At 53.4% G+C, this 57,671-nt stretch carries 44 protein-coding genes and 1 pseudogene (1 of these 45 only partly in view); 20 read left to right on the top strand and 25 right to left on the bottom strand.

Features of this window, described 5'->3' with window-relative positions; all coding sequences use genetic code 11:
- Positions 1-263: 263 nt before the first annotated feature.
- Entirely contained in the window at positions 264-500 is a 237-nt protein-coding gene (locus tag ACCW71_RS15115) for a hypothetical protein (RefSeq protein ID WP_436372706.1), read from the top strand.
- A gap of 192 nt (positions 501-692) precedes the next feature.
- Positions 693-1,388, top strand: coding sequence for a haloacid dehalogenase type II (locus ACCW71_RS15110; RefSeq protein WP_436372703.1), 696 nt, complete (start codon positions 693-695; stop codon positions 1,386-1,388).
- A gap of 32 nt (positions 1,389-1,420) precedes the next feature.
- Here the strand turns inward: ACCW71_RS15110 and ACCW71_RS15105 are convergent, their stop codons facing one another.
- From ACCW71_RS15105 to arnB, 8 genes are all read right to left on the bottom strand, one after another.
- Positions 1,421-2,950: a Fic family protein gene (locus tag ACCW71_RS15105; RefSeq protein WP_436372700.1), complete on the bottom strand. Its 1,530-nt coding sequence runs from the start codon at positions 2,948-2,950 to the stop codon at positions 1,421-1,423.
- A gap of 139 nt (positions 2,951-3,089) precedes the next feature.
- A complete protein-coding gene (gene arnF / locus ACCW71_RS15100; protein WP_436372698.1) occupies positions 3,090-3,455 on the bottom strand; it encodes a 4-amino-4-deoxy-L-arabinose-phosphoundecaprenol flippase subunit ArnF in 366 nt (121 codons plus the stop codon).
- On the bottom strand, positions 3,452-3,772 hold the full coding sequence (arnE, locus tag ACCW71_RS15095) for a 4-amino-4-deoxy-L-arabinose-phosphoundecaprenol flippase subunit ArnE (RefSeq protein ID WP_436372697.1): 321 nt from the start codon (positions 3,770-3,772) through the stop codon (positions 3,452-3,454). Before arnE ends, arnF begins: the two co-directional genes overlap by 4 nt.
- On the bottom strand, positions 3,772-5,433 hold the full coding sequence (gene arnT, locus ACCW71_RS15090; protein ID WP_436372754.1) for a lipid IV(A) 4-amino-4-deoxy-L-arabinosyltransferase: 1,662 nt from the start codon (positions 5,431-5,433) through the stop codon (positions 3,772-3,774). Before arnT ends, arnE begins: the two co-directional genes overlap by 1 nt.
- Positions 5,434-5,438: 5 nt before the next feature.
- Positions 5,439-6,341, bottom strand: coding sequence for a 4-deoxy-4-formamido-L-arabinose-phosphoundecaprenol deformylase (gene arnD / locus ACCW71_RS15085; RefSeq protein WP_436372694.1), 903 nt, complete (start codon positions 6,339-6,341; stop codon positions 5,439-5,441).
- Positions 6,342-6,343: 2 nt separating this feature from the next.
- Entirely contained in the window at positions 6,344-8,320 is a 1,977-nt protein-coding gene (gene arnA / locus ACCW71_RS15080) for a bifunctional UDP-4-amino-4-deoxy-L-arabinose formyltransferase/UDP-glucuronic acid oxidase ArnA (protein ID WP_436372692.1), read from the bottom strand.
- Positions 8,317-9,300, bottom strand: coding sequence for an undecaprenyl-phosphate 4-deoxy-4-formamido-L-arabinose transferase (gene arnC / locus ACCW71_RS15075; RefSeq protein ID WP_436372690.1), 984 nt, complete (start codon positions 9,298-9,300; stop codon positions 8,317-8,319). The genes arnA and arnC overlap by 4 nt, the downstream gene beginning before the upstream one ends.
- 1 nt (position 9,301) lies before the next feature.
- Positions 9,302-10,438 (bottom strand): UDP-4-amino-4-deoxy-L-arabinose aminotransferase, encoded by a 1,137-nt coding sequence (arnB, locus tag ACCW71_RS15070; protein WP_436372688.1) that lies wholly within the window; start codon positions 10,436-10,438, stop codon positions 9,302-9,304.
- Between the two features lie 703 nt (positions 10,439-11,141).
- Here arnB and ACCW71_RS15065 point away from each other — a divergent pair.
- Positions 11,142-11,720 carry a YceI family protein gene (locus ACCW71_RS15065; RefSeq protein ID WP_436372686.1) on the top strand — a complete coding sequence of 193 codons (579 nt, stop codon included), beginning with the start codon at positions 11,142-11,144 and terminating at the stop codon, positions 11,718-11,720.
- 30 nt (positions 11,721-11,750) lie between these two features.
- On the opposite strand, the gene ACCW71_RS15060 is transcribed toward ACCW71_RS15065, so the two are convergent.
- From ACCW71_RS15060 to ACCW71_RS15050, 3 genes are all read right to left on the bottom strand, one after another.
- Positions 11,751-12,536, bottom strand: a complete 786-nt coding sequence (locus ACCW71_RS15060; RefSeq protein WP_436372685.1) for an anti-sigma factor family protein — start codon at positions 12,534-12,536, stop codon at positions 11,751-11,753.
- Positions 12,533-12,982: a sigma-70 family RNA polymerase sigma factor gene (locus ACCW71_RS15055; protein ID WP_436372682.1), complete on the bottom strand. Its 450-nt coding sequence runs from the start codon at positions 12,980-12,982 to the stop codon at positions 12,533-12,535. Before ACCW71_RS15055 ends, ACCW71_RS15060 begins: the two co-directional genes overlap by 4 nt.
- An 87-nt stretch (positions 12,983-13,069) precedes the next feature.
- Positions 13,070-13,555, bottom strand: coding sequence for a tetratricopeptide repeat protein (locus ACCW71_RS15050; protein ID WP_436372753.1), 486 nt, complete (start codon positions 13,553-13,555; stop codon positions 13,070-13,072).
- A gap of 486 nt (positions 13,556-14,041) precedes the next feature.
- On the opposite strand from ACCW71_RS15050, the gene ACCW71_RS15045 reads away from it, so the two are divergent.
- Positions 14,042-14,245, top strand: coding sequence for an Hha/YmoA family nucleoid-associated regulatory protein (locus ACCW71_RS15045; protein ID WP_436372680.1), 204 nt, complete (start codon positions 14,042-14,044; stop codon positions 14,243-14,245).
- Between the two features lie 116 nt (positions 14,246-14,361).
- Here the strand turns inward: ACCW71_RS15045 and ACCW71_RS15040 are convergent, their stop codons facing one another.
- Entirely contained in the window at positions 14,362-18,426 is a 4,065-nt protein-coding gene (locus ACCW71_RS15040) for a S6 family peptidase (protein ID WP_436372678.1), read from the bottom strand.
- 503 nt (positions 18,427-18,929) lie between these two features.
- On the opposite strand from ACCW71_RS15040, the gene ACCW71_RS15035 reads away from it, so the two are divergent.
- On the top strand, positions 18,930-19,247 hold the full coding sequence (locus ACCW71_RS15035; RefSeq protein WP_436372676.1) for a NirD/YgiW/YdeI family stress tolerance protein: 318 nt from the start codon (positions 18,930-18,932) through the stop codon (positions 19,245-19,247).
- 543 nt (positions 19,248-19,790) lie between these two features.
- Here ACCW71_RS15035 and ACCW71_RS15030 read toward each other — a convergent pair.
- Positions 19,791-20,426 (bottom strand): helix-turn-helix transcriptional regulator, encoded by a 636-nt coding sequence (locus ACCW71_RS15030; protein ID WP_436372674.1) that lies wholly within the window; start codon positions 20,424-20,426, stop codon positions 19,791-19,793.
- A gap of 40 nt (positions 20,427-20,466) precedes the next feature.
- Positions 20,467-21,057 carry a helix-turn-helix domain-containing protein gene (locus ACCW71_RS15025; protein WP_436372673.1) on the bottom strand — a complete coding sequence of 197 codons (591 nt, stop codon included), beginning with the start codon at positions 21,055-21,057 and terminating at the stop codon, positions 20,467-20,469.
- A gap of 1,606 nt (positions 21,058-22,663) precedes the next feature.
- Here ACCW71_RS15025 and ACCW71_RS15020 point away from each other — a divergent pair.
- The 11 genes from ACCW71_RS15020 (at position 22,664) to ACCW71_RS14970 (ending at position 36,333) form a co-directional block, all read left to right on the top strand.
- The gene (locus tag ACCW71_RS15020) at positions 22,664-23,209 is read left to right on the top strand and encodes a fimbrial protein (RefSeq protein ID WP_436372671.1); all 546 of its coding nucleotides are present in this window, start codon (positions 22,664-22,666) and stop codon (positions 23,207-23,209) included.
- Between the two features lie 114 nt (positions 23,210-23,323).
- Positions 23,324-24,058: a fimbria/pilus periplasmic chaperone gene (locus ACCW71_RS15015; protein WP_436372668.1), complete on the top strand. Its 735-nt coding sequence runs from the start codon at positions 23,324-23,326 to the stop codon at positions 24,056-24,058.
- A complete protein-coding gene (locus ACCW71_RS15010) occupies positions 24,036-26,627 on the top strand; it encodes a fimbrial outer membrane usher protein (RefSeq protein ID WP_436372666.1) in 2,592 nt (863 codons plus the stop codon). Before ACCW71_RS15015 ends, ACCW71_RS15010 begins: the two co-directional genes overlap by 23 nt.
- Positions 26,628-26,635: 8 nt before the next feature.
- Complete coding sequence (gene stbD / locus ACCW71_RS15005) at positions 26,636-27,979, top strand: fimbrial usher protein StbD (RefSeq protein ID WP_436372665.1); 1,344 nt, start codon at positions 26,636-26,638, stop codon at positions 27,977-27,979.
- Positions 27,945-28,682, top strand: a complete 738-nt coding sequence (locus ACCW71_RS15000; RefSeq protein WP_436372664.1) for a fimbria/pilus periplasmic chaperone — start codon at positions 27,945-27,947, stop codon at positions 28,680-28,682. Before stbD ends, ACCW71_RS15000 begins: the two co-directional genes overlap by 35 nt.
- Positions 28,683-28,684: 2 nt before the next feature.
- A complete protein-coding gene (locus ACCW71_RS14995) occupies positions 28,685-29,332 on the top strand; it encodes a helix-turn-helix transcriptional regulator (protein ID WP_436372661.1) in 648 nt (215 codons plus the stop codon).
- Positions 29,333-29,354: 22 nt separating this feature from the next.
- Positions 29,355-30,674 carry a TolC family outer membrane protein gene (locus ACCW71_RS14990; protein ID WP_436372659.1) on the top strand — a complete coding sequence of 440 codons (1,320 nt, stop codon included), beginning with the start codon at positions 29,355-29,357 and terminating at the stop codon, positions 30,672-30,674.
- Positions 30,675-30,688: 14 nt separating this feature from the next.
- Positions 30,689-31,948, top strand: a complete 1,260-nt coding sequence (locus tag ACCW71_RS14985; RefSeq protein ID WP_436372657.1) for an HlyD family secretion protein — start codon at positions 30,689-30,691, stop codon at positions 31,946-31,948.
- A gap of 25 nt (positions 31,949-31,973) precedes the next feature.
- Positions 31,974-34,136, top strand: a complete 2,163-nt coding sequence (locus tag ACCW71_RS14980) for a peptidase domain-containing ABC transporter (RefSeq protein ID WP_436372655.1) — start codon at positions 31,974-31,976, stop codon at positions 34,134-34,136.
- A gap of 50 nt (positions 34,137-34,186) precedes the next feature.
- Positions 34,187-34,645, top strand: a complete 459-nt coding sequence (locus tag ACCW71_RS14975; protein ID WP_436372653.1) for a DcrB-related protein — start codon at positions 34,187-34,189, stop codon at positions 34,643-34,645.
- Positions 34,646-35,301: 656 nt separating this feature from the next.
- Positions 35,302-36,333, top strand: coding sequence for a tyrosine-type recombinase/integrase (locus tag ACCW71_RS14970; RefSeq protein ID WP_436372651.1), 1,032 nt, complete (start codon positions 35,302-35,304; stop codon positions 36,331-36,333).
- A gap of 290 nt (positions 36,334-36,623) precedes the next feature.
- Here ACCW71_RS14970 and guaD read toward each other — a convergent pair whose 3' ends face one another.
- The 3 genes and pseudogenes from guaD to ACCW71_RS14955 form a co-directional block, all read right to left on the bottom strand.
- Positions 36,624-37,982: a guanine deaminase gene (gene guaD, locus ACCW71_RS14965; protein ID WP_436372649.1), complete on the bottom strand. Its 1,359-nt coding sequence runs from the start codon at positions 37,980-37,982 to the stop codon at positions 36,624-36,626.
- Between the two features lie 463 nt (positions 37,983-38,445).
- Positions 38,446-39,471, bottom strand: coding sequence for an NADP-dependent oxidoreductase (locus ACCW71_RS14960; RefSeq protein ID WP_436372647.1), 1,026 nt, complete (start codon positions 39,469-39,471; stop codon positions 38,446-38,448).
- Positions 39,472-39,686: 215 nt separating this feature from the next.
- Positions 39,687-39,830: pseudogene (locus ACCW71_RS14955) on the bottom strand (oxidoreductase); the annotation flags it as partial.
- A gap of 176 nt (positions 39,831-40,006) precedes the next feature.
- On the opposite strand from ACCW71_RS14955, the gene ACCW71_RS14950 reads away from it, so the two are divergent.
- Complete coding sequence (locus ACCW71_RS14950; protein WP_436372645.1) at positions 40,007-40,540, top strand: TetR/AcrR family transcriptional regulator; 534 nt, start codon at positions 40,007-40,009, stop codon at positions 40,538-40,540.
- 62 nt (positions 40,541-40,602) lie between these two features.
- Here ACCW71_RS14950 and feoB read toward each other — a convergent pair whose 3' ends face one another.
- From feoB to potE, 8 genes are all read right to left on the bottom strand, one after another.
- Positions 40,603-42,930, bottom strand: a complete 2,328-nt coding sequence (gene feoB / locus ACCW71_RS14945) for a Fe(2+) transporter permease subunit FeoB (RefSeq protein WP_436372643.1) — start codon at positions 42,928-42,930, stop codon at positions 40,603-40,605.
- Positions 42,927-43,154, bottom strand: coding sequence for a ferrous iron transporter A (gene feoA / locus ACCW71_RS14940; RefSeq protein ID WP_436372641.1), 228 nt, complete (start codon positions 43,152-43,154; stop codon positions 42,927-42,929). The genes feoB and feoA overlap by 4 nt, the downstream gene beginning before the upstream one ends.
- Before the next feature lie 161 nt (positions 43,155-43,315).
- Entirely contained in the window at positions 43,316-45,166 is a 1,851-nt protein-coding gene (locus tag ACCW71_RS14935; protein ID WP_436372639.1) for an ATP phosphoribosyltransferase regulatory subunit, read from the bottom strand.
- 98 nt (positions 45,167-45,264) lie between these two features.
- Entirely contained in the window at positions 45,265-46,539 is a 1,275-nt protein-coding gene (gene hisS / locus ACCW71_RS14930) for a histidine--tRNA ligase (RefSeq protein ID WP_436372637.1), read from the bottom strand.
- On the bottom strand, positions 46,536-47,915 hold the full coding sequence (locus tag ACCW71_RS14925) for an amino acid permease (protein ID WP_436372635.1): 1,380 nt from the start codon (positions 47,913-47,915) through the stop codon (positions 46,536-46,538). The genes hisS and ACCW71_RS14925 overlap by 4 nt, the downstream gene beginning before the upstream one ends.
- A 179-nt stretch (positions 47,916-48,094) precedes the next feature.
- The gene (locus ACCW71_RS14920; protein WP_436372633.1) at positions 48,095-49,231 is read right to left on the bottom strand and encodes a histidine decarboxylase; all 1,137 of its coding nucleotides are present in this window, start codon (positions 49,229-49,231) and stop codon (positions 48,095-48,097) included.
- A gap of 33 nt (positions 49,232-49,264) precedes the next feature.
- Positions 49,265-50,611, bottom strand: a complete 1,347-nt coding sequence (hdcC, locus tag ACCW71_RS14915) for a histidine-histamine antiporter (protein ID WP_436372631.1) — start codon at positions 50,609-50,611, stop codon at positions 49,265-49,267.
- Positions 50,612-51,086: 475 nt separating this feature from the next.
- On the bottom strand, positions 51,087-52,412 hold the full coding sequence (gene potE / locus ACCW71_RS14910) for a putrescine-ornithine antiporter (RefSeq protein WP_436372629.1): 1,326 nt from the start codon (positions 52,410-52,412) through the stop codon (positions 51,087-51,089).
- A 747-nt stretch (positions 52,413-53,159) separates the two neighbouring features.
- On the opposite strand from potE, the gene adiA reads away from it, so the two are divergent.
- The 3 genes from adiA to argR all read left to right on the top strand — a co-directional run.
- Positions 53,160-55,430, top strand: a complete 2,271-nt coding sequence (adiA, locus tag ACCW71_RS14905; protein ID WP_436372626.1) for an arginine decarboxylase — start codon at positions 53,160-53,162, stop codon at positions 55,428-55,430.
- A gap of 118 nt (positions 55,431-55,548) precedes the next feature.
- A complete protein-coding gene (gene argS / locus ACCW71_RS14900; RefSeq protein WP_436372623.1) occupies positions 55,549-57,276 on the top strand; it encodes an arginine--tRNA ligase in 1,728 nt (575 codons plus the stop codon).
- A gap of 7 nt (positions 57,277-57,283) precedes the next feature.
- Positions 57,284-57,671, top strand: the 5' portion of a protein-coding gene (gene argR, locus ACCW71_RS14895) for a transcriptional regulator ArgR (RefSeq protein ID WP_436372622.1). 80 nt of this gene lie beyond the right edge of the window; 388 of the gene's 468 nt are visible here — the first part of the coding sequence; it begins with the start codon at positions 57,284-57,286; the stop codon falls past the right edge of the window.

Here is a 57,671-nt window from a genome sequence, read left to right as displayed (position 1 = left end):
TGATTTTTCCAGGCTGGCGATGTTCTTTCAACGTCAATAAGCCGTTGATATTGAATTATAATTAACCGAGAAAATCTATTGACTGTTATTTCTTCAGTTGAAGTGCTATCTTTTGGTATAGGTTTTAACAATTGAAATCTCCATTCCGATCGCTATTGCCGATCATAATGGCGGGGGTATAATTTTCCTCAGTTAAATAGAATCAGGGCAAATCAGTTTTGACACCTTATTTTCGAAATACTCAGGATGTCGGATATGAATTATTGTCAAAAGAAGAAATGATAAAAAGGTTGAGCTATTACGGCTTTTCTGAAGTTGCGGATATTCTGCGGTTCATAAAGCTGGTTTGCTCATCGCCTCCTGATCTGATTGACTTTACTTATATCCGCAATAAAGTGGGCTCATGCCTTGATCATAATGACGACGGCAGCGAATATTTTATCGGCCTCAGAGAGTTTGCCTCCGAGCTGGACGCAGTTCTCTATTACATCGGACGATAATAATCCCTCTCCCGGGGAGAAATGATCATCAAGCTGAAGCTGTCAGATAGCAAAACCAATAGATTATCCCGTTATCCTGACGGATGGGTGACAAGCTTAACCAGGTTAACTTTCACCCTGATTTGAGCAATTCCCCTCTCTGTTCTACCTTCAGACCGGTACGTTAATCCCATGACATTTACCGGAGGCCCGATGACAGACGTTCATAATACCGCCGCCTACAGGGGCACCCTGTTTTTTGATGTTAACGAAACCCTGCTGGACACCGCCGTACTGAACCAGGCGGTAGCACAGCGGCTGGGCGACAGACCAGAACGGGCCGAGGCCTGGTTTACTTCTGTTCTGCATCATTCGCTGGTCGAGTCGGTGAGCGGCAGCTGGCACAATTTTGGCGAGATCGCAGAAGCGGTACTGGCGATGACCGCCGCGCGTTATGGCGTGACTTTGCCGGAGAATGCCACACCGCTGGCGGATATTATCGCATCCATGCCCGCGCATCCTGATGTTGCGGCAGGCTTAGCGGCGCTGCGACAGCAGGGTTATACGCTGGTTGCGCTGACCAACTCCTCGGCGGCGCTGGCGGAGAAACAGCTCAGCTCTGCCGGGCTTGCGCCGCTGTTCAGTCGCATCCTCAGCGTTGAGCAGCCGCAGATTTATAAGCCCGATCTGAGAGTCTATCGCTGGGCGATGGAAGAGATGGATAAGCCTGTGGCTGCGTGCATGATGGTGGCAGCCCACGGCTGGGATGTCGGCGGCGCCAAGCGCGCAGGTATGAAAACCGCTTTTATCTCCCGCAAAGGGCAGGCGCTCTTTCCGCTGGCTCCTGCTCCCGATCTGATCGTCAGCGACATCGCTGCCCTGGCAGAAGAGATTAAACCGCTCTGCTGAATCAGGTCAGAAAAGTGACGTGACCCGGTCACTCAGGTTTCCTGATCGTCGAATGCGGATCTGACCGCCTCCACCACCCGCTGCGCGGTCGCTGCGTCATCCAGCAGCGGGAAGGTTTTTTTCAGCTTGCCGGAGATCTGCCAGCCATTCTCCTTCAGCGATCGGATGATTCGGCTGGCGTCCTGATCGGGCATCTCAATCACCTCTTTCAGCGCCTGCTGCGCGCGCTGAAAGATCACCAGCACCCGCGCTTCATCGGCCATCCCGGTCAGCACCGTATGTTCAACCACTCTGGCGGTGTAGAGCACATGCCCGGTTAAATCGGGATAGCGCCAGGCAAACCGGGCATCGTTGTATTCGCTGAAGCTGAAGTTACTCAGCGTGCCATCTTCATAGGTTTTCAGCTCGCCAAAGCGATAGCAGCCGGCATAGCGCCGCATCAGCTGTTTTGAAAAAATATCCAATGTGCGATCGTAACCGACCCGAAAATCCATGGAGCTGGTAATGGTGGCTGAGACCGGCAGGATCACCCCATCCGGTATCGCGCCGTCGCGGATCAGCGTGTCGTTGATGAGAAAGCGATGGATGCGGCCATTGCCGTCACGCATCGGATGGATATAGACGAAGCCGAACGCGATGACCCCGGCACGGGCCAGCGGCGCGGCGCCCTGCGTCGCCTGCTCAAAGGCTTTCAGTCCCTGCATAAAGCGCGGAACATCTTCATAGTGCGGCGCAATATAGTGGACGATGTCCTCGCGCATCGTCGACTGGCCAACAAACACCGGCGAGCGTCGCAGACCCAGTCCCAGCGCCTCCCTGCCCAGAATGCCCTGCTGGATGGTGTGCAGACTGGCATCGCTGAGTGGATCGTCAAGCTGACCGCAATATTGCGCAATTACGTGGGCGAAGCGCTGAATGCGATCGCCCTGATCGGCCTCTTTCTCAATCAGGAAGCTGGCCCGCGACTCTTTAAAGGTGAGCCAGCTGGCGGTGCGCATCAGAATATCTGCGCCAAAGGTGTTATCCAGCTCGGTAAAGGCGCTGTTGAGATCAAACGCCAGCGCCTGTTCAACCGCCGCAGTGCGGCGTACCAGCGGGCAGAAGTCCACCGTTCCCGGCAGGTTATCATTGATGCGCCAGCGTCTGGCGCGCCTGACCGTGGTGCGGGTCAGGTACGCTTTGGATGAGATCGCCTCTATGTAGCCGCCATTGCTGACATCCGGCACCTGTAGCCTCTCACCGGTCAGCCACTCATAGAGAAAGCCAGCGCGGCGCGCATACTGTCCGAACGGCTCGCGGCGGCACCAGCTCTCCAGCGGTTCAGGACCGATGGCGGCGAACAGGCGGGCAAAAAATTCCAGATGGATCTCTTCATATTTGAGGCCAAAGGCGAAATGACCGGCGAAATCATCTTCCGGCTGATAGCCTGGCGGATAGTGATTCTCCAGCCGTCCCTGACTCTCATGGCGGGAGCGGACCGTGCCGATGGCGGATGTTACCCGCAGCGGCTGCACCAGCTGAAGGGAATAACGTTCACAGAGTGCGCTGAAGCCGACCAGCATGGCGAATCCTTTATCAGAAGCCTTAAAAAGATAACAGGAGCCAGATCTAACATGAAAACAGTAATTTCGCCAGGCTTAAGACATTAATCTTTGCCCGAAAATGATAATAAATCAGCCGTTCAGCGCTAAAAAGATAAATTCAGGGTTTAACCACGATGCACAGCAGGCCGATGACGATCATTATTACTCCCGCCAGGCTATGCCAGCTGAAAGCCTCATGAAACACTGGCAGGCAGACCGCGACCAGCCACACCAGCACGTAACTGAGGCTGAGCAGCGGATAGACCCGGTTCAGCGGAAAAGAGTGCAGCGCCCGGATCCAGCAGAGCATCGAGAGGCCGTAAGCCCCCAGTCCGCACAGCAGCAGCAGCACGGGCAGCGGGGCGACAGCGGGCAGCGACATCATGCTGCTGACGTCCGGCAGCCGCGGCATCGCCCAGCGCATCATCAGCTGCGCCGCCGAAACTAACAGCACGCTACACGCGACCCATCCGTAGCCCCTCATAGCTGGCTGGCCATCAGCGCGACGCCCGTGACCACCAGCAGCGTACCCACGATCTGGCGCAGGGTTAACCGCTCGCGCCACAGCATCCGTCCGGCCAGCGCCACAAAAATAAAGTTGAGGCTCAGCATCGGATAGGCCTGGCTGACCGGCACGCGCTGCAACACCACCAGCCAGATAAGCATCGCGAAGCCTAACAGCAGCATGCTCACCATAATCCAGCGCATCGTACTGCGGCGTGTGGCGGCGCGCGTCGCCTGCTTCTGGCAGAGCTGCGCGCTACAGCTGAGCAGACTTACCACGATAATCAGCAGCAGCATCAGGGTTGCTGGCTGTAATAGAGGCAGACCAGTCTGCCCTGGCGATAAACCGCATCCGGCACCGGCACATTCTCCCCGATGTCGCTATGCGCCGAATCCACCAGTAGCAGCAGCGAGACACTGCCGCTGCGGCGATGCTCAGCCAGCCAGCCGCTAAAAGCCGCGCTGCTGACAAAGCGGGACTGCGCATCCGGGTAGCTCAGCCCATACTCCAGCTCACCTTTGGTGTCATAGAAACCGATGTCGCTGCGTTGCAGATGCCAGGCCACCGCCGACGCCACGCCGGGATTGTCCGCCAGAATATAGCGACTGGCGGCCAGCCGCTGCCCGATCGCCGCGACAAAATGTTGCGGCTGTTTGGCGTCGCGTATTTTATCGGGGATGGCTGAACCCACTGTCAGCGCGAGGATCAGCGGACAGAGCGCCGCTGCCAGCCAGCGGCGCTGAGACCCCCGGCAACTGAACGCGCCGGTCAGCGCCCAGCCGAGAAACGCCAGCGCAGCCAGCGCCAGCTTCAGCATCTCGTGCGCGGCAAACAGCGGATGATGGGTCAGGCTCCAGGGAGCCAGCACCAGCAGCAGGGCGGCCAGCCCGATCACGCCAAAGAGCAGGTTCAGCCAGCCATTTATGGCTAACGCGCGCCCTGCCCGCTGCGCGGCGTTCAGGCCGTAGTGCGCCATCAGCAGCGACAGCGGCACAAAACAGGGCAGGATGTAGGTTGGCAGCTTGCCTTTTGCCAGGCTGAAAAACAGCAGCGGCATTACCGTCCAGCTCAGCAGATAGAGCGCGCCGGGATGGCGCTGACGTTCACGCCAGCCGCTGATCAGCGCGCCGGGCAGCAACGCCATCCAGGGCAATGTCCCCAGCAGCAACACCGGCAGGTAGTACCAGAAAGGCGCTTTGTGCTGGGCATTATCTTCCGCGAAGCGCTGGATATGCTCAACCCAGAAGAAGTAGTGCCAGAAATCGGGGGCCTGACGCGCGATCGCCAGCACCCAGGGTAAGCTGATCGCCGCCGCGGAGAGCAGCGCCAGCGGCCCGAAGCAGAGCAGTTCGCGCAGCCGCTGCCGCCAGATCGCCCAGGGCAGGATCGCCAGCACCGGCAGCGCCAGCGCCAGAAAGCCTTTGGTCATAAAGCCCATGCCGCAGGCGAGCCCCAGCAGCAGATAGCCACCGGCGCGCGAGGCACCGCCCTTCGCTTCCGTCGCCAGCCAGAAGCTGCACATTGCGGCCGCCAGCCAGAGCATCAGCATCGGGTCGAGCACCGCATAGGTGCCGACGCCATAGACCAGCAGTGAACTGAGGAAAATCAGACTACCGACAGCGGCGGTGCGGGCCGAACCAAACAGCCGCCGGCCAAGCCAGTAGATCAGCGCGGCGGTCAGCGCCGTCGAGAATATCGATCCGGCCCGCACGCCAAAATTGTTGTGACCAAACAGCCACTGACCCAGCGAGTTGACCCAGTAGCCTGCAATCGGTTTTTCAAAATAGCGCAGGCCAAAGAAGTGCGGTGTAACCCAGTTGCCGGTGGCCAGCATCTCCCGGCTGATCTCCGCATAGCGGGTCTCATCCGGCTGCCAGAGGTCACGGAACACCGGCGGGATCAGATAGTAGAGCGTAAAAAAGCTGAACAACAGCAGCCATCGGGTGGTGTTACGTATCTGCACTATTTCGCCTCTTCCATTGTTTTCTGACAGCCGAGCCACCCTTCCCGCCCGGCGATCTCCCCTCTGACCACTTTGCCCACCGGCAGCGTGGTGAGATCCGCAGGCAGCAGCTCGCTTAACGGACAGAACTGAATACCGTGGCGGGCTGCCGCGCTGAGAAGCAGGTTAAAATCGGGGCAACCGATGATCCCCTCGACTTCGGCGTGAACGGTGTAAACCGCTCCGTCGTCCGCCGCGAGCATCTTCGCCAGAATGTAGTCGTTGTACTCTTCCGCGCTGACTTCGCGGCCCACCACTTCATCCCAGGTAGGCAGCGTCACCGGGATCTGCACCGTGCCGATCGTGCCATCCGGCAGCAGCGGCCGGAAAGGACCGCTGCCGCGGCAGTCGCTGTTGTAGTGAAAGCCAAAACGCTGTTTCGCGGCGATCACCCGACCATCGGCGCGCCAGCCCGCCACCGCTGAGCAGCTGACTGGCTGACCGAGGATCGCACTGAGTGTCTCGATGCCGCGCGCTATCTGACTGACCAGCTTCTCTTCCGGCCAGACGCCCGCCCAGGTCTGCCAGGCGAAGTGATCCCAGGCGTGCAGGCCCACCTCATGCTGCCGGGCGGTCTGCTGCATAATCTGCCGCAAACCGCGACCCATCTGTCTGCCCGGCCAGGCCGTTCCGGCGAGCAGAATATCCCAGCCATAGAGTGAGGCGGCGCGGGATCGCAGCATCTTCCAGAGAAAGGCGGGCTTTATCAGCCGCCAGAGATGACGTCCCATGTTGTCCGGCCCGACGCTGAAGAAAAAACTGGCCCGCACCCCATGGAGCCGGAACAGCTCAAGCAGCGCCGGCACGCCCCGCTGCGTGCCGCGCCAGGTATCCACGTCAATCCGCAGACCGATCTTCTTCATCACTAATCAGCCTGTTTCTCAAGGGTGCGCAGGAAGAAATCGAGCGTGTTGTCGATGGTGACATCCATCGTCACGGTCGGCGTCCAGCCGAGTAAGCGACGCGCATTACGGATGGCGGGTTTACGGTGCTCCACATCCTGGTAACCTTTACCGTAGTAGCTGCTGCTCTCCACTTCGCGGAAACCGGCAAACGGCGGGAACTGACTGCGCAGCGGATGGCGCTCGAAGCTGGCCAGCAGCTGCTCGGCCAGCTCTTTGATACTCGCTTCGTTGTCCGGGTTACCGATATTGATGATCTGACCATCACAATTCTGCTGTTTGTTTTCGATAATGCGGAACAGTGCTTCCACGCCATCCTGAATATCGGTAAAGCAGCGCTTCTGCTTGCCGCCGTCGATCAGCTTGATGGGCGAGCCTTCCACCAGGTTGAGGATCAGCTGGGTAATGGCGCGTGAGCTGCCGATGCGTGCCGCATTGAGATTGTCGAGGCGCGGCCCCATCCAGTTGAAGGGACGGAACAGGGTAAAACGCAGCCCCTCTTTTTCGCCATAGGCCCAGATCACCCGGTCCAGCAGCTGTTTAGAGACCGAGTAGATCCAGCGCTGTTTGTTAATCGGTCCGACCACCAGATTAGAGCTATCCTCGTCGAAGCTGGCATCGGTACACATGCCGTAGACCTCAGAAGTGGATGGGAAAATGATGCGCTTCTGATACTTCACGCAGTCGCGAATGATTTTCAGGTTCTCTTCGAAATCGAGTTCAAATACGCGCAGTGGATTGCGGGTGTATTCAATCGGCGTAGCGATCGCCACCAGCGGCAGGATGACGTCACATTTTTTGATGTGATACTCAATCCATTCGGAGTGGATGGCGATGTCCCCTTCGACGAAATGGAAGCGCGGATGATCGAGGAAGCGACTGATGGCGTCTGAGCTGATGTCCAGCCCATAGACCTCAAAATGCTCATCCTGCAACAGGCGCTCGGTAAGGTGATTGCCGATAAAGCCGTTAACGCCGAGGATCAGCACGCGGGTGCGGCGTTGCAGCGCAGACTGCGGCTGTGAGTAAAGCAGTGCGCCTGGCACCATGCCCAGACTCTGCGCCAGCTGACTGCCATTCATATAGACGCCATGCTCAGACTGGCCGGTCAGGATCTCAAGCGCGCCCTCGCCACAGGCGATCAGGAACGGCTGCTTAGAGATGACCGTGCCCGGCTTCGCATGATGCTGCTGCGGATGAACCCGGCTTTTCCAGACGATGAATCTGACCGAGCCCGCAAAGGCATAAGCGCCAGGCCAGGGATCGGTGACCGCCCGGACCAGGTTGTGAATCGCTTCGGCAGGCTGATGCCAGTCGATGCGGCCATCTTCCGCCGTGCGACGGCCCACTCGGGTCGCCTGGCTCTCATCCTGCGCCCACTCCGTCACTTCACCCTGACGCAGACGCGGCAGCACGTCGCCAAGCAGCTGCTCTGCGGCCTGGGTCAGTTTGCGGTGCAGCGTCAGCGCGTTGTCCTGATCCTCAATGGCGACCTTCTGCTGTGCCAGAATATTGCCGGCATCGGCGCGCTTCACCATGCGATGCAGCGTGACGCCGGTTTCACGCTCGCCGTTGATCAGCGCCCAGTTAAGCGGCGCGCGACCCCGGTATTTGGGCAGCAGCGAGCCATGCAGGTTAAAGGCCCCCTTTTCAGCACATTGCAGGATCTCATCGCTCAGCAGATGGCGATAGTAGAAGGAGAAAATCATCTCTGGCGCCATGCTGCGGATGCGGTCGAGCCAGATCGGGTGGTTCGCCTCGTCCGGGGCATAGACCGGGATACCATGCTCCGCCGCCAGCCGCGCTACTGAGCCGAAAAAGTGATTTTCGGTCGCCACATCGTTGTGAGTAAAAATGGCGGTGATCTCATAGCCTGCGCTCAGCAGCGCATTGATGCCGACACAGCCCATGTCGTGATAGGCGAAAACAACGGTCTTCATGATTGATTATCCTGTACTGAAGGCTCTTCTGGAGCCTGAACAATGCGTTGAACGAAATAGCGCGGACGCGCCCGGACGTCGTTATAAATACGCCCGATGTACTCTCCGAGCAGTCCCATACCCACAAACTGGGCACCGATAAACATGAACAGCACGGCGAACAGCACGAAGACGCCGTCACCCGCCCAGGCCGCGCCGAAAAAGAGCCGCAGCACGATCAGCACCAGCGAAAAGGCGAAGCCGGAGAGGGCAATCAGGCTGCCGACCACGCTGAGCAGACGCAGCGGCGTAGTGGTCAGGCAGGTCACCAGGTCGTACATCAGGTTGATCAGCCGCATAAAGCTGTATTTCGAGTCGCCAAAGGCCCGCTCGGCGTGGATCACCGGCAGTTCAATGGTGTTTCGGGCAAAGGTGTTAGCCAGAATCGGAATGAAGGTGCTGCGTTCGTGACAGTTGAGCATCGCCTCGACAATGTGCCGACGATAGGCGCGCAGCATGCAGCCGTAGTCGCCCATCGCTTTGCCGGTCACCCGCTGGATCAGCCGGTTAAGGGTGCGCGAGGCAGTACGCCGGAACCAGCTATCCTGGCGCTGCTGACGCACCGTTCCCACCACGTCATACCCCTGACGCGCGGCTTCAACCAGCCGCGGGATCTCTTCCGGTGGGTTTTGCAGATCGGCATCCAGCGTGATGATCAGATCACCCTGCACCTGGCTGAAACCCGCCATAATGGCGGAGTGCTGGCCATAGTTACGGTTGAGCAGCACGCCGGTTATCCGGCTGCCAGGCACGGTGGCGGCCTGCTCAATCAGCTCCGCGGAGCGATCGCTGCTGCCGTCATCCACCAGCAGAATTTCATACTCAAGCTGTAAGGGTTCACAGGCGGCGACGGTGCGCTGAAGCAGCTCCGGCAGGCTCTCCTGCTCGTTGTAGACCGGAATGACCACTGAGAGCATGTTGATCGGTTTACTATCGCGCATCTCAGGCTCCGGCAATGTCATGTAAAGCTGCAATCACCCGTTCGACATCCTGATCCGTCATCGACGGAAACAGCGGAATGGAACACATCTGCTGACTGTTACGTTCACTCACCGGCAGACGCAAATCGGGATAGCGCTCGCGGTAGTACTTGTGGGTATGGGCGGCGCGGAAGTGCAGGCCACTGCCGATATTGCGTTCTTTCAGCGCCTGCATAAACGCATCCCGCGACAGCCCGCAACGCTGTTCATCGACGCGCAGAATAAACAGATGCCAGGCGTGCTGGTGCGGCCAGGCGGGCAGTGACAGCGGCGTAAATGGCAGGTCAGGCAACGCCGCAAGATAGCGTTCAGCAATCTCACGGCGGCGGGCGATAAAGCCCGGCAGCTTTTGCAGCTGTACCAGCGCAATGGCGGCGCTGATGTCGGGCAGATTGTATTTAAAGCCCGGCATCATCACTTCCGCCTGCGGCAGACGCCCCTGGGTCTGGCGATCAAACGCATCCACCGCCAGGCCGTGAAACTTCAGGCTGCGGATACGGTCGGCCAGCGCGGCATCATCGGTCACTACCAGTCCGCCTTCTGCACAGGTGATGTTTTTGATGGCGTGGAAAGAGAAAATTGCGGTGCCACGGACGCCGATCGGCTCTCCCCGATAGGTGGTGCCTACCGCATGGGCCGCGTCTTCAATAATGGCGATGCCATGTTGATCCGCCAGCTGATAGAGCGGGGCGAGATCGGCGGGCGCACCGGCATAATGCACCGGTATGATGGCACGGGTGCGCGGCGTAATCGCCCGGGCGACCTGTTCCGCTGTCACCATCAGGTTGTCAGGGTCCACATCAATCATCACCGGCGTCGCGCCCAGCAGCGTAATCAGATTCAGGGTAGAGACCCAGGTCAGCGATGGCGTGATCACCTCATCTCCCGGTTTGATCCCCATCGCCAGCAGCGTGACATGCATACCTGCCGTGGCCGAGCTGACAGCAATCGCGTGCTGATTGCCGGTGAGCTGGATAAAGGCCTGCTCCAGCTCGGCACATCGGGCACCGGTGGTTATCCAGCCAGAGTCAAATACCGCTTTTACAGCGGCCAGCTCCTCATCACCAAACGAGGGGCGGGAAAAAGGCAAAAAATCCATGCTAAAACTCCTGCAAATCATACCCATAAGCGATCGCGCGTTGTTAATCGGGCACAACGCCAGAAACGAAATCGAAATAGCGGTTTATCAGCGTCCGGTCAGCGGGGGAATAGCGCCACCGCTCCCCTTCGGGAATACTATTTACCGGGTTGCGAATACAAATTAGCGTATGAATGTTAACTGAACATTAAATGGAGAGGATTATTTTCAATAAAATCAAAGCGGATTCATTTAATGATCTTTGAAAAAGTTCATTTCTGAATATTAATATTTGCGCTGTTCGTCACTCTTTTTACTTTATTGATGCTCTGTTTAAAAATCACCGACGTAGTGCGCAGATCGCAATAGCGGGCATGTCAGATAAAATAAACCAGCGCTACAGGTAATTTAATTGCAACTCATTGAATATTAATAGTTAAAAAAGAGTGGTTTTTAACGGGGACGGGACGGAATAAACCGCACCGGGCCAGCGCGCCGTTTAAAGCAAGTCAATATGGCGGGCCTTAAGGTAATCTTAATAATAATCGCGGCCGCAAACATGACTTGATACTCATCATTACAACGCGACGCTCCCATTTGTCATCAATAGTTAATATTCCTCAGAATATCTGTGCATCGCAGGTAAAAATAGTGCTAAAAGGATGAATAAATTCGCCACGTCAGGCGTTAACGTCTGGCCTGCGCCATAAAGAGAATAATTCTGATGAAGCCTGTTACCTGCCTGCTCAGCCTGATAATTGCTTTCAGCCCGATGTTGCACGCCGCAGCGAAAACCTACGCGATAGCGCCTGATAAAACCTCGATAGGACTCTCCTGGCGCGCTTTTGGTCATGCGTTTTCGCAGGCGCGTTTACAGGGCGTGACCGGCACGGTCACGCTCAATCCTGCCGAAGATCGTGACGACCATATCGAGGTAAAAATTCCGGTCGCGACGCTGGTGGCGTCCAATACGCTGTTAACCTGGCAGCTGAAAAGTGATCTGTTCTTTGATGCGCAGCACTATCCTGAGATCCATTTTATCAGCACCCGGGTGGTTTCGCTGGGCGCGGGGAAGTACCGGATTTTTGGTACGCTATCGGTTAAAGATGTCAGCCGCCCAATCATCATGCTGGCGTCGCTGGACAGCGGACAGGCGATCGATCCCGCGTCACCGGCGCTGGCGCTGCATGCCTCAACGGCCATCTCCCGCACCGCCTTCCGGGTAGACCGGCTGGTCGGCGTGGTGGATGACCGGGTAGAGATTGCGCTGACCATTGCCGCCAGGGCGTCGTCGCCGCTGTAGCGGCAGGCCGGACGCCCTCTGCCGTTGCGATCAGCTCAGCGCTGATCGCAATTTATCTGCGGTGTCGCTCAGCTGTGACGGGGGATTACGGCCAATCAGCACATACTGATAGCCGTTACGCTGCCACCAGGCAAGATGCATGCCGTGACGCTGTTCACGTCCGGTGCTGTCGTCTTCATGCTGCGCCGGAGAGATGCAGAGCGCCATCGGACCATAATCGGCATGCAGCCAGGCAATCTGAGCAATCGAGGTGCGATCGTAGCGCAGAATGCGCACTATCTTCAGTTCAGCGCCCGGCAGCGTCAGTTGCTGCGGGTTGATCTGCAATCCCAGGTCGAGCCGGGCCCGCGCCAATCCCCGTTGCAGCGTGACGCCATCATCCGGGATGTCGGCCAGGGTTTCGGCGCTGTAGAGCGACATATAACGCGCCTCCAGATCGCGGATAGTCTGATTCTCATCAGCCTCCTCCTCTTCCGGCCGCGCGACAAACCCGATACCGGCACCCACCAGTAAAAAGCTCACTGACGCGGCAAGCAGCGCACGACGGCTGTAGCCCGCCACCGGCACCGGATCCGCTGCGGGGATGGCAGCCAGCCGCTGCGCCATTCTCGCCTGCGGGGCCTGTTGCAGAAGCGGCGCAAAGGCCGACTCAAAATCGAGGCTGCTGGCACGGAACAGCTCAACCCGACGCGCCAGTTCAGGATCGTCACTGAGCGCTCGCGTAAACTGAGCCGCCTCCTGGGGAGACATCTCACCATCCAGCCAGGCCACAATCGCCTCATCACGCCACGGTGGGCTAAAGGTTTCCCTGCTCATTTGTGATTCTCCTGCGGTGCTGACGCTGTTGCTGACAGCCTGGCCAGCGTGGCGCGGGCCGCGGCCAGACGGCTCATAATGGTGCCGATCGGCACCGCCAGCGTTTCTGCCGCCTCCTGATAGGTCAGTCCTTCAACGTAAACTAAAAACAGCGCGTTGCGCTGCGCCTCCGGCAGTGCATGGACCTGTTGCATGATGCGCTGAAAGTGCCGGCTGTCGTCATCAGCGGCGTGTCGGTCTGACGCCAGCAGCGCGTCAGGATCGACAAAGCCCTGTCCCTGCCGCACTTTGCGCGCCCGCAACTCGCTGATCCAGATGGAGTGGAGGATTGAAAACAGCCATCTGTCGATGCGCGTCCCCGGCGTAAACTGCGCGCTCCTTTCGAGCGCACGCACGCAGGTTGACTGCACCAGCTCTTCGGCCAGGTCACGGTTGTGCGACAGCACGTAGCCATAACGCCAGAGTCGGGTCAGGTGCTCAGCAAGCTGCTGACGAATATCACGGTAAGTAATGTTGTGATCCTCGCTGCCGCATCAGGCCTCGGGATGGCCATTAATCGCCGACTGGAGATCGCGATATTCTTCGCAATCGGTTCCGCAGATGCCGGCAATGGTTTTTAGCTGTTCGCGGGCCAGGTCAGGACGCCCTTTGATCATCCAGGCTTCGCCCAGATATTCACGCACTTTAGCGTAACGGGGATCGAGCGCAATGGCGCGCTGATAATAGCCGATGCCCTCATCGGTGCGGCCCAGCTTACGGGTGGCATAACCGCGATAATTCCAGGCTTCACGGGTATCCGGGTTTTTCAGCGTATCGAGTAAGTTCAGTGCGGCCTGGTATTCGCCTTTTTTCGCCAGGTGATAGGCGTAGCCGGTTTTATCGCCATCACTGAGCTTGCTGCTCTTCTCCGGCACACAGCTTTTAGTCTGGCTGTCATAGACCTGTCCCGTGGGACAGTCGGGTATCTTTTTATCACTGTCATTATCGCCCATCGCCATGCTCAGCGGAGCGTGCAGCATCAGCAGCAGTGCAGACGTGGCAAACAGCGGGAAAGCAGAATGCTTATTCATGATTTTTCCTTCTCGGGTCAGATGAGGCAGGGAATAAAACCAGCCGGAAGCGATCGGCATCACGGCGCTGTGGAGTAAACACTTCAGCGCCGGTTTCTATTCGCTCAAAACCAGAAAATTTTTTGCGCCCAGCCGCCCCGCTGCGGCTGAAAGGTTGCCGGAGCGAGCACGGCGGGCTGGTTCCGCTGACCCTCACCCGACCCTGAGATCAGATAACCTGCCCTCTCATTAGTCAGATAAACCAGAATAAATCTAAATATTAAAATATAAACCTATATTAAATCATTTTTTAGTTTTAAAGTTCCAATATACCTGGTGGCCGTTACTATTCCTGTCGCTTATCAGGAGATTCTGGTGAGGGAGTGAATTGGCGCTGAGCACAGGATTGATTGCGCCCAGGCTCATTTTTACAGGCTAACGTTAGCAAGAAAAATTATGGACAAAGTCTACTATCTGAATAAGTTAAGAAACTGCCCGTCAAAAGATATTCTCGACATCGTGACCAGTTATATGCGGAAAAAACTGCCGTCTGACGATCTCTCGTCATTCGAAGGGGCCTACGATCATCGTAAAGCTGAGCTGATTATGAATGAGACTTACAGCGAGGTGCCTGTCGAAGTCTGGAGGCTGGTCTGCTGAGCATTCGGAGTATCTGATGCGGGCCGGACAATCTTGATGCAGAGATAAAAGCAGAGCATCACTTATCCTGCCGTGATGCTCTGTTTTACTTCAGCGATGAAGACAGCAAATGGCTGTCAGAAATGATAGGAGAAGCCGATCTGACCGCTGTAATCGGTTTTAAAGACGCCACCAAAACTGGTGTCGACCTTCGCATTCAGTGAGAGATCGGGGGTGATCACCCCTTCCAGCCCCACACTGCCGCGATAACGGTTATCCGACCAGGCGCTGTAGTGCCGGTTTGACTGACGATCGGACAGCGTTGTCACCGAGCCCTTTGTTCCGGGCGAATATTGATATTCAATGCTGGTGCTGAGATTCAGATTCGGCAATCCGGCTCCCAGACCGCGTTTCTCTACCCGGATTCCGCTGGTGGTGAAGTAAGGCGTCGCTGAGCTTAGTGAGACTTCTGCATCTTCACCTTTCAGCCGGTAGCCCGACATCACCCCGCCGCTGATGCCGATGTAAGGCGAGATAAACAGCGTGTCGTCAGCCAGCCCGAACTGATAGCCGCTGCGCAGACTGCCAGCCAGCATCTGACTCTCTTTTTTCACACCGTTGATGCGCAGTGCAGGATCGAGCGTGATCTCCTGGTTCAGGTACATGTAACGGCTGGCCGCGTCGAAAAACCATCCCGCCTCAGACTGCCAGGCGTAGTAGATACCCATAGTGGCCAGACGATGCTGTTCCCTGCCCTCGCCTTTAACTTCGCCCTGGCTATAGCTGGCGCTGATGCCCGCCGTTTGCCCGTTGCTGTGCCTGTCCCAGCCCACATTCAGCGTCTGCTGATGGCTATCCAGACCGAGGAAATGCCCTTTTCGCTGCTCGATTGTCGCCCAGGAGCCGCTGCTTTCCGGGGATGCGCGCAGGCTGTCGCTCCGATCGTGTAGCTGACTGACCGCTTCACTGAAGATGTACTGACGCGAAGCGATCAGGGCGCGTGTCCGCTGGATCAGTGGCAGGTTATCGTAAACGGTGAACCACTCATCCGGGTTAAACGCCGGTTGTTTTGCTGCCTCTTCGGCTTCTTCGGCTTGCTCCTGTGCTTCGGCTTCGGCTTTCTCTTCCGCCTGCTCAGCGGCATTATCCTCAGCGGGGGCTTCCGGTGCAGGGGTCACTTCCGGCGCAGGCGTCGGTTCTGGCTCAGGGGTGACTTCCGGCGCAGGCGTCGGTTCTGGTTCAGGGGTCACTTCCGGCGCAGGCGTCGGTTCCGGCTCAGGGGTGACTTCCGGCGCAGGCGTCGGGTCTGGCTCAGGGGTCACTTCCGGCGCAGGCGTCGGGTCTGGCTCAGGGGTGACTTCCGGCGCAGGCGTCGGGTCTGGCTCAGGGGTGACTTCCGGCGCAGGCGTCGGATCTGGCTCAGGGGTGACTTCCGGCGCAGGCGTCGGTTCTGGCTCAGGGGTGACTTCTGGCGCAGGCGTCGGTTCCGGCTCAGGGGGCACTTCCGGCTCTGCCGACTGGTTTCGTTCGAGCACCCACAGCACCCGGTCGTTATCCTCCTTCACCTGATAATTTGGGGTATAAACGCTGAAGCCGCTATAACTGTCCGCAAAAGAGAAATAGCTGTGCGATGTCCCGGCAGGGGCGTCAACCATAACCAGATCCTGGGTCAGTGCGACCTGCTCATCGTTGCTTACCAGCAGGCTCACATCCAGCAGGTTATCGCCGCCGCTCGCCGAATTTTTCACAATCAGCTTATCGCTTTCCAGCGTGGACGGTTTCACTCCTAACATCAGGTTCAGACCCGTTGCATCCAGTGAATCAACATTCAGCGTTTTCGCGCTCCAGTCGGTCGCTGGCACCATGGAAAGCGTCGACCCATTTTCTGCCAGCAACGAGGTGACGTGACTGTCGCCGGTCATATTCCATGTCGCATTGGCATCCAGCGTCATACGACTGCTGCCGGTTGAGGTCACCGCCCCCTGATAATTCACCTTCCCCAGATAGAGTGATGCATTCTCAGCCAGCTGAACATCCCCTTCAACTTCACTGGCGGGCAGCAGCGCCAGCGCCTCCGCGCTGCGCACCGGCTGGCTACAGGTCACATCATCGGAGTAGATCGCGGAGTAGCAACGCCAGCTCTTCTCCGCTGCCTGCTGGCTGTCGTTATAGCCGAACGAGAGGGTTGCCCCGTCAGCAGCGACAATGCTGGCGTTGACCGCCGCATATTCACCCACCTGAAAATGCGCGCCCTGGCTGACAGTGATCTGATCCGCCTTGAATAAGGAGGTATTCCAGTCATCATCAATCACTACCCCGCCCGCATGGGCGACCGGCTGCCCGGAGAGGATCACGGTGTTATTCTCAACGTTAAGGTTGCCATTCAGGTTCATCCCGCCTGTCAGCGCCATTATCGACGTGGCGTTTTGCGGCAGAACATTGACATTCATCACCCCGTTAACCGCGTTTTCCAGGGTCTCTCCCAAAAAGCCGCGGAATACCTGCATGTTCAGCTGTGTCAGGCGATGGTTAATCGCGGCATCCGCATCTGTTCCCAGGTAAGTCCAGGTTGAAGTTGAGCTTTTATCGGTGGGGAAATACCAGTATGACTCGGTATTTAACTGAAAATATTCAGTATCTTTCGTATAGGGATTTTTGTAGACGTAGATGTTACCGGGCGTCCCCTCTGAATTGCTTTCGCTAAAGGTGTAAAAGGGAACGTCTGCTGCGGTATAGCCCGTGAGGTTGAGCGTAGCGTCTTTGTTACTGTGGTTAACCAGGGTCGCACCGCTGTCAGTATGGTTAATCTTTTTGAAACTCAGCGCATTGCCGTTTAAATCTAACCGACCGCCACGATAGCCAAAATAGATCTGGTCAGCAGCGACCTGTTTCCCGTCATTTAGCGTGACGGTCGGCCGGCCGCTGACCAGCGTGACGGAAGAGAAAGCCTGTTTGTTGCCTGCGGCATCTGCCTGCTGATCGAGAATAACCGTCCCGTCACCCACATTCAGTGAACCTGGATTTACGCCCTCAGCATTAACATGCAGGGTACCCGCACCGATCTTATGCAGGGCGTCGTTGGCGACTCCATTCACCTGCCACAACACATCTTTATCGGCGTCAACCTCAATTCCGCCTCCTGCCCAGGTTGCATTGACACCGGTCGCTGAAGTGACAGTGTAATCACTGGAAAACTGAAGTTTGCCCGCCCCCATGTTAACCGGCGTATTCAGCGTGATGACGCCACCAACCCCGTTGAAATGCAGATCTTTAGTCGCATCCAGCTCTGCGCTGCTGGCGGCTGAGGGCGCGACGCTCTGATATTTCGCATCCAGACCCTGCCAGGACCAGAGGCTGCTCCCCTGACTGATTTGCGTCTGATCCCAGTAAATGGGCGTGCTCTGATCGCTGTCAGTGACATCTGGCGAGATATTCGCGGCCTGAACTGACGCGATAAAATCGCCAGGGATATAGTCGGCAATCGAGCGTTTTCTGTAGAGGCCGCTGTCAGAGTCATAGCCGACGTGAACCGCCACCAGTTTCCATTGCTGATCGACATCATCCCAGGCAAACACCGGGCTGCCGCTGTCTCCGGCATTGGCACCGATGGAAAGCGGCGTTGTGTTGGCATCGTCCGGGCCAAGATTGTAATAGCGCAGATAAGAGCCATAGGAGATTTCCCGCACATTCTCCGCACTGATTGTCCCGCCGGTCTTCCAGTCGTATGCGCCGGTAAGGGTGATGCGCTCGGTCTGCTCATCATTGATCTGAGTCTGTGTACCTGTGCCGACCCGGGTATACCAGGAGTAGCGTGACAGGTAGTTGGCCAGAAAATCGGATCGGGTCACAAAGGTATAGGGGGCCGCGTCGGTCACGACTTTATCGAGTCGTGGCGCATGGAAATCATCCGTACTGAGTTCGTTGCGATTGATAAGATTATAAGTGGCGGCATACTGCGCACCGTTGCCAAATGAAACCGTTTTATAACCGCTGTTATGCTTTACGCTGACAATATAGGAGGGTGAGATAAGCGTCGCATAGCCCATTGAGGAGACGCCGCCAAAGTCAGGCATCGGGAAGCCAAGATAAGCAGAGAGCGAACCCTCTTTTTTATACACGGGCGCATTCATCGTGCCGGCGGTAAAATTGCCCAGATTTTCACCAAAATCACGATATTCCTGTACATCAATATCGTTCAGCATTATACCCGCATAAGATTTAGTACAGATAAAGAAGGTGCAGCACAACGCTGCGCTTCTAAAATATTTCAATGGATTATCCTCATGAGGCTATTTTTATTTAAGAAAACTTCCCTGACTTAATAAATACTATCATTACAATAATCTGTGATTAAATCTGATGTGGGTTATTTCATTGACCAGGATCAAAAAAGAACGGAAGATTAGCGTTAAATGCTAGCTAAGCTACTGTATTTAAAGACTATATAAAATCATTGCCAAAATAGAGCAAACATTGATATTTATATGAAAAATGATAAATTATTTATTATAATGGAATGGTCAAATGGATTTGAAATAAAAACGAAAGGACACATATGGATAAAAAACCTGACTGCTAATTAGTAATGTTACCTTGCGACTGCTTTTAATCATCAGCAAGTGATAATGTTCTGGAGATAAACCACAACGGTTGTGATTATTCGCGGGTAAGCTCAGTGCCCGTATTGGCAAAAAAGGAGAGATAAATGAAAAAAGCACTATGGATGATGCTGGCCTTACTCAGCACGGGTGTAGCTTATGCCAGTCAGACAGTGACGGTTGCAGAGGCAAAAAATATGCGTGACGATCGCCATGTGACGCTGACCGGCACGATAACTGGCCGGGCTGACGATGACCACTACTGGCTGAAGGATTCGACCGGTCGCATCCGTATTGACATTGATGACGACGATGATGAAGACGATAGCTATCTGATTGGCAAAAAAGTGCGGATAACCGGTGAAGTAGATCGCGACGATGGGCACAGTGAAATTGATGTTGATCGGATCTTTATCCTGAAATAAAAGGATAATGAAGAAGCATAAAGCCAGTGATTAAGCTGGCTTTTTTAATGAATGCTTTATACGTCCCTTCTGTCAACCAACCCCTTCATTGCAGGAGCTGGCTTTCAGCAAACCATCCTGACCTTCTGTTTATGGTGCAAGCAGTGTGCCTCTAGGCTCATGGCGAAATCGCCAGTTTCCGGTTCAGACAAACCCAAGGCGACCTATCCTGAGACAAAAGCGGATATTTTCGCCTCTGGCGCGCAGTGATGACTTAACTCCACGTCAGTTTTATAAGGAGCAGTCAGAGCCCGCCCTGGAGCCGCAACAACATAGTTACTATAAATATAACAAAAGAGTAAAACGATGATCCCTAACATTATCCCTGTCACCATGCTGAAGGGGACTTTCAAATGTTTGTTCTTATTTTTCGGATCTTTTTTCATAAAATTTCTCGATGTACTGTCTACAGATAAGGCATTTATGGGTCATGCTGTCACCCCTCGTCGGTCCGCTAATAAGGCCATTACATGAATGCGAGGCGAAAATGGGCTGCCTGAACGACTATCCTTCTGTAGAGTTAATAACTCCTTTATAAAGCTCAAGCAGTGATAAATCATTGATAAAGGCGTTAAACTCCTTATCGCCACTCAACGCGAACTTTTTCATGACATTGTATTTGTGCGCATAGACCGTTTTCACGGAAAGATTCAGGCGTTTTGCTGTTTGTCCCACGCTATAGCCTTTTTTTAAAAAACTCAGCACCTGTAACTGAACCACAGTAATGTGAGCAAACTCACAGCGTAAACAGTCCGAAGCTAAAAACCCGGTTACGTTCTCCTGATTTTCCAGCCACGACCGGGTTATCTTTCTGGATATGCTATAGATAGAATCTGTACGCGAAATCACGATCAAAGATCGATAGCAAACAGGAAGCTGTCCCATAATGATGTCATCAACGCTATCCGCAAACGCTAATATGATGCTACCGGGTTTGCGATCGCGGTAAGCGGGCTGACACATATAGAGACGCCATTGTGAAACATTGACCAGGATAATATCTGCCTGACGCAGGCTATAACTGTCAAAACCTGATAAAAATTTCACTTTGGTATCAACTGATAAGGCTTCCTCAATAATTTTTGAGATGCCTAGCCGGAAGAAGTAATCCTCACTGGTACAAACAACGTTAAAATCCATTTTTCCCTTCAGCATCTCAAAATTTAAGATAAAATTGCTATCAGGTAAACTTCCCGTTAATCAGGGTAAGCTCACCTTTCTCTTTTAATTCTTTTAACACTCTGCAAATTGAGCTTTTTGACAGGTGCGAACTGTGTTCAATCAGATAAAGCGCGGAAAAGCGTTTCTTAAGATGCGGCGGCAGCTTTTCCCAACGGCCAATCAAAGAGATAACTTCATCATAGGAGTTACTTTTCGGCAGCTGGATGTAGTTCATCAGGTCAGAATATTGGCCCGATAAAATCGACATGGCATCATTGAAAAGATCCTTTTCGAATACCAGTCGCCAGAATACATCATAATCTACAAAACTGACTTTTCCATAGTCTATTCTCTCCAGATAAACCGGCGGTTCATCGAGTGCCGGGGTGACGCCGACAACAAAAGGAGCCGACAAGATATTCAATACCTTATTCTCGCTCTTTAGCTTGAGTAAAAAATCACCATCAAGAATGAACATAACCCGCCGTACATTATCCTTAGTGAGATGATAACGACGCTTGCCACGTGAAATCTCGTCTGGATTAGCAACCTGTGTATAACCTGCTAATGCATCGATGATTCGTTCATGATTTTCAGTCACTCTATACATAATAATTGGCTCAATCTAACTAACACAGGGTTAGTGATTAGAAAAAAATGAGTAAATATCCGTTTGTTATAATCTCTTTTAATTTCGCCTGGTGTACTGCTACTTCCTGATCACCTCCCTGGATCACGTCACAAAAAATTTATTAAGAGTTCCACTATTATAGTAAAACTGTCACGATAAAATTCAATACCATAAACATGCGAAAAGAAAGAGCATAAGACCAGTTATTGGCCCTACAGCCAGATATTCAACCGTTAAAAAACCGTTTGATTAGCAAATCACCCTGGCAAGTGGTGGCTTGCTGATAGTGTTATAACTTTTTTCTTAAAAAAGGAATATATCATTACCATTTGAAGATGAATGTTATAAAAACGCCATATCAACAATATAAGTGTAATAAAAAGCGTCGGTCTATTTCATTGTCGAAAACCTTTAAATCAAATTAGCCTCATTGTTAACTCCCCAGGGATTTAATAAAACCACTGAACAGCCTCAACTGACAGCAATTAAACCACAGCAATATCAATTCGGACATTTAAATTAAAATAAGCTACATATATAGTTTTATACTCTGATATTTTAATTTTAACCAGCATAAAATGCCAATATCAAAGGTTAAATTTCCTTCGCCCGATTTTACATGGGAGCACCAAATGGGAAAAAAATATAATTTACTCACTCTTGTTCCTGCCGACATCCTCATCAGATCCTGACGATTGACTCTTATTACCCATACAATTTCTTAACTACAAAGGTAACGCCGCAGTTTAATTGACAGAAACAGAAGAGAGCACATCCACTGAAGACATAAAAAAAACCCTATCAGAGACGGAAAAGTCAGCTGGCAAAAAGTTAATTTTATGTAAACAAATAGAGAGTAATGATCGTAAAAATTTAAAATTACTAATCTAAATTTATCTCATCTTTTCTTTATCTGCAATCTTAATCCAGCTGCTCACTGAGTGGCTGGGCTATTCATATGTTTTTTTATCAAAAATCGCGATATCTCATGGGCTTTATCTTTACAAAAAACGCTGTTGTACAGGGCTGTATTTATCCTGTTGCGCTATATGTGCCAGCAGAAGGGGATGATTTTGCGGGTTAAGGAAAAATGGCAGATTGATAACTTTCATACTTTGAAAGAGGAGGATTGTTTTTATCAGAACGGAGCCGCTATCAGAGAAAGAATTTCCATCCCATATTGGTCACACGATAAGATGTCTCCGCTAACAGCTACTGGAATATTACAACGAAGGTTAGAATTTACTTATGTAATGAAGGTGTTGTCGCTCATAATGTTACGTCAGTTGCAATATAAGAATGTGAAATAACAACAGAAATTATTTTTCGGTTAACAATTAAAGCGTGTGGTTTAACTATTGTTCCAATATAAAACTATAAGGTGGGGTGATGAGCTGAATTAAGTGTTATTAAGATTACTTCACAAGCACCGACGCTTGTCGCAATTTAACCTTCTGTCGTCGGGAATTGGAGCGGGATTTTTCCTGGCAACCAAACCGTGTTCTGTTCTGGCCCAGGCTGGTTCGGACTAACCAATGAAGTAAATTCTTAATATGCACTCATCGAGAAATAGGGAAATTTTCAAATGAAAAAACTCGCGTTTTTATCCGCATCAGTGATGTCTGTTCTGTTCGCATCGCAGGCATTTGCTGCTTCAGATAACACCGTTACGTTTCAGGGTGAAGTCACCTCTGAAACCTGCTCTGTCACTATTAATGGTAACAGTGTTAAACCTATCGTACTGCTGCCAAGTGTAAATGCTTCAGAACTGGCGGCATCGGGTAATACTGCTGGTCAGGCGACCTTTGACATCGGTGTAACCGGCTGTACAGGAACTACTGAAAACGCCACTACTATTTCCAGCGTGTTCGTAGGTAATAGCGTGAGCACAGCGGGTAACCTGAGCAACGTCGCAGCCACAGATGCCGCTTCAAACGTTGAAGTCCAGATCCTGGATACTGCAAGTAAAACCATCGACTTCACCTCACCTTTTAATGGCGCTGGCGATCTCTCTCTGAAAGCGGGAGATACAAGTGCTTCTGCAACCTATACTGCGCAATATTACGCGACTGGTGCAGCAACCGCCGGTGCGGTTGAAGCGACCATGCAATATGCTGTGAGCTACAACTAATAATAAACAACAGGGATGGGACGTTAATTCAGAACATCATCTGGATTAAACCAGGCCATGGATGGCCTGCTTTATTTTTTGGGATCTGGTAGTTAACTATAACGGAAGGCTGGTATGTCTCGCTTAACGATCAATCATTCATTATGGCGTAACGCTCTATTCTTTGCATTTTCACTATTTATTTGTCAGGCCGCCTCTGCCAGCGTCGTAATGACAGGGTCACGCATTATCTATCCTTCAGATGCAAAGTCAGTAGATGCACAATTAAGAAATAATGACGATTTCCCCTATGTTATCCAGGCATGGTTTGATAGTGGCGATAAAGACTCGACGCCCGCTACGGGTAAAGCGCCATTTGTGGTGACGCCGCCTACATTCAGAATTGCGCCAAAAGATGGCCAGATATTGCGTATTTTTTTCACCGGCGGAAAGACACTGCCGCAGGACCGCGAGTCTGTTTTTTACTTTAACTTCCTACAGGTTCCTCCCGGAAACATCAGTGGTGATAAAGGCAATCAGATGGTGGTGCTGTTAAAAAACAGGTTAAAACTCTTTTATCGCCCGGCCACGCTGAAAACCAATACTAAGAAAATATTTGATTATTTAACGTTCAGCAATATCTCTTCTTCCGGTATCCGGGTGACAAATACCTCTCCCTATTATATTTCGTTAAGCACAGTGACTGTCAGAAATTCAGTTGCAAAAGAAGTTCCAATGGTTGCGCCCTTTGCAACCGTTGATGTGGCACTCACCGCAGGGAAAGCGATCGGTCATGTCCAGGGAATAGAAATCGGTTTAGTTAATGATTATGGGGCGGTGGTGACACATGAGTATCCAATCCAAAAATAAGAAAGCGAGCTTTCGTCTGGCGGTGATGACGTGCCTCGTTAAAGCCGCGCTGTTTTCACAGGCGGCTTATGCTGACGATTATCAGTTCGACAGCCGCCTGCTGGCCGGTTCAGGCTTTGCAGAAGGGGTTGATCTGACGAAGTTTAATGAAAAAGAGACGCTGGTTCCTGAGGGTAAGCAGGTTCTGGATATCAGCCTGAATGGCATCAAAATTAAAAGTGAAGTGCCGGTCAACTTCCGTAAAAAAAATGTGGCTGATAAGAGCGCACAGCCTTGTGTCGACGCTGATATGGTGAAACTGTTGCAGCTGAAAGCGGGCCTGCCCGCCGCGGCTAAGAATCAGTGTGTATTCCTGTCGGATATCACGAAGCAGGGAAGATGGAACATTAAGCAGTCTACACTGACGCTCGATTTTCTGATTCCCCAAATCTTACTCAACCGCCAGCCGCGCGATTACATCCCGGTTTCTGAATGGGATGCGGGTGCACCGCTGATATTTTTGCGCCATAACACCAGCTTTACCCGCAATATTCTGCGTAACTCTCACTATAACTATTGGTGGAGCATGGTCAACGCAGGCAGCAATCTTGGCATGTGGCAGCTACGCCATCAGGCTAACCTGCGTTATATGGAAAGCAGTACCGGCGGTGATCATTATAAATGGAACGCCGTGCGCACATGGGTCCAGCGTCCGCTGCCCGTCATATCCAGCGAGTTGATGGTCGGGGATACCTTTACCGATAGCTCAATGTTCGGCTCAATCTCCTTCAACGGCGTAAAACTCGCCACCGATCAGCGCATGTGGCCGCAGAGTCGCCGCGGTTATGCGCCTGAAGTACGGGGCGTCGCCACGACTAACGCCAGGGTGCTGATAAGCCAGGCCGGCAATGTGATTTATGAGACCCAGGTGCCGCCTGGCCCATTTTTGATTAACGATTTGTACAACACTCGCAGTCAGGGTGATTTGAAAGTGCAGATCATTGAAGCCGATGGTAAATCTTCATTTTTTACCGTGCCTTACGCCGCAGTACCAGACTCTATGCGTCCGGGCAATCTGAGCTATCAGTTCGCCGCGGGTAAAGTCAGGAATTATTACTCTGTCCCGAACGCCTTCACTGAAGGTGTATTGCAGTATGGACTCAACAACAGCATTACCTCTAATACCGGCGCGCGTCTCGCCAATAACTATCAGGCCCTGTTGATGGGGGGAGTTTACGCCTCTGAACTTGGCGCGCTGTCGCTCAATACCACCTGGTCACATGCCCGGGTGGAAAACAACCTGACCAAAAGCGGTTGGCGTGCTGAAGCCTCATACAGTAAAACCTTTCCTACCAATACCAACCTGGTGCTGGCAGCCTACCGTTACTCCACGTCGGGGTATCGCGAACTGGAAGATGTATTGGGCGTGCGGCGTCAGGAGAGAGGTGGAACGAATTACTATTCCGATACGCTTAAACAGCGTAACCGCTTCACGGCGACCGTCAGCCAGAATATGGCAGAGTATGGCACGCTCTCTCTCAGTGGCAGCAGCACCGACTATTATAACAATCGCTCGCGCATCAGTGAGATGCAGCTCTCTTACAACAATATGTGGAAGAAGCTGAGCTACAACATCAGTGTCGGCAGGCAGCGCTCCAGCTGGAGCAGTAACAATGCCTACATGTACAGTGTGGACGACAGCGATTACGACTCAAGCCGTTATCAGAAATATACTGAAAACATCATCTCCATCGGCATCTCCATGCCACTCGACTGGCGTGACAACCGCTCGTCTGTCTCCTTCGACACAACCCGGGATAAAAGTACTACGTCGGCGATGACCACCCTGTCCGGCTCCGCAGGTCAGGAGAGCGATTTCACCTATTCCCTCTATTCCAGTTATAGCAAATACCGCGATGTCGATCAGGGCAGAAATCATGACGTGCGCTGGGGATCAAACGTGCAGGAACGAACCCGAATGGGGACGGTCCGCGCCTCCTATGCCCACAGTGATGATTATCATCAGCTTGGCTTAGGTGCGTCAGGCACGCTGGCCATTCATGGCGGCGGCATCACGTACGGGCCTTACGCCAGCGATACCTTTGCGCTGGTTGAGGCTAAAGGCGCGAGCGGTGCGCGCGTCAATAATGCCCAGGGGGCGAAAATCGATCCCTTCGGCTACGCCATCGTGCCGTCTCTGGCACCTTACCGCTACAACACTATCAGCATTGACGGCAACTCTATGAATCAGAACGTTGAACTGGAGGGCGGCAACGTGCGTGTGGTACCGATCCTCGGCGGTGTGCCGAAGGTGTCGTTTAAAACCCTGAGCGGCACCCCGGCACTGATTTTAGCCATGCTGCCAGACGGAACACCGGTACCGATGGGTGCGGAAGTTAAAGACAGTAAAGGCAACAGTATCGGAATGGCCGGACAGAACGGGCAGATTTACGCTCGCCTGCCTGATGCGTCCGGCACGTTGTTCGTGAACTGGGGAAGCAGCAGAAAATGCCGCATCAATTACCAGTTACCTTTCCAGAAAGCCGGTGACAACAGCTTCGCCCGTTTAAATGGCACCTGTATCCAGTGAGAATGAACATGAATGGCAAAACTTCTGAACTGAAATCCTGGCTGATCGCGGCAGCTTTAATGGCCAGTAGCGTCGGGGCCCAGGCGACCTGCTACAAAGTCACCGGTATCGGGACCTCCACCTCAATGATTCCGCAGGAATTGGCGAATCAGGGCTATACCGCGAACAAATGGGGCGGGGTACTGGGTGACGCGACGGCATCGATTGCCTTCGGTACGATCATTATGGGAACCGGTGCACAGTCGCTTGCAAAAGCAGGTACGTTGCTGGCCAGCGCCGATCTGCCCTTCCTCGATAAAGCGCTCAAAGTGCCCTATACCGCGAATCAGATTGTCTTTAAGTGCGCGCTTAGTGATGCCGACTCGTTGTATGAAATGTATGCCCTGTATGGGTCTATGGGGGCATTTTATGGGGGTAAAGCGGTGACCGACGTGACAGGCGCTTACCAGACGCCGATAACGAACATTGCGTATCGCATTACCAATATGAAAACCGGCAATTATTACACCGGTTACTGGCAGCAGCGCCAGTTAACCAGCGCGGATTACATCACCTATGGGTCGAATATCTATATTCCGGCGTCGGCTTTCAGCGATACGCGATTTGAGCTGCTCAAAACTGATGATTTTTATGGCGTGATAGCACGCGACGCCTTCAAGCAGGTTACTTCTCCGCAGGGGTTCATCGCCTTTAAAGGCAACGGGATGAACGTCAATCTTACAACTGGAACATTGGCGACTTCTCCGTCGCCGCTCGAGACCTCCGCCGTCTGGAGTATGTATGGCGGGACAACCATTGTGATTCGCGGTAATACCTGCACCCTGGGCGATTTTGACCAGGTGGTGAAACTGCCGCCTATCAGTGCCAGCAATCTGCGTAACGGTGAGACCAGTAGTAACACCTTCAATGTCGCGATTAATTGTGAGTCGGGCGCCATTTCCGGCACCGTCTCAAACGACATCAATGCACCAGTGGCATTAGGCTTCCTGGTCACACAGCCTGCCGCGCTCTCACAGGCAAGCACGCTCGGTTTACAAACCAGTTCGGGCGGTATCAGCTACTTACTGGACGATAATTACGGCGCCAGCGGCGTTGCGTCAGGTGTGGGCATCCGCCTTTACTCGTCGGCGAGTAAAGCACTGAATCTGTTGTCCAGCAGTACGACCACCGGCACCGGTTCAGGTGCAGGCTGGTATGGCTATACCGAGCTGATGAATGAAACAGGCACGACGGAGTCCGGGGGCAAATCTTACGCCGGTACCTTTACGGCATCGCTTGAACAACTTCCGGGAGCAACCGCACAGGCAGGATCAGTCAATGCGCAAGCACAGATTATTGTCAGCCTCCAGTAAGTTGTTGCTGTGCGGTGCGCTGATTCTGAGCAGCGCCACCGCCAGCGCGGTTGTCAACTCGACCCAAAGCCGGCTGGTGTTTAATGAAGAGAGTATGGCGGAATCGCTGACCGTGGTGAACTCGGTCAGTGCTCCGGCACTGGTGCAGATGTGGACCGATGATAACGATCCACTCAGCCCGCCTGATCATCTCATTACACCGTTAATCGTGGTGCCGCCACTGTTCAAACTGGCACCCGCTGAATCGCGTAACGTGCGGGTGATGCTGCTGTCGCGGGATGGATTACCGAAAGATCGCGAGCGTGTGTACTGGCTGAATATTTATCAGATTCCGCCGAACACGCAGCAGCAAACCGCGCAGGAAAAGAAAGTGATCCTGCCGTTGCGCATCCGCCTGAAAGTCTTTATCCGCCCGATTGGGCTGAGAGCACCGGAAGAGACCATCGGCGAAAAACTGCGATTCACACTCAGTGAGCCGGGAACAAAAGATGCCGTATTGAATGTGAATAACCCAACCCCCTACTACATGAGTATCGGAAATCTCCGCCTTGGGTCAAAGTCCCTGAAAGCGGAGATGATCGCGCCCTTTTCGTCCATCACGGTTCCGGCTGCGGGTATGGAGAATAGCCGTACATTAAGCTGGAGCGTGATTGATGATTATGGCACGCAGACGCCCTATAAAAGAGAGTTAAGCAGCCCGTGAAAATGAATACGCTCACGACAGTGAATATGACCTATTTTCACAAATATCACATGTCTTATGATTTGATTGCTTCATTCATCCAGCAGGAAATGAATATCGATGATCTTTGTCTGCGCCATTATGCCGATCAGCAAAGTCTGTTAACGGCGGTGGCCGAAAATAGCCTTGATGTCATTTTTATTAACTCCTCCTGTTTATTTGACGGTTCGTTCCGAAAAGCAGAAATCAGGAAAATACTGGCTGTGCTCAGTGAGAACAGGAAAATTATTACGGTGCTTTTTGCTCAAAATATGAAAGCAGCACTGTTAAAGAAAATGCTCAATTCCGGCGTAAATATTATGATGAACTGGCAGGACACGCCGCAGGAACTGATCACAGCACTGAAGAGTGTCATGATGTCTTCCACAGAAAAGAGCTATGTTTCTCACTCCTTACGGGAACATTTACAGCAGGATTGCGCTGATCTGACGATAAAGGAGTGGGAAGTCATCAATCTTATTCAGGAGGGATATTCACTGTCGGAAATAGCCAGAAAAAATTGCCGTGCCATAAGCACCATTTCAACACAAAAAAGAAATGCCATGAATAAACTTCATTTGCGAAATGAGAACGAATTAATGTGCTTTTTGCATCAGAACGCTTTTTTCTAATAGCCACTATTTTCGGAAAGCCATGCTTATAAAATATATTGCCCCGCTGCTGGGAGGGGTATTGCTGTCCAGCCAGGCCTGCGCCCTGTCACTTCAGGAAGCGCTGATTGCGGCGAATACCTACAATGCGGAAATTAATGCCGCCCGCAGCGTACACGATGCCGATAGTCAGAAAAAGTATCAGGGATTTGCGGGATTGTTACCGACAATCTCACTGGATGGCTCATGGAGCAAATCCGATCAGCCGGATGCCACCTATTCTGCCGGTGTGACCCGCCACAACTACAGCTTTAACCTGACCCAGCCGGTTTTTGACATGTCGAAATATGCCAGCTGGCGCAGAACCGTGGTGATCAGCGATCTGGCTGATGTGAAACTGCTGGTTGCTCAACAGAAGCTGATTAGCGATGTGACGACCGCCTTTTACAACGTCGTCTATCAGCGCAGCGTGCTGCAAACGAATCAGCGGATCCTCGCCGCGTTCAGCGCCAAACTGAAACAGTCGCAGAAGGCGCTGGAAGTGGGCGATGGTACCCGGCTCGATGAAGCTGAAGCCCAGGCCAACTTCGATAAAGCCGTCGCCGACGAACTGGCGGCAGAAAACGATCTGAACGATGCCAACATCGCTTTTCGCCAGCTTACCGGCCTCGATGCGCAGAGCATTGGCACCACAAGCATGAGCTGTGTGCGTTTTCAGGACAAACTCATTCCTGAACAGTTAAAACGCAATGCTGCGGCCAATAATCTTGATGTGCTGTCCGCCATTCAGACCCTCAAAGCCAGTGAGTCTGACATTCTCACCGCAACTTCCAGCCATATGCCGGTAGTCACCTTTCAGGCTGGATACGGCAAGAACTGGAGCCGCGCTGAAGATGGTAACTATCTCGACACGCTTTTTGGCACGACCTCCAAAACCGACAATACCCAGATCAGCGTAAACGTCTCGGTTCCCCTGTTTGCCGGTGGCAGTCACATTTCACAAAGTCTGGAAGCCGCGCATCGCTTCGAACAGAGCAAGGATTTGCTGATTGATGCACGACGTAAATCTGAACAGCAGGTCATTCAGGCCGCATCCGGCGTAGAGAACAGCCGGTCGCAAATCAAAGCTTATGAGCGGGCCATCGCCTCCGCGCAGAAACGTCTGGATGCCACCCGGTATGGCCGGGAGATTGGCCAGCGAACGCTAATTGATGAGTTTAATGCTGAGAAAGACTATTTCCAGGCGGTTCAGGATCTGGCTCACGCGCAAAACATGCTTATTCAGTCGATCATCAAATTAAAAACAGCCACAGGTTCGCTCGATTATGCTGCGATGAAAAGTTTCAACTGTGGTGCGGCATGACCGGGAAGGAACTCATGAATAACGACTTATTTCGTAAAGAATTGCTGGAGGCGAAAAAGACCAAAGTATTAGGTTCTGTCGCACTCTATTGCCCGCCGTTTCGCTGGGTGATCATTGCACTGGTTTGCCTGCTGGTGGCAGTCATGATCGCCTTCTGTATTTTTGGCAGTTACACCAAACGCGAGACCGCCCAGGGCGTGCTGGTGCCTGAAAGTGGCATGATGACGATTACCGCCATGAGCGCCGGAACGGTCATCGCCCTGCCCGTGCACGAAGGTGACAGCTTACAGAAAGGGAGCCAGATCGCCACGGTCTCTTCAGAGATCTCCACCCGCTACGGCCAGACGCGCGAGGCCATCGCCCGCCAGCTTGATCTTCAGAAGCAGGGGGTGAGTAACCAGCTGCTCAATCTGGAGCAACTGAACAGTGAAACCCTGAAATCTTTGCAGGAGAAGGTCAGTTTACTCGGGCAGCAAACGGTGGAGCTGGACACCATTTACCGTCAGCGCACGCAGCAGATTGAGCTGTCGAAAACCCAGCTCAATAAAATGATTGCGATGCGCAAGGAAGGCTATGCCTCTAATACGCAGGTAGAACAGCAGCAGAATGAACTGCTCGACGCCAGCGTGCGCTTACAGGATGTGGCACGCCAGCGCATTGACGTTCGCCAGCAACTGGCCCAGGCGCGACAGCAGCTACGCGAACAGCCGATTACCTATTACCAGCAGAAGAACGACCTTCAGCAGAAACTCTCTGAGATTACCCAGTCGTTGATGGAAAACGAATCACGCCGTTCGGTTGAACTGCGCGCGCCAGAAAAAGGCATTGTCAGCGCCGTACTGGTCAAGCAGGGACAGGTTGTTAACTCGGGCCAGACGCTGGCGATGATGCTGCCGGATGATGCACGGCTACAGGCGCGAATTATGCTCAGCAGCCGGGCGATCGGTTTTATCCGGGCAGGACAACGTGTGGTGCTGCGCTATCAGTCTTTCCCCTGGCAGAAGTTTGGCCAGCAGTACGGCACGGTGCTGGAAATCTCTAAATCGGCGCTTTCGCCGCAGGAAGTCGCAACCATCACTGGCGACAATCAGATTAAAGAATCGATGTATCAGGTGAAAGTCACGCTGGATAAGCAGGCGGTGATGGCCTATGGCAAGCAGACCAGCCTGCGTCCCGGTACCGGGCTGGAAGCGGATTTTATTATCGATAAACGTCGCATCTACGAATGGGTTCTTGAGCCACTCAATGCACTGGGCAAAATGACATCCCTATAATTCTCATCATTTCATCAGGTTTATCATGGATTTATTTCATAAACTCAATTTGTCTTTTCGCCAGAAGCTGCCCGTTTTACGTCAGACCCAGGCGGCTGAATGTGGCCTGACCTGCATCGGCATGATCGCCGGCTTTTACGGTCATCATATTGATATGGTTTCACTGCGCCACCGGTTCCCGAGTTCGCTCAAAGGCAGCACGCTGGCGAATGTGATGTCATTTGCACAGAGTTTAGGGCTGGGATGCCGCGCGGTTCGCCTCGAACTGGAGGAGCTGGATAAGCTCAACCTGCCCTGTGTGCTGCACTGGGACATGAATCATTTCGTGGTTCTTAAAAGCATCGCGAAAAACAAGATTGTCATCCATGACCCGGCGCGTGGCGTACGCAGAGTGTCGATGGATGAAGTCTCTGGCTCCTTCACCGGCGTAGCGCTGGAGTTATACCCGGCGGCGACATTTGAGAAGAAGAACGAAAAGAAATCGATCTCCATGCTGGGGCTGATCCGTAATGTTTCCGGGATTGGATCAGCCTTTACGCAGGTGGCGTTGTTATCGCTGGCGCTGGAGTTCTTCGGCATCATCACGCCGTTTTATATGCAGTGGGTGATAGATCAGGTGCTGGTTTCATCGGATCGCGATTTACTGACGCTGCTCGGCGTGGCGTTTATCGCGATTACGCTGTTTCAGAACCTGATTTCAGCGCTGCGCAGCTGGGTGACGACCTGGTTCTCCAGTATGCTGAGCGTTCAGTGGTCGTCGAATTTGTGCGCCCATTTGCTGGGACTGCCGCTGAAATACTTCGAAGAACGACATGTTGGCGACATTCTTTCGCGCTTTGGCTCCATCAGTAATATTCAGAGTACGCTGACGGGACGCTTCATCTCCTCTATTTTCGACGGCGTAATGGCGCTGGTGACGTTGGGCGTGATTTTCACCTATAACGCGACCCTGACTTTCATCGTGATCGGCCTGTTTCTGCTCTATGCGCTGATTCGCTGGATCTCGTTTGAACCCTTCCGTCAGGCCAATGAAGATCAGCTGCTGGCGTCCGCCGTGGTGCAGTCACAACTGCTGGAATCGATCCGTGGCGTACAGGCAATCAAACTGAATAACAAACAGGATTTGCGGGTTTCCACCTATACCAATGAGTCAGTGGAGTCGACGAATAAAGGGATCAAAACCCAGAAACTCTCTATAGGTTTCAGTACATTACAGGGCGTCATTTCTGGCGTGGGGAAAGTGGTACTGATCTGGCTGGCTGCGGCGCAGGTGCTGGACGGCAATTTCACCAGCGGGATGCTGGTGGCCTTTATCTCCTTCTCGGATCAATTCATCTCACGCTCTGCCGGGCTGATTAACGCCTTAATCGAATTCAAAATGCTGCGTTTACATGGTGAGCGTCTGTCTGACATTGTGCTGACAGAGAAAGAGCAAAATATGGAAAGCAATGTCGCGCTACAGGAGGAGAAAGGTCCGGTACGCCTCGACATCAGTAACCTCTCCTTTCGCTACTCTGACAGCGATCCTGACATTTTTTCCCGCTTTAATATGAGTATCGCGGCCGGTGAGTCGGTGGCCATCATCGGTCCATCAGGACAGGGAAAAACTACACTGGTAAAACTGCTGCTCGGGCTGCTCAAACCGAACTCCGGCTCTATCACAATCAACGGTATCGATCAGACCAAACTGGGGATGATCTATTACCGGGATTTAATCGGCAGCGTGATGCAAAGCGACATGATGTTTGCCGGTTCCATTATGGATAACATCAGTTTCTTTGACACCAACCTGGACAAAGGACGGGTCGAGAAAGCTGCTCGCATCGCCCAGATCCATAACGACATTATGGCTATGCCGATGGGTTATAACAGCATGGTCGGCGACATGGGCTCGTCGCTCTCTGGGGGGCAGGTGCAGCGGATAATCCTCGCCCGTGCGCTCTATCGCCAGCCGCGGGTGCTGATACTTGATGAAGCGACCAGCCATCTGGATGTAGCCAGAGAAAGCGCGATTAATGACGCGATCAAACATATGAACGTTACCCGGGTCATTATTGCGCACCGACCAGAAACGATTATGAGTGCAGACCGCATTATTCAGATCAACATTCATGGGGTCACCGAAATATCTAAAAGTGATTTCGTTGCCTTAATTAACGCCTCACAGGTTACTTTAGAGGCTGTCTGAGATAATGGGCGGCGCCCTGCGCTGTCCGAATTTTAAAATAAGGAGTGAAAATGAACAACAAATTCTTGTGCATGGAAGGAAGCGTTATTTTTGATGAGGAGATCAGAACGCAAACCGTTGATGTGGTGGCGTTCAATACCGGCCAGCAGATCACCATTAACCGTGACCGACTGCCCGAGGGACTTACCTTTTCGGACCATATTTCACGGCAGATAAGTAATGCAGAAAAAATTTTCAACCAGTTTAACTTTGTGAAAATGGAGGAGATGATCGGAGATGATCTGTTTGCTGATACCATTGAGGTGATATATACCTTTTTATCCGCCGCGGGCACAGGTAAGCGGGTCTGGCAGGTCACCTATGCATGCCTGCTTTCGAAAGATGAGACCATCAATTTCACTTCACTTTATCCCGACGAAGCCTCAATGAAAAAAGAGAGGGCCCGGCTGCAACATTGTGTGAAAAACTTCTCCTTGCACAATACTATTTTTGAAAAGAAAACCGATTAGTCTTTTTATAAGCTCTGTCTTTGGGGCGTAAAAATGCATCTCCCCAAAGATAAAGCATTTTTAAATTCATGACATGAAAGCTTTATCCATTTCTATCCTGACGGTAAGAGCCTTTGAGGAGGGAATGAGGTATTAACATGATAATATCCACTCTCTTTTTTATCTTGATTGGCCTTATTTTCATGAGGTGGTTCTTTAACTGAGAGTGAGATTGTTCGAAATACCTGCCGCTGGTTTAACCTCCTCAAATTCAATCTGAAATATCTGCGTTCTGTTTTGCGGAGCGCGACTCTTTTATTTTAACGGTCATTACCTTCTTCGCATCCAGCAAGGCTGGCTGTAGCCTGTATGGGTTATCGGTCTGTTCTGCTTTAAGGTTATCCGCTATCACGCTATTCCCGAACGACATCAGCCAGGTCAGAACCCTTTCGCTGACACCGCCCTTTCAGGGGACATCAGGCCCGCATAACGGGTTACATGCTGACTTCGTATAATTATACTTATACGAAGTTATATCAGTAATGTTATAGTGACTCATGATTGCTTCAAAAAAGAGACTGCAACAAATGACAACGCTACGACAATTCTGGCCGGTAATCCCCCTGCTAAACCTTCAGAATTCACGTAGCGCGATCAAAACCGGAGCGGGTTAATAAGTGAGCAAAAAGACAACATCAGTCTCGCTGCCAACGCTGACGGCGACAGAAAATCAGCAGATCGGTGAGCGGCTCAGGCAGTTTGTTCAGGATAAAGAGGCGTTCTCGCCTAATACCTGGCGACAGCTACTGAGCGTGATGCGCATCTGCAATCAATGGACAGAAGCTAACCAGCGCAGCTTTTTGCCGATGAGCGGTGAGGATCTACGCGACTATCTTTCGTTTCTGGCTGAAAGTGGCCGGGCGTCATCGACCGTAAACTCCCATGCTGCCCTGATCTCAATGTTACACCGTAACGCAGGTCTGCCCGTCCCCAACCATTCGCCGCTGGTTTTTCGTACCATGAAAAAGATAAACCGTGTGGCAGTGATTAACGGCGAACGCGCCGGGCAGGCTGTGCCATTCAGGCTGGCCGATCTGCTGGCGCTGGATAAACAGTGGTCTGGCTCTCAGCGCTTGCAGGAGCTGCGCGATTTAGCTTTTCTGCATGTGGCTTATGCGACGCTGCTGCGCATCAGTGAGCTGTCACGACTGCGGGTGCGGGATGTGATGCGCGCCGGGGATGGCCGCATCATTCTCGATGTCGCCTGGACCAAGACGCTGGTGCAGACCGGCGGCTTAATCAAGGCGCTGAGCGCCCAATCAACGCAGCGGCTGGAGGAGTGGATCCGGGCTTCCGGGCTCGCCAGCCAGCCGGACGCCTACCTGTTTAGCGCGGTGCATCGGTCGGGACGCGCATTGGTGGCGGAAGCGCCGCTCAGCACGCGCGCCCTGGAGCAGATCTTTAGCCGGGCATGGGATGTCGCCGGTCAGCAGGAAAAGATAAAAGCCAATAAAAACCGTTATACCGGCTGGAGTGGTCACAGCGCCAGGGTGGGCGCTGCGCAGGATATGGCGGAAAAAGGCTACCCGATAGCCCGCATCATGCAGGAAGGCACCTGGAAAAAACCAGAAACGTTAATGCGTTACATCCGCCATGTGGATGCCCATAAAGGGGCGATGGTGGAGTTTATGGAGCAGCACTCCGATTAAGTGCCCGGTTTCTGTCGGGCTGGAGTTATCCACAGAAAAAGTGGACAGCCTGTGTGTAAGCTAACGTTCACTGACGCCGCGACAATGATATGCCCGGCTTTCAGACTGATTTTTATGACTTTCCTGACCGGCTAAAAGCCGGAACCCTGTTAAGAACCTCCGGGAGCAATATCCCCGCACTAACGCCTCCTGACGCAAGGTGGTCGTCTCCCTTTACGGCAGCTACAACCCGCCAGAATGAAAAAGGCCGGCTGTCACAGCCGGCCTGTCTGACTCTGCACCAGCCAGCTTTACTTCATTTTATTACCCATGACATAGGTATGAGCGACGGTGCGATCGTCACCCAGCATCTCGATGCCAAACAGCGTCTCTTCGATGCTTTTGGACTCGCTGTTACGTCCGGTCAGCAGCTTCCCGGCCAGCGGGTCGAGTACCACGAAGTCAGCCTCTTTACCGGGAGCCAGAGTGCCGATTTTGTCCTGCAATGACAGTACCGTCGCCCCGCCCAGCGTCGCCAGGTAGAGATTTTCCAGCGGCGTAAGCGAGGTTACTGCTTCAGGTTTATCGGTAAACGCCTTACGCATCTGCGTCACTTTATAGGCTTCATCCATGGTTTGCAGCACCGACAGGCTGGTGCCTGCGCCGACGTCGGTACCTAATCCCACCGCAATATTGTACTGATTGGCTTTATCCAGGTTGAATAAGCCGCTGCCGAGAAACAGATTGGAGGTCGGGCAAAACGCGATATTCGCCCCCTTCCCGGCCATGACTTTGTAATCCGTCTCGTCCAGATGGATAGAGTGGGCAAAAACCGATTTTTTCGTTACCAGTCCGTTTTGCGCGTAGACATCCAGATAACTGCGGCTCGCCGGAAACAACTCTTTCACCCAGGCCACTTCCTGGTTGTTTTCCGCCAGGTGGGTGTGCAGATAGACGTCCGGGAACTCCCTGAGCAGCCTGCCCGCTATTTTGAGTTCTGCTTCAGTAGAGGTCGGGGCGAAACGGGGCGTCACCGCATAATCGAGCCGGCCTTTATGCTGCCATTTTTCAATCAGCGCTTTACTGTCGTCATAGGCTGATTGCGGGGTATCGAGCAGTTCCGCAGGCGCATTTCGATCCATCAATACTTTCCCGCTGATCATGCGCATATTGCGTTTTAACGCCTGCTCGAAAAATGCATCAACCGAAACTGGCGAGCTGGTGGCAAATACCAGTGCGGTGGTGGTGCCGTTACCGATCAACTGATCCAGAAAGACCGCCGCTTCCTGAGAGGCATACTGATGGTTGCTGTATTTTATTTCAGTGGGGAAGGTATAGGTATTTAACCAGCCAATAAGCTGTTCGCCATACTCGCTGATCATCGTAATCTGCGGATAATGAACATGGGTATCAACAAATCCGGGTGTAATAATCTTTCCCCGGTAATCAACTGTACTGTCAACGGGTCGATCTTTAAGCGCTGCGTAGTCACCTGATTCAGCTATATATCCATCTTTAACAATGAGATAGCCATCTTTGTAGTGAATCGTCGCGTTTTTGTCTTTCGCCGGATTAGCGTTGAAATAGAGGATTTCACCGCGATAGCCAACGGTGTCAGCTGTGGCTGCAAACGAGAAAACAGCAAGCAAGGCCAGAAACTTAGGATTCATCAACAACTCCATTGAATAATTAAATATGTCCGTATGACTTTTTTCGGGCCGAAATGATAGGTGAAATGCACTCTGGCATAGAGACCAAAAATGCGATGAAAATTTTGGTCAGGAAAATGTCGCTATCATGAATAGATTTATTTCGTATGTTATGGGTTGATGCGTATCTCACTGAAATAACTGAGATAATCAGAAAGGTAGTGGTTTTTATTTATAATAATGGTGATGCCTGCCTGGATAAGTATGCGTATTTTTTATTCGATAATGAATATTCTGAAACCCTGAAAGTACAACGGGTTAACATTGGGGCGATTACCGGATAAAAAATATCAGAAAACTGTTCCGCTTTTATCGGGGAGTAGCGATTTTTCCGTCCAGCATTACCCTCCCCATATCCTGTCACTCCTGGGCTATACCGCGGGAATTTGCCTTTCGTGATTTTGCATCGGAGTCTGCTGCCTGTTCACCTCTCCGCCTTTATCCTGACAACCACCTTCCCTCTGGCGTGCCCCTGCTCCAGATAAGCCAGCGCTTTAGCGGTTTCAGCAAAAGGGTAAACGCTGTCGATCACCGGCTTGATCTTTCCCACCTCAAGGTAGTGTGTGATCTGCGCCAGTTGACGACCATCCGGGCGCATAAACATAAAGGTATAATCAACCCCCTGTCTCTTCGATAGCCGCTGAACCCGCCAGCTAAGCCATTTTACGATCAGGGTAATGACCGGATTTAAGCCCCGCTCGCGGGCGAAACGGGCATCCAGCGGGCCGGTAAGCGATATTAGCTTGCCGCCGGGACGGAGCATCGCGGGATACTCTGTCAGCACCTTGCCTCTCAGTGTGGCCAGAACCAGGTCGTAATCGTGTAACAGCGCGCCAGGCGAAGAGCTTTTATAGTCCAGCACCCTATCCGCACCCAGTTCGCTGACCCATCCGCTGTTGCCCTTGCTGGTTGTGGTCGCGACCGTTGCCCCCAACTGTTTTGCCAGTTGAATCGCGAAGGTACCAATACCGCCGGAACCGGCCGGGATAAACACCTTTTGTCCCGGCTGCACGTCCGCTTTTTCCACCAGAGCCTGCCACGCCGTCAGGCTGACCATCGGCAGCGAGGCCGCCTCTATAAAATCCAGATTATCCGGTTTTAATGCCGCGGCGCTTTCATTGACTACCACATAGTCCGCCAGCGAACCGCTGCCGCTGTCAAAGGTGCTGGCATAGATGGCATCGCCAGGCCGGAAGCGTGTGACTTCACTTCCTGTCGCAACGACAACGCCGGAAAGATCGCTGCCCAGCGTGGCAGGCAGGGTAAAAGAGAGAACCGGTTTAAACATCCCGGTTGGGATCATGTTATCGATTGGGTTCAGCCCAGCCGCGTAAACTTCAACCAGCAGCTGGTGTGGGCCCGGTTCAGGCATAGTGATCGACTGCATCCCGCACTGAGGCGATTTTCCATAGCGTCTGAACTGGTATGCGCTGATTGTTTTAGTGTTCATGCGTTTCTCCGCGATTCCGTTTACCGTCGGGCTGAAGGCTGTTGCGTACTGCGTTATCAAGCAGCGTGATTGGCGAAAACCTGTGCAGAAAAGCCAGCCAGCTGGCTAATTTCCCGGCCGTATAGCGCACTTTGGCCACTCACTCAGCGCCGCTCGCTGGCTTACCACTTTTGTCAGTCTGGCACCTATCAGCGCAAACTCTTCCAGCGGATGGACGCAGTGGCAGGCGTAACGCCAAATCCGGCATTATTTACCCACAGATCGGCTCTCCCTTCCCGCCGCAACCGTTCATCGACGGCTGTGGTTACCGAATTATCATCCGTGACATTCAGCTGTAGCAGCGGGAACGTATGCGTTCCCGGCTGTGTTTAGTCGTTAGCAGCCGGTCTGTTGGTTTGCGGTGTGTTGACGATGAGCAACGCCATGACAGAACTGAGGAATTAATGATGATGATCGTAATCATTAAAGTCAACTGGTTTGATTACGATCATCATATATGTATGATGACGGCTACAGCGTTAAGAGGTTGCCCACTATGAAAGTGTCTAAACAGCAGGTTCAGGAGAACCGTGCCCGCATCGTTGAAACCGCTTCGGAGTTGTTTCGGGCCAGAGGATATGATGGTGTGGGAATCGCAGATTTGATGTCAGCGGCGGGCCTGACTCACGGCGGATTTTATAAACACTTCCGCTCAAAAGCGGATTTAATGGCGGAGGCGATGACCTGCGGTTTTTCGCAGGCGGCGGCGCAGGTTGCGGCTGCCGATAGGTCTGACTTTGTGAAAAATTATCTCTCTCGTCAGCATCGTGATGGAATGGCTCAGGGCTGCATGATGGCTGCACTGGGTGCGGATAGTGCGCGTCAGTCTGATGAGGTTAAAAGCGCGTTTGCCGCCGGACTTGAGCGTCAGATTGCGGCATTAACGGCAGATGGCAGCAGCCGCGCGGAGATCATCAACATGATTGCGCAGCTGGTAGGCAGCATGGTGTTATCACGCGCCTGCCCGGATGACGATCCCCTGTCGGACGAAATTCTTGATGTTTGCCGGTTGCGGATGCTGAAATCCTGAACAGACAATCCATCACGGGACGTCTCCCTGTTACCGTTTCAGGAAACGTCCCGCGATTGTGATTACTGTGCGTAACCGTCCTGTTTATGACATCCGCCGTGGCAGCCCTTGCAGCCGCCCTGCTCATCGCTGACCATCATCGGTAATAACTGCACCCGGTTCCCCGCTCTGCGCAGTAGCAGCAGGATGATGACGTTCACCAGCAGCACGCTTATCAGGCAGAGGGAGCTAAAGCCAGGATGCGCGGCAAAGGTGACGCTCTGATAAAACAGGGTGGCAGTGGAATAGGCGATGTTCAGTCCCCAGAAGAAGGAGAACAGCATCCAGCTTTTACCTACTTCGCGCGCAATCGCACCCATCACCGAGACGCAGGGAATGTAGAGCAGAACGAAGATTAAGTAGCTGTAGGCGGCCACGCCGCTGCCAAATTTTGCTGACATCACGCTCATCTGACCGGCAGCCATCTCGCCGTCGCCTTTGCTGGCATCAATCGGGTGAGCCAGCGCATCAATTCTGAACGCGGCGACTAAGCCAGTCCAGGTCTCACTCAGGGCATCTTTGAGCTCGCCGGGCAAATCAAAAGCCTGCGGATCAAACGGCGTGTTCTGGATAGCTTCGCTGGTATAGAGGCTGTTGAGTGTTCCCACCACCACCTCCTTCGCCATAATGCCGCTCACCAGTCCCACCGTGGCCTGCCAGTTATCCTGCGTCACGCCAATCGGCAACAGCACGGGGGTGATCACCTTGCTGGTCGTCGCCAGCGCGGAGTGGTTGATGTTATCAACCAGCCTGCCGTGAAAGGTGAAGCTGCTCAGTACGCCAATCAGCATACTCACCAGGATAATCACCTGTCCGGCCCGCACGACAAACATCTTCAGCCGCTGCCAGGTCTGAAGCAGCAGGCTTTTAAGGTAGGGCCGATGATAGACCGGCAGCTCCATAATAAACGGCGACGCTTCGCCACCCAGCAGGGTGTGCTTGAGTATCAGACCACTGACGATCGCGACCACAATCCCTAACAGGTAGAGTGAGAAAACCAGGCTGGAACTGTGGACCCCAAAGAAGGTGGCGGCGAAAACCGCAAAGATCGCCAGGCGTGCGCCGCACGACATAAAGGGGGTGATCAGGATGGTCAGCAGGCGTTCCCGCGGCGTATCCAGCGTACGGGCCGCCATTACGGCGGGAACATTGCAGCCAAAGCCGACAATCAGTGGCACAAAGGATTTACCCGGCAGTCCCAGCGACTGCATCAGCCGATCCATAACAAAGGCGGCGCGTGCCATATAGCCGGAATCTTCCAGGAACGAGAGAAACAGAAACATCAGGCCAATCTGCGGGATGATGGGCAGCACGGTATTGATACCTGCGCCGACGCCCTGCGCCAGAAAAACCGTCAGCCAGTCCGGGAAGTGGCAGACATATCCCAGCCATTGGGCTCCGTGGATAAATATGGCCACCGAGCTGCTGTCGAACAGCGGCTGCAACGCGGCACCGATGTTGATCGACAGGACAAACATCACGTACATCACCGCCAGAAAGATGGGAACGCCGAGCCAGCGGTTAAGCACAATTTTATCAATCTGGCTGGTCAGGATGCCGGGTTTCGCGTTATGGAGATTACTGACGGCAGCGCAGATGGCGTTGATAGCCCGGTAGCGGTAATCGGCAATCTGTATGCCGGTGTCTCCGCCAGCCTGCTGCATGATCTCAGGCAGGTTTGGCAGCAGATCGGCACAGAGCTTCTGACTGTTAATATCCCCTTCCAGCAGCTGCAATGCCAGCCAGTAGCGTTTCTGCGGCGCGATGCCGGCGGGCATCTTCTCGCAGAGCTGCTCAATCGCGGTCTCAATGGCAGCCGGATAGTGCACACGTTCCGGGGCCTGGTAGTGATGCGGCTGGTCGATCAGCGCTTTAAGCTGGGCGATGCCGTCACCTTTGGTCGAGGTCAGTGGAACCACCGGACATCCCAGCCTGGCCGACAGCGCGGCAATATCAATGGTGATGTTCTGGCTGGCCGCAATATCCTGCATATTCAGGGCGATAATACAGGGCACGCCCAGCTCCAGCAGCTGTAGCGTCAGGAACAGATTGCTTTCCAGGCTGGATGCATCCACGACGTTGATTACCACATCAGCCTGATCGTTGTAGAGATACTGACAGGCGATGCTCTCATCGATGGAACTCTCAGCCGAGAGTGTGGTAAGCGAGCGGGTACCTGGCAGGTCGATCAGCCGGACATCGGACTGCGCGGTGAAAAACTGCCCTTCTTTGCGCTCAACCGTGACGCCCGCCCAGTTGCCGACTCGCTGGCGGGCACCGGTAAGCTGATTAAACAGCGTGGTTTTGCCGGTATTAGGATTACCGATCAACCCAATGGTGAGCTTTTTCATCCGGTGACCTCCTCAAGAATGATGGCGGAGAGGTCACGCTGCCGCACCGCAAGACTGACACGCCGGGTACGGATCTCTATCGGATCGCCCATGGGTGCCACACGAACGACCTCAATGACTGCACCCGGCAGCATTCCCATTGTCAGTAATTTCTGGCGCCAGGCGGGATTCACTGTTGGCTGATAGCCGAGGATGCGGTAAGTGCTGCGCATTTTAATAGTCATAGAACGCTCTGCATCTGAGTAACAGGGAGTGATTTTATAAATGATAAGCGTTTCGGTTTTTGATCTGACATCGGAGATGTGCGTGAAAAGCCGCCGTTAAGGTCAACGGCAGGTCAACAGGCGGTTAACTGGCGAATAAAAGATGGACGGCTTCCGCCCGATCACGCGCCATTTAATGAGGCGCTGAGCACCTCGCTTAGCCGATCCTGTGTCATTCGTCGTAAATGCTGGCTGCGCTGGTCAATCAGGGTTATTTCAGATTCATCATCGTCAATCAGAATAATAAATCGGGCACCCTGCCGCTGCGCGTTCTTCTGGCTGACGCTGCTCTTTAAGCCGGAAAAATCGCTGGTGATGCTGAGTGAGGGATAACGCTGGCGCAGAGACTGGCTGAGCAGGAAGGCGCGGTGATGCACGCGCTGATGCGTCGGGATAACCGCGACGTCGATCTCCCTGGTCAGCGACTGAAGCTGTTTGCTTGCGTGCAGCAGCTGAAGGATCGGCTCCATCATAAAAGCAAAGCCACACGCATAGAGCGGACGCCCCAGCAGCAGGCTGGCGCTGCTGTCATAGCGTCCGCCCCGGCAAAGCAGGGTTGATGAGGTCAGTGCCGGGCTGTGCCACTCAAAAACCAGATGACAATAGTCGTTGGCGGGAAACAGCGTCGGATCATGCGTAAAGGGTAATCCCATCTGCGTCAGCCCGTCACACAGCGCGGCAAAGCGTTGCTGAGCCTGAGCGGAAATAAATGAGGTATATTTCGGTGCGCTGTCAGCCAGGTATTTAAGCAATGGCTCATGACTGAGCAGCAGCTTTTCCGGGCAGTGAGCGAGATGCCGGCGATCGGCGGGTGAGAGCAGATGGCTCAGCGGCTGATAATAGGCGTGTAGCGCATCGCGAAACGCACTTAACGTCTCGGGGGTACCAAGCACATTGAGCCTGAGTTCAACGTGACTAGCGATGTTGAGTAACTGGAAAAACCGGGCCTGAAGCGAAAGAAATTCAAGCTCGATATCGATGCCGGGATAGCCAAAGGCTTCGACGCCCAGCTGGTAGACCGGTTTAAGCGTCTCACTTTCTCTCTGGTCGCGGCGAAACAGGGTGCCCTGATACCAGAGCTTGCTGGTCTGTTGCAGATCCTGATTCTGCGCGATGGCGCGCAGACAGCCACGGGTACCGTCACCGCTCAGCAACGCCTGGTGATTCAGCGGCTCTTCGCGATAGCCGTCGGAAAAGAGCGCAGGAAGAAGCTCCCTTTCCCAGCGTTCCAGCAAAGGCATCCGAATCTCACGGTAACAGTAGTGCTGCAACAGTCGGCCAGCCTGCTTCTCCAGCCAGGTCCAGGCGGCCACCGGATTATCGTAATGCTTGCGCGGCCGTCCGGGGAGATGAGGACTCAGCGAGCGGGCCAGCGTCACTTCCAGCCGCTGAGAATAGCCTGGCGTCGCCAGCAGACAATTTTGCTTCAGCGCGGTGCTGATGCGATCGCGCAGCGCAGGACTCAGGGCGCGCTGGCAAAACTGGCGATACTGCCGCCTTCGTGATTCCGCCGTCGGACCCAGGCAGAGCCAGCAGGGATGGTCGCTGATGCGCGATGGCGGCATGTCAGCGAAACTGTGAAAGCCCTCGTCGGCGTGGCAGGCGTGCTCAGTGTATTGCTTCACCAGCAGGAAATAGGCTTCCGGCTCTACCGGGCTGCTCCAGTAGCGGCTTTCCCACAGTGCACCGCGCCGGTGATACCGGTTGTTATACCAGGGGACATAGCTCCGGCCGATATACTGAATAAAGCGGCCCATCAGCGCCTTATCCGCAACCTCAAGAAACAGCAGAATATGCTCAGGCGTCAGCGTATAGGCATAGAGCCGCACCTGGTAAAGCGACATCGCTTTGTCGAGCCGCTCAAGAAAGGAGTGATAGTCATCTGGCGCTCTGAACAGCTGCTCATAATTGTGTCCGCGTAGCTCAATAAGATGAGGAAGACCCGGTACAAACAGTCTATTTTTCCTGGGCATCGGCGGTTTCCCTGTGTGTGGCAATTAAATCAATCAGTTAAAGCAGGCGCGTTCTGTTGTTTGACCGACGCGCCTGCGGGTCGCGCTTATCGGCGTGGTTATAGTTTGCTGAGGCTGGAGGCTTTTATCTGTTCAATCAGCTGAGACTGCGTCAGCGTCAGCTGCCGGTTATTCAGGGGTTCCCACAGGCGGGTCTCACCATTACTGTTCAGGGTAATGATGTAGCGGCAGCCACTGCTTAACGCCGTCTGGTGCTGGCGCTTGAGCTTCGCGCCGCTACAGTCGACAAGAATATGCAAATCGGGAAGGTTCTGGCGCAGGAAATCGGCCAGCAGCAGGCTCTGAACGCCGCTGTCATTCCGTTCACTGGTGATAATCGCATCCGGGGCATCGCGCCACTGAGGATGGGTGGTGTCGCACACCGTCTGGATCAGCAGCAGCAGCCGCTCCATACCAATCGCGAACCCACAGGCCGGCAGGGTTTTATCGCTGAAAAGCGTGGCCAGTCCATCATAACGGCCTCCGCCGCACACTGTGCCCTGAGCACCCAGCGCATCGGTTACCCACTCAAAAACGGTGCGCGTGTAGTAGTCCAGCCCGCGCACCAGGCGCGGATTGACACGATATTCAATGCCGGCTTTATCCAGAAGCTCACACAGAATCTCGAAATGATGACGCGAATCCTGTTCAAGAAAATCGAGCAGCCGCGGTGCCTGCTCAATCATCTCCTGCATCGCCGGATTTTTACTGTCGAGGATGCGCAGCGGGTTCTGCTCAAGTCGTTTCAGACTCTCTTCGTCAAGCAGGGCGCGATGCTGCCCGAACCACTCCACCAGCTTAGTGCGATGCTGTCTGCGCTCGTCAGGGGTGCCGAGGGAGTTGATTTCCAGCCGGACGTGATGCTGGATACCCAGTTCCCGGAACAGATCCCGAACCATAAAAATCAGCTCCGCATCAATATCCGCCCCGGACATGCCAAAGGCTTCAATACCAAACTGGGTGAACTGGCGCAGACGGCCCTTTTGCGGACGCTCATAACGGAACATCGGCCCCTGGTACCACAGGCGCTGGGTTTTGTTGTAGCACATGTTGTTTTCCAGCACCGCGCGCATACAGCCGCTGGTGCCTTCCGGCCGCAGGGTAATGTGTTCTCCGCTTTTATCGAGGAAGTTGTACATCTCTTTCGAGACAATATCGGTGCTCTCCCCCACGGCCCGCTCAAACAGCGAGACTGGCTCCAGCAGCGGCAGGCGCATCTCCTGATAACCGTAGCGGAAGGCCATGTGGCGAAATTTGCTTTCCAGCCACTGCCACATCGGCGTTTCATCGGGCAGCACATCCCGCATCCCGCGTATTGCCTGGAGTTTGGTCATAACAGTTCCTTAGTGAGAGTTGAAAGGTGCGCGTCACCGCCCTGCTGAGGTGTTGCATTCCCCAGCCGGCGGCGGCGAACAAGTGAAAAGAGATAAAGAGGCAGGGTGATGAGTTGCAGCAGCATGCCGCAAAGCAGTGCCTGTGACTGTCCCGAAAGGAGCGCAATGGCGATAAAAACAAAGATAACGCCGCTCAGCGCGCTATAGGCATAGACCGCCGTCAGTCTCGGATAGCGGGTGATCAGCATCAGGCCCGGCAGCGACAGTACACTGAAGGCGTAGGGAAACAGGCTGGCGGTGATGGCCAGCGTAATGATGGTCGTAAACTGGCTTTGCAGGTTTGCAGAGAGCGTCATCAGCAAAACCAGCGTCATCAGCCCGGCGGTAAACAGCAGCGCTACCCAGGGGACGCCAAAGCGATTGGTGCGGGCGAATATCGCCGGCAGCAGTCCCGATCCGGCGGCCGCGCGCGGCACTTCAGTCTGTAAGATCTGCCAGCCAGGCACCGCACCCAGACAGGCGATAACCACCGCTGCCGAAAGCATCCTGCCCGCCATGGTTCCCCACAGCAGGCGGGCACAATCAGCGAAGGGCGACGCGGAGCTCTCCAGTGCGCTGTGGGGCAGAATGCCCATAATCACGCTGACCGAGCTGACATAACATAAACCGGTAATGCTCAGTCCCAGCAGTGTGGCCAGCGGGATGGTCCGGCGGGGATTAACGACCTGACTGAAGGAAACTGAGCCCGATTCAATGCCGAGAAAGCCCCACATCGAAATAACCGCTGCCGCAACGATGGCGTGACGGTCAGACTGACCGCTGACGTTCCAGCTCGCCTGGTAGAGCCGGATGTCAAAGTGTCCCCATCCCAGCAGGCCGACGCTCAGGATCACCAGGATCATGCAGCCGCCGGTCACCAGCTGCGTACGGCCAACCAGCCTTGCACCGCGCAGGCCAAAGAAGACCGAGATCCACAGCAGCACGATGCTGGTTAAGGTGGCATACAGCGGCGTGTGTAAGACAGGAAAAAAGACGCTGAGATAACCCACACTGGCCAGCAGCAGAGCGCAGTTCCCGGTCCAGGTCGACAGCCAGTAAAAAAGCGTCATCTGCAACCCGATAAAGGGACCAAAACAGGCGTGAATAGTGGCGATGATGCCACCGCTGCGCGGGTAGAGTGCGTTGGTTTTGTTGAAGATAAGCGCCATCCCCAGCACCACCAGAAAGGTCGCAGCCCAGCCCCAGACCGAGATCGAACCGATATGCGCCAGCGTGGCGGGCAGCATGAAAACACCACTTCCCATCATGTTGGAAGCCGTCATCGCCGTAAGGGCAATTAATCCCATGCGATGGGGGCGAGCGGGGTTTTTATCCATGGCATTGTGTCCCGGCGGATTAAGGGTAAGGGTGTTGCGCAGTGCAGCGTTTTGCCGGAAGCGTGATTGCTTTATCCCGGCAAAGCGTTTAGCGTGGTTATTCGCACGCCACCGGTGTCGGTTGGTCCTGAGGCCAGTGGCGCGCTTTCCGGGAGGGTAGTTATTCACTACCCTCTTTTTTATGCCGCGTGAGCGTTGAAATCAGCGATGACATCATCAATCAGCGCATCAATCTTGCTGCTGTCCAGATGGTGTGCGGTGGTGATCAGGTGAGCAATATCGCCGGATGTCGCCAGACAATGTTTTTTCCAGACCACTTCTGAAGGACAGGGAAAGACCACCGTAATGGAGTTTTTATTGCGCCAGGCGTTGATGCCAGCCAGATTGAAACGTCTTACCGCGTACTCCGCCATCTCAAGGCTATGTTTAACGCGCCGCTGCCAGTCGGCAAAGCTGTGGCTGCGGATCGCTTCCCACATCATCAGCGGCGTGTGGCCGTTACGTGAACCGGTGATCGTTTTGTCGTGCGCCGAGATGTAGTCGATTTCGACCGAAATCCGGTCAACATTTTTACGCCGGGCGACCACGATGCCGCAGGGGATCGGCGAACCGATCATTTTGTGTCCTGACACGCCAATCGAATCAATGCCATCGGAAAAACTGAACGGCTGCGCCTCCTCAACAAATGGCAGGATCATCCCGCTCAGCGCGGCGTCCGCGTGCAGATAGTAATCGTCGCGGGCTATACCCGCCTGGTGCAGCCGCTGCTGGATCTCGGCGATGTTGTCGACCGCCCCGCGCACGGTGGTGCCGATATTGGCAAAAATTATCGGATGCGGTTCATTGTCGGCAGCGATCTTTTTCATCAGATCGTCGTAGTCGATTTCACCATTGGGTAACGAGTTGACGACCCGGGATTTAATCCGCAGCAGGTTGACGATTTTGGCGACCGAATAGTGGGTATCTTTCGAGTAGTAAAGGGTGCCATCCGGGAACAGCTCACGCCCCAGATAGCAACCAAACATATTGCTCTCGGTGCCGCCGTTGGTGACATAGCCCCAGCTCTCTTCAAACGGGATGTTGAACAGATCGGCGAAGTACTCCATCACCTCTTTTTCAAATTCAAAAGAGTTGAGCAGATAGTTGCAATATTCTGCCCAGTCACCGCAGTTATTGATGGAGAAACGCATAAAACGTTCCAGAATGGTGTAATCAAAGTCAGCGGATTCAGGATAGCCAATATTGAAATATTGATTTTTGACACAGTATGACCAGAATTTATCCAGTTTATTCTGATCGGCAATAGATAACGTCATAGTAAACTCCTTTAAAGCAGTGTGTGTGATGAATTACTTATCTAAATAAAGAATGCTTTTGCCGTTTTTATTTCTGCCTGCTGCCACGAAGGAGAATAAGGGAATGGTGACCATCAGCATCGCGATCCCCCAGTAGAGGGAATCATTGCCTGAACCGAGCAGCGCAAAGATACTGTAAATAACCCCAATCACCACCATCGTGCAGTAAAACATAAAGCCTTTTCCGTGGTTTAATTTTCTGGACACCATGATGATCGGCAGTGAAATAAGTGCATACATATAAGGCAGTAATGAAGCGAAAACCGACATTAAAATGACCACTTCAAACTGTTTGGCTAAATCTGGTGACGCGGTAAGCAGTAATACCAGACTCATCAGGACGCCGGTAAAAATCAGGCTTTTAACCGGGACATCATTTTTATTGGTGTCAGAGAAAAATTTCGGGAACAGTCCCTGCTGGGCACCGGCCCGCGGTCCTTCAGATTGCAGGATCAGCCAGCCGGAAATAGAGCCGAAACAGGCGATGATGCTTAACGCGGAAACGATGTTCCCGGCCAGATCGCCGAACATATAGCGGGCCGCGTCAGCGAAGGGAGCGGCCGAGTGGACCAGTTCGTTATGCGGCACCAGACCCATAATCACGCTACAGCTGCCAACATAGCAGACCGCGGCGATCAGCAGCCCATAGACAGTCGCCTGCGGGACCGTTTTCTCCGGGTTTTTAACCTGCCCGGTTGAGACCACCGCCGACTCGACGCCGAGGAATCCCCATAGCGCAATCGAGGCGGCAGAGATAATCGCGGAGCTGCTGCTGCGTCCGGTGCCGTTATAGACCTCTGTAAACAGCTGCGGTTTAAACCAGAACCAGCCGACCAGCCCAATTCCCAACACCACAATCAGCATACAGCTGGCGGTAAATGACTGCGCCCGTCCGGCGACATTGGCGCCTAAACTGGCCAGCCCGATAAACGCCCAGAGAATAACGATGGCGGTAATGCAGCCATAGATTGGGTTTTTTAATTCAGGAAAGAAGTAACTCAGATAGCCAATCCCCGCCACCAGCAGGGCGACATTCCCTACCCAGGCGCTGATCCAGTAACAGACCGTGGTCTGAAAACCAATAAAAGGGCCAAATGCATCGCTGGCATAGGCAACGATCCCGCCGGTACGCGGTGTTAAAAGACTGGTTTTAGAAAATACCAGAGCCAGGGCGATGACGCCGATAATGGTAAATAGCCATCCCCATAGCGAGATATAACCGACTCCGGCCAGGTTTGTCGGTAACATAAATACACCAGACCCCATCATGTTAGATGCGGTAACCAGCGTGAGGGCAACCACGCCCATTTTATTTGCTGAGCCTGCGCTAACCGTTCCCATATAACTGTTCCTGTGTTGGAAAACCATTGTTAAGAAAACAAGTGATGATTTTTTAACGGTTATTGTGAGAGCCACAGGGGGCGTATTCTTGATAAATATCAAAATTACCAGGTGGGAATAGTCCGGCGGGGCAGAATAGTGGCTATTATTTGTTCATTAGTACCGGAACTGACTCCGTCCCCTTTTTTATTCAGCGCTCAGCATTAAATTACCGCGCACCGGTTTATTACCGGTGACCCGCTGGTGGAGATAAAAAAACGCCAGCTAAATTAGCTGGCGTGCAGGTCAATAAATGAACGCGCATCGGCGCAGTAAACGGGTTCTTTTCTGCGCGATGTGATGAAGGGAATCTGCCGGCAGGAACATTACAGATGCTGACGCCCATAACGAAAACCGGCGGTGGCAGGCTTACCTTATGGGCGTTAACACCACGGCCTGATTCTGTGGCGGACGATCGCTTCACCCACCCGGCGACTTACATTTTACCGGTCATCATCCGCTGGGTATCCCGGCCAGCCAGAAATCCGTAGAAGATATACCCAAACAGCACGATGATTGAGCCGCCAAACACCGCATCACTGCCGCAGGCATAGACCCCATAAATGCTGTAGATCACGCCGAGCGTGCTGATGATTGAAGAGATACGAAACTCGCGGTTGGATACCCTGTTCTTGCGCAGCATCACCTGAAGGCCGGTCATCGCCAGCACGTAAGGCACCATATTGATAAAGACGGCCAGATTCAGCAGCGCATTAAACTGATTAAGCAGGTCAGGTGAGATAGTCATGGAGGCCAGTAACAGCTCCAGAATCAGCATAATCAACATGCCCATAATGGGCGCGTCATCTTTGGTGACTTTCGCAAAGATCTTCGGGAACAGTTCACTGTCTGCGGCGGATTTAGAGACCTGAGCGTTGGTAAACTGCCAGCCCAGCAGCGAGCCGATGCAGGCAATCACCGCCAGCAGCGTGATGAATTTGCCCACAAAGGGGCTGAACATCATGGTGAACACCAGGCCGAATGGCGCGTTTGACTGCATCAGCTCGGCGTTAGGCACGATACCCTGGATCACCGAGGTAGAGGCGATATAAACAATCGCCGCAAAGGCGGTTCCGAACAGGCAGGCGAGCGGCACGTTCTTCTCCGGGTTTTCCACGGCACCGGAGTTGGCGCCGGCAGACTCAATCCCCAGAAAAGCCCACAGGGTTAACGAAATACCTGAAGAGACCGCTCCGCCATTGGAGAGGTGCTGAGGATTCCACGCATCGACGAAAATCTGGCTATCGAACCAGAACCAGCCAATGATCGACAGCCCGACCACCGGAATAATGATGCCCCAGATGGTGACAGAGGAGATCCGTTCAGTGATTTTCGGCCCTTTAAAGTTGGCGACCATTGTCAGCGCCAGAATCACCACCACCGCAAAGAAAGTGTGGAGCGGCGTGGATTTTACCCACGGCAGAAACGGCGCGAGGTAGCCCACCGCCGAAACCGCGATGGCGACGCAGCTGATGACCAGGCAGATGTAATAGCTGTAGGAGGCGATAAAGTAAGATGACTTACCATGCGCCTCCTGTGAATAAGCGGACATCCCGCCGTCGTTTTTACAGAAGCGACCACATTTAGCAAAAGCATAAGCGATGCACATTGCCCCCAGCGCGGTAACCAGCCAGGACAGAACAGAGATCGTCCCGGTGTGTGCCAGGCTCGCCGGTAACATAATAATTCCCGACCCCATCATATTTACCGCGACAAGAATAGTGAGCCCAACGACCCCCATTTTTTTGCTTTCGGTTCCCATTAATCATCTCCTGTTTGAATAATTATTTCAGCTACCCGCTGAGCAGCATCATTTGTTAATATTAAATTTATTCTCTCTATTTTCCTCAGAGCGACAGGAAAGCGTTGTGGCGACATAACGGCAAAGGATGTCTTATGGCCAAAGTTATATATTCAGATGGCTTTCCGGTGAGGGTGTTAATTTATAAAAACGATATACACCCCATTAAGGCAAGTCAAACGGTTGGCTTTTTTTATCATCGTGCGATTTGTAAGGTGATATTTTCCGGCTATTAGCGCTGAAGGGTAAATTGATATTTATCAATTAAATAAAAATAAATATTCTTTAATAACAGTGATTTATAAATATTTTTGTTCCGGGATAAATGCTTCAGAAAATATAATCAATGTCATTTTATGCGCTATTCATTCCTGAATATGGTTGGTAATTCATTAAAAATGAATTACGCCGCATCGTGAAATATATCCACACATCCGTCAGTGGTCCTGCTTTTCCATATTATGTATATTGGTCATGCTGAAGTTCGAGTCCGAATAAAATAGCCCTCACCGTAAATATGATGACTATTTCATTAATTCATCCGTGCGCACTGAACTCAGTGCTTAAACCCTTATGCGTAATGCGGCCCTGCCGTGGAAAAGCATAATCAACGAAGAGCCAGAGATTATCTTTGTTGCCGGTCACCGGCCAGCACAGAGCGTTATCCTGGACCATTAACTGATAAATTCAGGGATTAGTGAAACGAATATGAGCGATAAAAATTATCTAATCGTCAGCAATAATCGCGCCGACAGGCAGCAACCCGATGATGCGATTTCTCACGTCGCCAGCGTGCTGAAAAGCAAAGGTGAAAATGTCCACTTTGCCTACTCCTGGGAGTATGCCACCGCCTATGTGGTCTCTACCGTGGGCATCGACTGTATTCTGCTGGAGTGGGTCGCCGCCGACGTTGCCGAAATCCGCAGCCTGATTGAACGCCTGAGTCTGCGACACGATCGGGTACCGGTATTCCTGATGATCAAATCTGCCAACGATAACAGCACCATTGACGCGCAGATGATGAATCACATTACCGAAACCTTCCTGGTGATGGATGACACCACCGACTTTATCGTCGGTCGGCTACAGGCGGCGGTCAACCGCTATGAAAAAGCGATGATGCCACCGCTGATGGCGGCGATGATGCAGTACGCCAAAGAGAAAGAGTACTCCTGGTCCGCGCCGGGCCATCAGGGCGGGATTGGCTTCTGTAAAACCGCGGTAGGCCGTAAATTTTATGACTTTTACGGCGAAAACATCTTCCGTACCGATATGGGGATAGAGCGCGCCTCTCTCGGCTCCATGCTGGATCACACCGGCGCCTTTGGCGAAAGTGAAAAGTATATTGCGCGCGTCTTTGGCGCTCACCGCTCCTATTCGCTGGTGGTCGGTTCTTCAGGTTCCAACCGCACCATTATGCAGGCCTGTCTGACGGATAAAAGTATCGCCATCTGTGACCGCAACAGCCACAAATCGATTGAGCAGGGTCTGATACTGACCGGTGCGACGCCGGTTTATATGACGCCCACCCGCAACGCCTACAGCATTATCGGCCCGATCCCGAAAAAGCAGATGTCAGCCGCCTGGCTGCGCGGTCAGATAGCAGAAAACCGCTTTGTGTCGGCGCTGGAGGAGAAACGTCCGGCTTACAGCATTGTCACCAACTGCACCTATGATGGCCTGATCTATAACGGGGATAGCATCCAGCAGATGCTGGGCGAGAGCTGCGACCGTATTCATTATGATGAAGCCTGGTTCGGATACTCCCGTTTTAATCCGATCTACAGCGGCTTCCATGCGATGCGCGGTGACAAAGCCAGCCACAGTAAAGATGCACCGACGCTGTTTGCCACCCACTCGACACATAAACTGCTCAATGCGCTGTCGCAGGCTTCCTATATTCATATTCGTGAAGGTCGCGGCAACGTCCAGCATGCGCAGTTCAACCAGTCATACATGATGCACGCCACCACCTCGCCGCTCTACTCCATCGCCGCATCAAACGACGTGGCGGCGGCAATGATGGACGGTAAACAGGGGATCAGCCTGACCAACGAGGTGATTGAGGAAGCGGTCGATTTCCGTCAGGCCGTCGCCCGGATGTATAACCAGACGCGGCAGGAGAACGACTGGTTTTTCAAACCCTGGAACCCGGAAAGCGTGACCGATCCCGCCAATGGCGAGCGCTACAGCTTTGCCGATGCGCCAAAACGTCTGCTGACTACCCAGCAGTGCTGCTGGATACTCGATCCGAAAGATAAGTGGCACGGTTTCAGCGATCTCGATGAAAACTGGGTGATGCTCGATCCGGTGAAAGTCAGCCTGCTGACGCCTGGCCTGAACGATGATGGCTCCCTTCAGGAACAGGGTGTGCCCGCCGCGCTGGTGACGGCTTATCTCTATAACCTCGGCATTGTGCCTACCCGCACCACCGATTTTCAGATCATGTTTCTGTTCTCAATGGGTGTCACCCGCGGCAAATGGGTCACGCTGATGAACAGCCTGATGGCGTTTAAAAAGCATTATGATCAGAACGCGCCGATCAGGGATGTGATGCCGGGTCTGGTGAACAGTGCGCCCGGGATTTATGGCACGCTTGGTATGCGCGACCTGGGCGACAGGATGATCGCCTTCCTCAGAGAACATAACCCCAGCGCTAAGCTCAACCTGGCCTACGAATCGCTGCCGCAGGCTGACATGCTGCCGCGCGATGCCTTCCGCAAACTGGTCACCAACGAGGTTGAACCGGTTTCCATTTATGAGCTGGAGGGACGTACCGCCGCGAACTCGGTGATCCCTTACCCACCAGGCATTCCGATGATGATCTCGGGTGAAAATTTTGGTGATAAACATAGCCCGCTGATTGGTTACCTTCAGGCGCTTCAGTGCTGGGATGAAACCTTCCCCGGCTTTGAACATGAGACCGAAGGCGCAGAAAAAGAGCAGGGTATCTATCACGTCATGTGTCTTAAGCGCTGACACCCCAGGCCCGGATGATTGCCGGGCTTGCTACTTTTCGGGCAACAGAGGACATCCCCTTTCAGGCGGTGCGCCAGCGGGCTGTCGCGCTGCCCTTTTCACAGCAGGAGGTAATCAGGTGAATATCAAAGCGCTACTGACGCAGAAAATCCACAACGCGCTGGCATCCCTACAGATTGAAGATGCCGGGAAACTACAGGTTCGCTATGCCGAACAGCTCCGGTTCGGTGACTACCAGATTGATGGGGTGATGGCGCTGGCCCGCACCCTGCAATGCCCGCCTCATGCGCTGGCCAACCGGCTGCTCGATGCGATGTCGCTGGAGGGCATTGCCGGGAAAATCGAAGTGGCCGGTCCCGGTTTTATCAATATTTTTCTGGATCGTCGCTGGCTGAGCCAGCAGCTGGAGCACCTCTACCGTGACGAACGGCTGGGCATTGCCAGAGTGGAACCGCAGTGCATTGTGGTGGATTACTCCGCGCCCAACGTGGCCAAAGAGATGCATGTCGGGCATCTGCGCTCCACCATCATCGGCGATGCGATGGTGCGGACGCTGGAGTTTCTGGGGCATAAGGTGATCCGCGCCAACCATATCGGCGACTGGGGAACGCAGTTCGGCATGCTGATTGCCTGGCTGGAGTATAACCAGCAGCAGGCGTCGCAGACGCTGGAGCTGGCCGATCTGGAAGCCTTTTATCGCGCAGCCAAAAAGCGCTATGAGAGCGATGCCGAATTTTCCGAACGAGCGCGGCGCTATGTGGTGATGCTCCAGCAGGGAGACGCCTGGTGCCTGGCGATGTGGCGACGGCTGGTGGAGATCACCATGGTGCAGAATCAGCGCAACTATGACCGCCTGAACGTGACGCTGAACGACGACTGCATTATGGGTGAAAGCACCTATAACGCCATGCTGCCGGAGATTGTCGACGATCTGCTGGCGCGCGGGCTGGCGCGCGAAAGCGATGGTGCCATCGTGGTGATGCTGGATGACTATCTCAACAAAGATGGCGAGCCGATGGGGGTGATCATCCGTAAGAAAGATGGCGGCTACCTCTACACCACCACCGATATTGCCTGTGCGAAGTATCGCTACCAGGTTCTCCACGCCGATCGCGTGCTCTATTACGTTGATTCGCGTCAGCATCAACATCTGATGCAGGCCTGGAGCATCGTGCGTAAAGCGGGTTACGTGCCGGAGTCGGTGCCCCTGGAGCATCATATGTTTGGCATGATGATGGGCAAGGATGGCAGGCCCTTCAAAACGCGCGAGGGCGGCACTATCCGGCTGTCGGATCTGCTGGATGAGGCGGTGATCCGCGCCCGCAACCTGATTCGGCAGAAACAGCCCGATCTGGATGAGGCGTCTCTGGAGTGGCTGGCCGAGGCGATTGGTATCGGTGCGATTAAGTATGCTGACCTGTCAAAAAAACGCACCACCGATTATGTTTTCGACTGGGACAATATGCTCTCGTTCGAGGGCAATACCGCGCCCTATCTGCAATACGCCTGCTCGCGCATTACCTCCCTGTTTAATCGCGCTGCGTTAGATCAGACGCAGCTCACCGGCGCGCTGCTGCTGGATGCGCAGGCCGAACAGCAGCTGGGTAAACAGCTTTTGCGCTTTGAAGAGGTGGTCTGCGCGGTGGCTCAGGAGGGGTATCCCCACCTGATGACGCACTATCTGTTTGAGCTGGCCAGCCTCTTCTCACGTTTTTATGAAAGCTGCCCGATTCTCACCGCCCCGCTACCCCAGCAGCAAAGTCGCCTGAAGCTCACCGCTATCACGGCGCGTACCCTGCAAACCGGCCTGACCATGCTGGGCATTAAAACCGTTGAGCGCATGTAGACAAAGGATGATCGCTAAAATGGAAAAACCCCGTCTGCAACGTAATTTCAAACGGCTGCTACAGTCAGAAAACTTCACTTCGCAAAACGAGATCGTTCATTACCTTCAGGATCTTGGCTACAAGAATATCAATCAGTCCAAGGTCTCGCGGCTGCTGACAAAATTTGGCGCCATCCGTCGCCGCAATGCCAAAGGGGAGCTGGTCTACTCCTTTCCTGCGGAGCTGAATGTGCCGGATATTAGCAGCAGGGTGAATAATCTGGTTCAGATGATGGACTACAACGAGACGCTGATTGTGGTTAACACTTCGCCTGGGGCGGCCTCGCTGGTCGCCCGTATTCTGGACTCTTTCGGCAAGCCGGAAGGCATCATGGGGACCATTGCCGGCGATGACA

This window comes from Pantoea sp. C2G6 (genome assembly GCF_051336815.1).
Lineage (GTDB): Bacteria > Pseudomonadota > Gammaproteobacteria > Enterobacterales > Enterobacteriaceae > Pantoea.
Note: the sequence above shows the minus strand (reverse complement) of the source record. Positions and strands in the feature narration are given on the sequence as shown.

Bases quoted from the DNA above. Each gene is read 5' to 3' on its own strand.
- ACCW71_RS15110 (WP_436372703.1), top strand. From the start codon at position 693: ATGACAGACGTTCATAATACCGCCGCCTACAGGGGCACCCTGTTTTTT.
- ACCW71_RS15105 (WP_436372700.1), bottom strand. From the start codon at position 2,950: ATGCTGGTCGGCTTCAGCGCACTCTGTGAACGTTATTCCCTTCAGCTG.
- arnF (WP_436372698.1), bottom strand. From the start codon at position 3,455: ATGAGGGGCTACGGATGGGTCGCGTGTAGCGTGCTGTTAGTTTCGGCG.
- arnE (WP_436372697.1), bottom strand. From the start codon at position 3,772: ATGCTGCTGCTGATTATCGTGGTAAGTCTGCTCAGCTGTAGCGCGCAG.
- arnD (WP_436372694.1), bottom strand. From the start codon at position 6,341: ATGAAGAAGATCGGTCTGCGGATTGACGTGGATACCTGGCGCGGCACG.
- arnA (WP_436372692.1), bottom strand. From the start codon at position 8,320: ATGAAGACCGTTGTTTTCGCCTATCACGACATGGGCTGTGTCGGCATC.
- arnC (WP_436372690.1), bottom strand. From the start codon at position 9,300: ATGCGCGATAGTAAACCGATCAACATGCTCTCAGTGGTCATTCCGGTC.
- arnB (WP_436372688.1), bottom strand. From the start codon at position 10,438: ATGGATTTTTTGCCTTTTTCCCGCCCCTCGTTTGGTGATGAGGAGCTG.
- ACCW71_RS15065 (WP_436372686.1), top strand. From the start codon at position 11,142: ATGAAGCCTGTTACCTGCCTGCTCAGCCTGATAATTGCTTTCAGCCCG.
- ACCW71_RS15060 (WP_436372685.1), bottom strand. From the start codon at position 12,536: ATGAGCAGGGAAACCTTTAGCCCACCGTGGCGTGATGAGGCGATTGTG.
- ACCW71_RS15050 (WP_436372753.1), bottom strand. From the start codon at position 13,555: ATGCTGCACGCTCCGCTGAGCATGGCGATGGGCGATAATGACAGTGAT.
- ACCW71_RS15045 (WP_436372680.1), top strand. From the start codon at position 14,042: ATGGACAAAGTCTACTATCTGAATAAGTTAAGAAACTGCCCGTCAAAA.
- ACCW71_RS15040 (WP_436372678.1), bottom strand. From the start codon at position 18,426: ATGCTGAACGATATTGATGTACAGGAATATCGTGATTTTGGTGAAAAT.
- ACCW71_RS15035 (WP_436372676.1), top strand. From the start codon at position 18,930: ATGAAAAAAGCACTATGGATGATGCTGGCCTTACTCAGCACGGGTGTA.
- ACCW71_RS15030 (WP_436372674.1), bottom strand. From the start codon at position 20,426: ATGGATTTTAACGTTGTTTGTACCAGTGAGGATTACTTCTTCCGGCTA.
- ACCW71_RS15025 (WP_436372673.1), bottom strand. From the start codon at position 21,057: ATGTATAGAGTGACTGAAAATCATGAACGAATCATCGATGCATTAGCA.
- ACCW71_RS15020 (WP_436372671.1), top strand. From the start codon at position 22,664: ATGAAAAAACTCGCGTTTTTATCCGCATCAGTGATGTCTGTTCTGTTC.
- ACCW71_RS15015 (WP_436372668.1), top strand. From the start codon at position 23,324: ATGTCTCGCTTAACGATCAATCATTCATTATGGCGTAACGCTCTATTC.
- ACCW71_RS15010 (WP_436372666.1), top strand. From the start codon at position 24,036: ATGAGTATCCAATCCAAAAATAAGAAAGCGAGCTTTCGTCTGGCGGTG.
- stbD (WP_436372665.1), top strand. From the start codon at position 26,636: ATGAATGGCAAAACTTCTGAACTGAAATCCTGGCTGATCGCGGCAGCT.
- ACCW71_RS15000 (WP_436372664.1), top strand. From the start codon at position 27,945: ATGCGCAAGCACAGATTATTGTCAGCCTCCAGTAAGTTGTTGCTGTGC.
- ACCW71_RS14995 (WP_436372661.1), top strand. From the start codon at position 28,685: ATGAATACGCTCACGACAGTGAATATGACCTATTTTCACAAATATCAC.
- ACCW71_RS14990 (WP_436372659.1), top strand. From the start codon at position 29,355: ATGCTTATAAAATATATTGCCCCGCTGCTGGGAGGGGTATTGCTGTCC.
- ACCW71_RS14985 (WP_436372657.1), top strand. From the start codon at position 30,689: ATGAATAACGACTTATTTCGTAAAGAATTGCTGGAGGCGAAAAAGACC.
- ACCW71_RS14980 (WP_436372655.1), top strand. From the start codon at position 31,974: ATGGATTTATTTCATAAACTCAATTTGTCTTTTCGCCAGAAGCTGCCC.
- ACCW71_RS14975 (WP_436372653.1), top strand. From the start codon at position 34,187: ATGAACAACAAATTCTTGTGCATGGAAGGAAGCGTTATTTTTGATGAG.
- guaD (WP_436372649.1), bottom strand. From the start codon at position 37,982: ATGAATCCTAAGTTTCTGGCCTTGCTTGCTGTTTTCTCGTTTGCAGCC.
- ACCW71_RS14960 (WP_436372647.1), bottom strand. From the start codon at position 39,471: ATGAACACTAAAACAATCAGCGCATACCAGTTCAGACGCTATGGAAAA.
- ACCW71_RS14950 (WP_436372645.1), top strand. From the start codon at position 40,007: ATGAAAGTGTCTAAACAGCAGGTTCAGGAGAACCGTGCCCGCATCGTT.
- feoB (WP_436372643.1), bottom strand. From the start codon at position 42,930: ATGAAAAAGCTCACCATTGGGTTGATCGGTAATCCTAATACCGGCAAA.
- feoA (WP_436372641.1), bottom strand. From the start codon at position 43,154: ATGACTATTAAAATGCGCAGCACTTACCGCATCCTCGGCTATCAGCCA.
- ACCW71_RS14935 (WP_436372639.1), bottom strand. From the start codon at position 45,166: ATGCCCAGGAAAAATAGACTGTTTGTACCGGGTCTTCCTCATCTTATT.
- hisS (WP_436372637.1), bottom strand. From the start codon at position 46,539: ATGACCAAACTCCAGGCAATACGCGGGATGCGGGATGTGCTGCCCGAT.
- ACCW71_RS14925 (WP_436372635.1), bottom strand. From the start codon at position 47,915: ATGGATAAAAACCCCGCTCGCCCCCATCGCATGGGATTAATTGCCCTT.
- ACCW71_RS14920 (WP_436372633.1), bottom strand. From the start codon at position 49,231: ATGACGTTATCTATTGCCGATCAGAATAAACTGGATAAATTCTGGTCA.
- hdcC (WP_436372631.1), bottom strand. From the start codon at position 50,611: ATGGGAACGGTTAGCGCAGGCTCAGCAAATAAAATGGGCGTGGTTGCC.
- potE (WP_436372629.1), bottom strand. From the start codon at position 52,412: ATGGGAACCGAAAGCAAAAAAATGGGGGTCGTTGGGCTCACTATTCTT.
- adiA (WP_436372626.1), top strand. From the start codon at position 53,160: ATGAGCGATAAAAATTATCTAATCGTCAGCAATAATCGCGCCGACAGG.